The organism is Enterobacter sp. SST3 (genome assembly GCF_000286655.1).
GTDB classification, from domain to species: Bacteria; Pseudomonadota; Gammaproteobacteria; order Enterobacterales; family Enterobacteriaceae; genus Enterobacter; species Enterobacter roggenkampii.
Genome location: NZ_ALNS01000029.1, coordinates 1 through 45776, shown reverse-complemented (window position 1 = coordinate 45776; position 45776 = coordinate 1). Strand labels below are relative to the sequence as shown.

Genomic DNA, 45776 nt, shown 5'->3' with positions numbered 1-45776 from the left:
CCGGGTAAGGCGAAGCCGCCGCCCGGCAAAAAAACCGCTACTCCGCTTCCTCTTCCATCGGCCTCAAACCGACTTTCCTTACCGCGTTATCTTCTTTCTCTGCTACCGTCCAGATCATCCCGGCAAACTCTACCTGATCGCCCACGACCGGGGCAGCGCCAAGCCGCTGCTGGATGATTTCGCCCAGCGTTTGCTGGCTATCTTCGTCTTCAGCACCTTCATCCAGGCCGTAAATCAGTGCCACATCGGCAAACCTGGCGCTGGCTTCCAGAATGAAATCGCCGAAGAAACGCTGGTCCAGCGCCACCGGCGGCGACTGGCTGAACAGCTTGCCCAGCGCGGGCAGGTCACGCTCGCGGCCAATCACGCAGAGAATATCCCCTTCGCGCAGGCGGGTGCTGCCGGTAGGGTGCAACAGGACATTGTCGCGGAACAGGGCGGCAATGCGCGTTTCGGCCGGCATGTGCAAATCGCGCAGCGAAGCGCCCACGCACCATTTGTCGGCGCTCAGCTGATAGACGAACTGCTCCCACGGGTTTTCCGGATGAATGTCGAGCCCCACCCGCGACACCGGCCAGCCCACGGGAGGCACCACGACTTTGGCTTTTTTTGCCGCCCACCCGAGGGACGTTCCCTGGAACAGCAGCGAAATCAGCACCACGAAGAAGGCCACGTTAAAGAACAGCCGGGCGTTATCCAGACCGGCCATCATCGGAAAGACGGCAAGAATAATCGGAACCGCGCCGCGCAGACCCACCCAGCTGATAAAGACGCGCTCGCGCAGGTTGAAGCCGCGAAACGGCAGCAGGCCAGCAAATACCGACAGCGGACGTGCGAAGAAGATCATCCACGCAGACAACAGCAGCGCCGGAACGGCGATGGGCAGCAGGTCCGATGGGGTAACCAGAAGACCGAGCACCAGGAACATGCCGATCTGCGCCAGCCATGCCAGGCCGTCGAAGTTCTGCAAAATGGCATGGCGGTTGCGAATAGGGCGGTTACCCATCAGGAACCCGCAGAGGTAGACGGCGAGAATGCCGCTGCCGTCCAGCGCCGTGGTAACGGCAAAAATGAGAATGCCGCCGCTCAAGGCCAGCAGCGGGTAAAGCCCCGAGGGCAGCGAGATGCGGTTGATCATCTGCTGTAAGAGGTATCCCCCCGCCAGGCCAATAACAATCCCCAGCCCGAACTGCTGCAGGATATGCCACGCAAACATCCAGCTGAGGCCCGTCTCGTGCTGCTGAATCATCTCAATCAGCGTGATGGTGAGAAACACCGCCATCGGGTCGTTGCTGCCGGATTCAATCTCAAGCGTGGAGCCAACGCGTTCGTTAAGCCCTTTACCGCCGAGCAGGGAAAACACCGCAGCCGCATCGGTTGAGCCCACGATGGCGCCTATCAGCAACCCTTCCATGATATTCAGATGGAAAAGCCACGCGGCCATCATTCCGGTGAGGCCGGAGGTAATCAACACGCCGACCGTGGCGAGCGACAGCGCGGGCCCTAAGGCCACGCGGAAGGAGCTCGCCTGGGTGCGCATGCCGCCGTCCAGCAGGATCACCGCCAGCGCCAGGTTACTCACCATGTAGGCGAAAGGGTAGTTATCGAATGGGATACCGCCAATGCCATCAATGCCGGCCAGCATGCCGATGGCGAGGAAAATAACAAGAATAGGTATGCCGAGACGCGATGAAAATGAACTTAATAAAATACTGCTGGTTACAAGGACCGAACCCAGAATGAAAAGGCTGATTATCGCTGCGGCATCCAATGTTCTCTTACTCCCACCTCAATGTTAACGCTGTTTCTAAAACCCTAACATATTAACGACGGCAACAGCGTTTTATTAAGGGGGTATAACGGCTTTTTTATGCCTTTATGACAGGATGGCCGCTGATGGTCAGCCGGGAGCCGGAATCATTATGGAGCAGGGCGGCGTGCGCCCCCAGCGCCAGAGTCACGGTGCGCTGCTCATGACCGAAGTCCAGACCGGCGATCACCGGAATATCCAGCCGCGAGCGAATGAACTCAACCATGGTTTCCAGGGAGTAACCCGCGTCATAGTCATTCGGCTCAGAGCCGCTGAAGCTGCCCAGCACAATCGCGGACTGGCGCTCAAGAATACCGGCATGATAGAGCTGCAACAGCATCCGTTCGACGCGGAACGGATGTTCGTTGATATCTTCCAGCACCAGAATGCCGTTTTCAATGTTCGGCATCCACGGGGTGCCGATGAGCGAAACCAGCATCGCCAGGTTGCCGCCCCAGAGCTGACCTTCGCATTCCCAGTGCGGTCCATTCCCCTGCCACTCCACGCTGTAGGTGGGATTACGCAGCGCGCGCCAGAAATGTTCCACGGTGAACGCTTCCAGCTCCGGCGCGCCGAAGTTACCGGCCAGCATCGGGCCGCTGAAGGTGATGACGTTATGCAGCGCCAGCAGCCCAAGCTGGATGACGGTGAAATCGCTGTGGCCGCATATCAGCAGCGGATCCTGCTGCTGACGCTCCGCCAGGCCCTGCCAGTCAATGCTCTCCAGCAGCCGGCTCGCGCCATATCCGCCGCGCACCGCCAGCACTATCCGGTTTTCACCCTTCAGGTTCACCAGGCTGTTGATATCATTCAGCCGCTGCGCTTCGGTACCGGCAAAACGCTGCTGGCGGCGGGGGATAATCGTCTGATTTTCTACCTGGTGGCCCGATTCCAGCAAACGCTGAACGCCCCGCTGCGCCGCGTCCTGGTTAATGCAGTAGCCCGACGGCGCGATGAGATGAATCTGAGACATGGCAATTCCTTGCTGAATGAGAAACTAATTGTCTATATCATGCCGCGTATACGCCGCCTGCTTCAAGGGGCGGCGCACCGCGATGACCGGCTATAAGGATAGATGACGTGAAATTGAGATGGTTTGCTTTTTTGATTGTGTTGCTCGCTGGCTGTAGTTCAAAACATGATTATCAAAACCCGCCCTGGAACCCGGAAGTGCCGGTGAAGCGGGCGATGCAGTGGATGCCGATCAGTGAACAAGCCGGGAAAGCCTGGGGCGTCAGTCCGCGTCTCATCACGGCGATCATTGCGGTGGAGTCCGGCGGTAACCCCACGCTTGTCAGCAAGTCGAACGCGGTGGGGCTGATGCAGCTTAAAGCGTCAACGGCGGGGAGAGAGGTATACCGCTACATGGGCTGGAGCGGCCAGCCGTCGACCAGCGAACTGAAGAACCCGGAACGCAACATTTCAATGGGCACGGCCTATCTGAGCATCATGGAGCATGGCGTGCTGAAGGGGATTCAGGATCCGGAGGTCATGCAGTACGCGCTGGTGGTGTCTTACGTTAACGGCGCCGGCGCGTTGCTGAGAACCTTCTCCTCTGACCGCAAAGAGGCGATAGAAGAGATTAACGGCATGGACAAAGACGAATTCTTTGAGCATGTGGTGAAAAATCACCCGGCACCACAGGCGCCTCGTTATATCTGGAAAGTGCAGAAAGCGATGGATGCCATGTAATGCCGCAGACGGGCGGCGGTCACGCTGCCCGATGTTTTTTACAGAACTTTATTTGCGCGTTCGCGCGCCTCCCGCTCCAGGGAGTAGATAATGCGCTGCAGTTCGCGCTCAGCGCCAGGTCCGACGTTGAGGAAACGGAAGCTCAGACGCGGCGTGGTGATCGTTTCATTTTTGCTGTCCACGACGGTGCGTTCGCTGATGGCAATCAGCTGTGCATCGAAATAAAAGCGCCCCCAGCCCCCCATATCCAGCTCGATTTGCGTGAACCGCATGCCCTCTACCAGTCCGTCAGGCTTCGGCGTATCCATCAGCGCGCCCATACCGCCCAGCGACAGATCGAAGAGACGGAAGCGAATCTCTTTTTTGTCCGGCATTTTGGCCTTGCAGAAGTAGGCAGGGTGAAGCGGGGCGCTGATGCGGAAATATTCACGGCGCTGGACAAACCAAAGATTAGTGGGAAGCGGGGTCACAAAGGCCGGCAGCCCCTGGTATTCGCTCAGTTCCAGTCGCGACAGGACAAACTCCACTTTGGCGCCCTGCGTTTCGGCCATCACCGCGATATTCTCCGCCTTCAGCGCCGCGCGGTTTTCATACTCCTGACTGCCTAAATCAATCACCAGCCGCTCCTGCGAAGCGTCAAGGATCTTACTGATGAACTGATTATTCGACCAGCTGATGCGCAGCGGCACTTCACCTTTTTGCAGGTCGCGTAATACCCCTAATACAGCCAGCGGATTTTGCTTGAGGAACTGCTCACTGTAATGACTCACGCCGGATGGCTCCTTGATAGATGACAGACTGTCTTAGCGTTATCGGCAATCTGCAATGAAACTTAATACAAACCGGTGAGTTTTTTTTGCCTGTTCAGGCAAAGATAAGTCGGTGACAAGAAAATGATTTTCCGGCGATGACCTATACTTAAGTTAGCTGTGCAGATGGTTTTCTGCACATGCGTTAAACCTGCAAGAGGGCATCGCTATGGGTATCATCGCCTGGATTATCTTTGGTCTTATTGCTGGCGCTATCGCGAAATTGATCATGCCGGGAAACGATGGCGGCGGCTTTATTTTGACCTGTGTACTCGGGGTCGTTGGTGCGGTTGTGGGCGGCTGGCTGGCGACGATGTTTGGCTTCGGAGGCAACATAAGTGGTTTTGACCTGCACAGTTTTCTGGTCGCTGTCGTGGGCGCCATTGTGGTGCTGGGCATATTCAGGTTACTGCGACGAGCATAAGATAACGTAAACGGCTCTCTGCGGAGGGCCGTTTTTTTACCTGAGTATTGATTTGTTAATGTAAATGATAATAATTGTCGTTCCGTATTGCATCTGACAACAAGACGACATTATGACTCCCTCTCGTTTTACGCTTTGCGCCCTGGCAGGCGCCATCACGCTCGCACTGCACGCTCCGGCATTCGCCGAAGAATCCACTATCGTCGTCACGGGCGCAGAGCAGGGCAGCGCGCTGCCGGCCTGGACGAACAGCGCCACGAAATCGGCCGTAGCTGAAAATAAAACGCCGCAGGTCATCACGACCCTCTCTGCGCCGGAAATTGACAAGCGCCATGCGAATTCCGTGAATGAAATCCTTCGCTATGCGCCGGGCGTTTCAACCGAAGTGCGGGGAAATACCTCCTACATGAGCGAATATAAAATTCGTGGCTTTACCGTCGACCAGGAGTTCTACAACGGGCTGCAGTTACCCTATAACGTCACCGGCAATACCAAAGCGCGCATCGATCCGCTGTTGATTGACAGCGTTGATATCCTGAAAGGCCCCTCATCGGTTCTCTACGGCGGCGGCTCGCCGGGCGGGCTGGTGAATATCCAGAGTAAAAAGCCGCAGCGGGAAGCGCGAACCGAATTTGGTTTTAACACCGGCAACCGCAACCTGAAAGAGGGCTATCTCGACTCAACCGGGCAGATTGCCAACAGCGACTGGAACTACCGCCTGCTGGGTAAAGCGACGGAAAATGACGATCAGCCGCACACCACCCGGTATGAAAACTACCTGGTTGCCCCGTCCGTCACCTGGCAACCCGACAGCAAAACCCGCCTCACCCTGGATGCGCTGGCGCAGAACTCCCCGAGCCTGACGCCGTCTAACCCGCTTCCGATCGCCTACCTGCGCTCGACATACGCGGGCAAGCGCGATTACGCCGGTGATGAGTGGAGCGGGTTTAAGCAGCGTCAGTGGATGCTGGGCTACAGCTTTGAGCATGAGTTTGACAGCGGCTGGGGCTTTAACCAGAAGGCGCGCTATTTCGACGTCGACACGCATCAGCGCAGCGTCTATGCAACGGGCACGGGAAGCGAGGTTTATCAGCTCAACCGTTTTGCCTACACCACCGATGAAGATCTGCAGAGCTTCAACATCGATAACCAGGTCACCAAAACCGTGGCGCTGGGTGACTGGCAACACCATCTGCTGGCCGGGTTTGACTATCAGAAGCTGAACGCCCATTTCCACTACCGTTACGCGTCGACCACGCCGGGCATGGATATGCGCAATCCTGACTATTCGCAAATCAGCGAAAGCGCATTAGGGCTGTATACCGCTCAGAAAAACCGTCTGAGCTATCAGCAGAACGGATATTACCTGCAGGATCAGGTGGAGTTTGGCGGGTTAAATCTGCTGGCCAGCCTGCGTTACGATGATTATCGCTCCGTCACTACTAATTATCTGCAAAACGGTGATAAGGCCTGGGTATCGCAGGATCGCGTCACCAAACGTCTGGGCGCGCTTTACGCCTTTGATAACGGGATTTCGCCGTTTATCAGCTATTCCGAAGGTTTTGCGCCGGTGTCGCCGCAGGGCACGCTCGTGGCGAAAGACGTCAAACCGACCACCAGCAAGCAGGTGGAGGGCGGCGTGAAATATCTGCTGGCCGACTACGCCACTACCTTTACCGCCTCGGTGTTCAACATCCGTCAGAAAAATGTTGTCACCTCCGATCCGGGCTTCCTGAACTATCGTCAGACCGGGGAGGTGGAGTCCAAAGGGGCGGAACTGTCAGCCATCAGTCGCCCGACGGACAACCTGACGCTGATTGCCAACTACGCCTACACCCACGCGATCAACACGGAAGATGACAAGTACAAAGGTAAACGTCCAACGCAGGTGCCGGAGAATGCCTTCAACCTTTGGGGGGATTACACCTTTGAAAACACACCGCTGAAAGGGCTGATGCTGGGGGCGGGGGCGCGCTATACCGGCCCGATGGAAATCTCACCCGCTAACGATGCGGGTAAGCTGGGCGGTACCACCCAGTACGATTTGTCGGCATCCTATCGAATGGGTGAAATTCTGCCTTCGCTGGCCGGGCTAACGCTTAAAGCCAGCGCGCAGAACATCACCAACAAAGAGACGCTGACCTGCTACGACGCGACCAACTGCTGGATTGGGCGTGACAGAACGTATCAGCTTGGGGCAAGTTACAGTTTCTGAACAAGGCCCTGTGAGGGCAAAAAGTAGGCCGGGTAAGGCGTAGCCGCCACCCGGCAATACTCCCTTACTGCGCCGAGGCTTTCACCGGCGCCACCTCATCATTCGCCGCAGGCCGATTCTCCGGCACGCTGTCGCACGGTTTCTCTTTCGGGCAGACCCGGTCCAGCATCTTCAGCGTCACGCCGTTGCTCCAGCCGAAGCCGTCCTGCAGCGGATACTCACCGCCGCCGCCGCCCGTACCGGTGGTCGACACGTCATACTTCTCGACCAGTTTCTTTTCCCGGTCATAGGTATGCTGAACGTTTTTCAGGAAGCGCCAGGTCACATCCATCGAGACCTTCTCTTGCCCGTAATTCTGCAACCCTTCCGCGGCCACCCATTGCAGCGGAGCCCAGCCGTTTGGCGCATCCCACTGCTGGCCGCTGTTGACGGTGGTGGTCGCTATCCCGCCCGGCTTCAACAGACGAGAGGCGGTTGCCGCGGCGACTTTTTCGGCACGATCCTGCGCCGCCGCCTTGACGTAAAGCGGGAACAGGGCCGCCGCCGTGAGCTGATTGCGTACCTTCTTGCTCTTCAGGTCGTAATCGGCGTACCAGCCCTCTTTATCATTCCACAGGTGGCTCTCAATGGCTTTCTGGCGCGCGGTGGCCAGCGTCTCATACTTGCTTACGCTGGCGGCATCGCCGCTCTCCTGGCTTGCCCGGGCCAGCAGTTTTTCCATCTTGAACATCAGGGCGTTCAGGTCCACGGGCACAATGCTGGTGGTCCGGATGGTGCCGAGTTTTTGCGGATCGTCCATCCAGCGGGAGCTAAAATCCCAGCCCGAAGCCGCGGCGGACCGTAAATCACGGTAGATCTCGGTTGCCGGTCGGTTAGGGTTACTTTTCGCGGTATTCACATCGTCAAGCCAGGACTCCGGGCGCGGCGTATCGCGGTCGTCCCAGTAGCGGTTGAGGACAGCGCCGTCATCCAGTTTCACCACGCGTTTGTTGGCCTGGCCCGGCTGCAGGGCGTCGACGCCGTCCATCCAGTAGGCATACTCTTTCTCCATCTGCGGACGATATTTCTTCAGCGCGTCGCTGTCATGGGTCGCCAGCAGTTCAACCATCAGTGAGAAAAACGGCGGCTGGGAGCGGCTCAGGTAATAGCTGCGGTTGCCGTTGGGAATGTGGCCGAAGGTGTCGATCTCATACGCAAAGTTATCCACCATGTCGCTGATTTTGTCCCAATGATCGCTCTCTGCCAGTCCCAGCATGGTGAAATAGCTGTCCCAGTAGTAGACCTCGCGGAAACGACCGCCGGGCACAACGTAGGGCTTCGGTAACGGCAGAAGGGAATCCCATTTGTTGCTGGCTTTATCGGTAGTGCGCGTCAGTACGGGCCAGAGATCGTCAATGTGCTCACGTAAACTTTGTCCAGCAGGCGGAACATATTTTTCCCCTTCCGCAGGGAGCGTAAAGTTCATCTCGACAAAGTGGCGTAAGTCAAAGCTGGACTGCGTATGCTGCATCCGGTAGTCCGCCAGAATCATCAGCGGGTCGCTTTTGGGGACGGCATCCGCAAAGGTTTTCTGATCGGGAAACAGTTTGGCGCTCTGCACATCGTTAAACAGAGGGCCAAGTAAAATATCGGGTGAGGTTGTCTGGGTTGCGGGGTTATCGTCGGCATAGCCCAGTGTCGTTACGCCGAGCAGCGCGCCGCCTAACGCAAGGGGCAAAAACGCGGGGCGTAGTGTACGAGGTCTTATCATCAGTTCGTCTCCTGTCTTCTCTAAACAGCGTGACCGCTGTTGTCAATCACCTGAAAACCTTAGACGAATATTGCCCGCTTCGCGTTAAATATTGCCGCGCTTTCAGACCTCTTCCGCGGTCTGGCTGGCTTCCCGCAGCGTACCCGGCGCATGGCCAATGATGCGCTTAAACGCCCGGCTGAAGGCCGCCAGCGATCCGTACCCCAGCCGCAGCGCGACGGTTTCAATGGGCTGGTTTTCATGACGAATATACTGAATGGCCAGCCGCATTCTCAGCTCGCTGAGATATTTTGCCGGGGTGGTTCCCGTCGCCGCGAGAAAGCGTTCCGCGAATACGGAGCGGGACGTGCCTGCTTCTTTTGCCAGATCCGCCACGCTCCAGTTCAGGCCTGGCTGCTGGTGCATGGCGTAAATGGCCCGGCTCAGGCGCGGGTCGCGCAGCACCTGCACCCAGCCGGTGGCTTTACCACAGCCGCCTTCAACCCAGCCCCGCACAATTAACGCCGCCACCACGTCGGCCAGCCGCGCAAGGATCCCGGCATACCCGGCCTGACGCGCCGCGGATTCCCGCTCCATCGCCGCCAGCAGCGGATGAATTTCCGGCCAGGTGGACATCAGCCGGCTAACCATCATCACTTCCGGCATCGCCTTGATCAGCGGCTGCATCCCGCCCAGCTCAAAATCCATGCACCCGCTAAAAATGAGGGTGTTCTCGCTCTCCGGGCAGGGCTCGCAGGTAATGGCGCAGACCGAGCTGCAGATAGGCTCGCTCGGGAAGGCGTTGACCGGGGTAAGGGTGGCCTGCTCGTCAGAGAGCAAAGCGTGGGAATTCCCGCCGGGAATAAAGAGGGCGTCGCCACCGCTCAGTTCGAACGTTGCGCCACTCTCCATGCGCAGCAGGGCGCTACCGTGGCTCACAAAATGGAACTGTGCCCGGCCGGGAGCCTGATGAAACGCGACGCCAAAGGGCGCGCTGGCTTCAATCCGCCGGTATTTCACGCCTGACAGGCGCATGCCCCGTAAAAGTTCGCTGATCAAATCGGGTGACTGTACGGTCATGGCGCAACTCCGGACGAATAATCAATAAGTGGAGATTATATGTCATAGATCGTCCAGGGTGAACCTTCTATTCTTTTGCGACAGTAGTCACATTTTTATAACGGGAGATCAACAGATGAGTTCATGTGTCGCGGCGAGCGAGGCGGTAGCGCCCGCAAAACCCGCCTGGCGGGCCGTCTATTCACTGGGGCTGGGGGTATTTGGTTTGATTACGGCAGAATTTCTGCCCGCCAGCTTGTTAACACCCATGGCCGCGAGCCTGGGCGTGACCGAGGGGATGGCCGGACAGGCTGTCACCGCCACCGCGCTGGTGGCGCTGGTCACCGGGTTGTTGATCACCCCGGCGACTAGGCGTATCGACCGCCGCTGGGTACTGATGTTTTTCTCGGTGCTGCAAATTATCTCCAGCCTGCTGGTGGCCTTTGCGCCCAACCTGCACGTCCTGCTCATGGGGCGTCTGCTGCTGGGGATAGCCATCGGGGGATTCTGGGCCATGTCGACGGCGACAACGATGCGTCTGGTTCCGGCGGATAACGTGCCGAAAGCGCTGGCGCTAATCTTCTCCAGCGTATCAATTGCCACGGTGGTCGCGGCCCCGCTGGGCAGCTATCTGGGCAGCCTGATCGGCTGGCGCAACGTCTTTGTACTCTGCATTCTGCCGAGCATGCTGGCGTTGCTGTGGCAGCTCTGGGTGCTGCCGTCCATGAAGCCGGAGAGCAGCGGTAGCCTGAGTACGCTGTTCCGCGTGCTGCGTCGTCCAGGGATGATCGGCGGCATGCTGGCGACCATTCTGATCTTCAGCGGCCATTTCGCCTTCTTTACCTACCTGCGTCCGTTCCTGGAGACGGTGGGGCAGGCGAGCGTGGAGACCATTTCACTGATCCTGCTGGGCTTTGGCATCGCCAACTTTATGGGCACCTCCGTGGCCGGACATCTGCTGGCGCGTAATCTGCGCCTGACGCTGGCGCTGGTGCCGTTTGCGATGGGCGTTCTCGCGCTCATGATGGTCGCCTTTGGTCATCTGGCGATGCTGGACGGGCTGCTGGTCGCGCTGTGGGGCTTTGCATTTGGTCTGGTTCCGGTGGGCTGGTCAACCTGGCTTGCGACCACCGTTCCGGATGAAGCCGAAAGTGCAGGGGGGCTGCTGGTGGCCTCAATCCAGCTGGCGATAAGCGCCGGTGCGGCAGGAGGTGGGGCGGTATTCGATCTTAACGGTGCCAGCGGCGTGTTCGCGGGCAGCGGTTTGCTGCTGGTGACGGCGATGGTGATTGTGTTTATGGGTGTGAAAGTGAAAGCGGAGTAATTTTTTAGCCGGGTGAGCGTTCGTGCCACCCGGCCTCAGGTTTACAGCCCTTTCTTATCCATCAATACCGCCAGATCCACCAGGCGGTTAGAGAAGCCCCATTCGTTGTCATACCACGCCAGGATCTTCACCATATTCCCGCCAATCACCAGCGTGGAAAGCCCGTCGATAATCGAGGAGCGCGGGTCACCCTGGTAATCGCTGGAGACCAGCGGTTCATCGCTATAGCCCAGAATGCCTTTCAGAGGCCCGCTGGCGGCCGCGTTGCGGAACGCGTCATTCACCTCTTCGGCGGTCACGTTGCGGCTCAGCGTCACGGTTAAATCGACAATCGATACCACCGGCACCGGCACGCGCAGGGAGTACCCGGTCAGCTTGCCGTCCAGGGAGGGGATCACTTTCCCCAGCGCTTTCGCCGCGCCGCTGGAGTAGGGCACAATCGACAGCGCCGCCGCGCGGGCGCCGCGCAGATCTTTCTCTGGCTGATCGTGCAGCGCCTGGCTGTTGGTGTAGGCGTGCGTCGTGTTCATCAGGCCATGCTCAATTCCGAACTGCTGATGCAGCACCTGAGCGGCCGGTGCCAGACCGTTCGTGGTGCAGCTCCCGTTGCTCACCACCGCGTGCTGGGCGGGATCGTACTGGTCATGGTTGACGCCCATCACAATCGTCAGGTCGTCGTTCTTCCCGGGGGCGGAAATGATGACGCGCTTAGCGCCGCCGTGGGTGATATGCACCGCCGCTTTCTCCCGCTCGGTGAAGAAGCCGGTGGCCTCAATCACCACGTCTACCCCGGCATCACGCCATGGGATATTCGCCGGGTCGCGTTCGCTAAATACCACGATCCGCTGGCCGTCTACCTGCAGCGCACCGTCACCCGCTTCAACGGGGGCGGGCAGTTTGCCCAGAAGGGAATCATGCTTCAGCAGATGGGCGAAGGTTTTACTGTCCGTCAGATCGTTAATCGCCACAATCTGCAGATCCGGGTTGCCCAGCGCCGCGCGCAGGACATTACGTCCGATACGGCCGAAACCGTTAATACCGACCTTAACCATGGTGCACTCCTTATCTCTGTTATCTGGAGTCACTGTAGGCGTCGGGCCGGCTGGCGTAAATGACAAAAAAGGATCAGATTACGCCATCTTGCGGCAGTGAAAGCGCTGGCGGTATTCGCCGGGCGTGAGGTGAAGCTGTTTCTCAAAGATGCGGCGTAAATTAATGCTGGTGCCAAATCCGCTTTGCTCCGCAACGCGCTCAAGGGGATCGCGGGTTTGCTCAAGCAGCTGGCGGGCGGCGGCCAGACGCGCTTCGGTCACGTAGCGGGCAGGCGAGACCCCGGCCTCGCGGGTAAACACGCGGGTGAAGTTACGCGGGCTCATCGCCGCTTTCTCGGCCAGGTTCTCCACGCACAGATCGGCGGTGAGGTTCTGCAGGATCCAGCTTTGCACTTCGCCTATCGGCCCTGCGGTGCCCGGCTGATGCAGGCTGTAGCGGCTGAACTGCAGCTGTCCGCCGGGACGTCGCAGGTACATCACCATATCCTGCGCCACGTCGCGGGCGAGGGTAAATCCGTAGTCGTCCTCCACCAGCGCCAGGGTCAGATCAAACCCGGAACTCACGCCGCCGGAGGTCCAGATGGGGCCGTCCTGAATGTACAGCGGGCCGCCTTCGACCTGGATTGACGGGTACTGGGCTTGCAGGGTCTCCAGCAGCCGCCAGTGGGTGGTGGCGCGCCGACCGTCCAGCAAGCCGGTCTGGGCCAGCAGCATCGCGCCGCCGCAGATAGAGGCGATCCGCCGGGCGTGCGGCGCAGCGAGGTGCAGCCAGTCCACAACGGCTATGCTCTCCTGCTCGTTCATACCGCGTCCGGTGATGATAATGGTGTCCAGCGGTTCGCGCGGATCCAGCTCCGGCAGACGATAGTCCGCCAGCAGGTTCAGACCGGACTGGCCGTGGATCACCTGGTGAGGCTGCGTGGTGGCGATGATAATCCGGTAGCGGGGATGCGCCAGCCCTTCCGGATGCAGCCGGTTGGCCTGCATCAGAATGTCGGCGATACCGGCGGCTTCAAACAGCATGCCGCCGTCGGGAACGATAATCAGGATCTTTTTCATGTCCTGAAAAGTACCTTTAACACAGAATAAGTCAAGCGTGCCCGCACTTCACGTTTCTGGCAAAGCAAAGCGATTTAAGTTGTTTGTGATTTCAGGCGTAATCCCCGATCGTCAGGGCACTGTCTCTGGCGAAACGGCGTCTGAAGGAGTGGGTAAACGAAGCTCCCTCTATTTACATCCGCAACAACGCAATCAAATTCACCGCCTCGCGTCGGGTTTCTTATGGCGAAGCGAACTACCCACCTGGCTGTTAATGTTCACGATTTATGCGGGCTGGTTTGCCACGCTGGCGTTCTGGCAAACGCTCGGCCTGCTGCCCGCCACGCTGCTGCTGATCGGGTTTACCGCCTGGTACATGTCCCTGCAGCATGAGCTGATCCACGGGCATCCCACCCGTTTTGCCTGGCTTAACCAGCTGTTCGGCACGCTCCCGCTGGCGGTCTGGTATCCGTATGGCGTCTACCGGGATTCCCATCTGGCCCACCATCGGTACGATAGCCTGACCCATCCGGTGGATGACCCGGAGTCGTACTATTTTACCGAGGCGAGCTGGGCGCGCTTTTCCCCCTGGCAGAAGCGCCTGATCCGGGCCCGAAATACCTTTGCCGGTCGGCTTCTGCTGGCGCCGCTGCTGGATATCGTCCAGACGCTGGGCAGCGCCGGGGCGGCGTTTCGTCATTTTCACCTGCGGGCGATGACGATGTGGCTGGTTCACATCACGCTGCTGGTGGCGCTTTTCGCCTGGATGACGCACGTCGGTTTTTCCCCCGTCTGGTTTGTGCTGGCGGTCAGCTATCCGGCGCTGGCGCTGACCAAGGTGCGATCGTTTCTCGAACATCGCGCAGCGGACGATCCGCTGGCGCGCTCCGTCATTAACGAGGCCGGGCTGTTCTGGCGGATACTTTTTTTAAATCTCAACTACCATTCAGTACACCATGATTTACCGGGCGTGCCGTGGTACGGGCTGAAGGCGATCTACCAGCAAAACCGGGAGGCGTACCGGGAGCGAAACCGCGGTTTTCTCGTCCAGGGCTACGGTGAATGGCTGCGCCAGTTCTGGGCCAGGCCCGTCGACGTCACCGTTCACCCCGGAAAACAACAGGAGGAGGGATATGAGTAACCTGCTGGCGTTTCCCATGTATGCGGTGGATCGCGCCGACACCCGCGCGCTCTGGCTGGCGGTAAAGGGGCTGCTGGCCGCGCGCGGTGTGCCCGTCGAAGATGTCCCCGACGGGCCGGAGTCCGATCTGCTCACCCACTGGCAACAGCCCGGGCTTATCCTCAGCCAGGCCTGCGGTTATCCGCTCGTCACGCAGCTTCCGGACGTGCAGGTCGTCGGCTGTTTTCACTACGCGGCCCCGGGCTGCGAAGGGTTCCACTACCGCAGCTTTCTGGTGGTGCGCGAGGAGGATCGCCACCTCACGCTGGCGGATTTTCGAGGACGTCGGTCGGTCTGTAATTCTGCGGACTCGCAGTCCGGCTACAATGCGCTGCGAAAAAAAGTGGCGCCTCTGGTGGCTCAGGAGCCGTTTTTCGCGCAAACGTCCTTCAGCGGCAGCCATCGCCAGTCGCTGATTGATGTCAAACGCGGGGCAGGGGATATCGCGGCCATCGACTGTGTCACCTGGGCACTGCTGCAGCGTCACGAACCGGAAAGCCTGACGGGTCTGGCGGTCATTGACCATACCCCTCTGACGCCAGGGCTGCCGCTCATTACCTCGCCCCGCACCTCGCCTGAGACCCTGAACGCCCTTCGCGATGCGCTCCACGCGCTGGTGAGTTCGCCGGAGCACCGGGCCGTTTGCGACGCGGTGCTGATCCGCGGTTTTAGCGTAGTGACGCGTCAGGCCTACGCCTCATTGCTGGCGTGATAGATCTCCTGCGCGTCGGTAAAACAGCGCAGCGCCAGCGAGGAGACGGGTTTCTGTCGGCGCATAATCAGGCCGACAGGGGCCTCGATATCCGCATCGGCGATGGGGACAATCCTGAAATGGCCGTTCAACTCTTCCAGCCCGTTGTTCAGCGGCATCACGGCACAGCATACGCCGCTCTGAACCGCCTGGATGATCTGGAACGTGGAGTCGCTCTCGAAAACGGACCTCGGTTCAATGCCAGCAGACTTAAAGCTGGCCTCCATATGCGCCCGGTAATGCATCCCTTTGGTCAGGAACCCCAGCGGAAAATCCGTCAGATCGCGCCAGGTCAATGTATCCTGGCCGAGCTGGAAATGGCGGACGTCGTGCAGCAGGCCCATCTTCGTTTTGGGAAGCTGGATAATATCGAACAGGCTGGCGTCGATGCTGTTGAGATAGCAAATCCCCAGCTCAAGCTGATTGCGGCTGACGCCGTCGGCAATCTGCGCGGAGGACATGGAATAGAGGCTGTAGGTCAGCTCCGGGTATTTTTCCGTCAGCAGACGGATAAAGATCATCGGATCCACACTCGCCAGCGGCACCATCCCCAGACGAAGTTCGCCCACCACCTGACCTTTGCACAGCGCGGCTTCCGCCTGTAGCCCGTCATGTGCAGCCAGCAGCGCGCGGGCCCACGCGAGGATGCGTTCACCCTCCGGCGTAAACCCTTCAAAGCGCTGCCCGCGCACAATCAGTACCAGCCCGAGCTCCTCTTCCAGGCTTCGGATGCGCATGGAAAGGGTCGGCTGGGTGATGTTGCACTGCGAGGCCGCCTTGCCAAAATGGCGGGTCTCGTCGAGCGCGATTAAATATTTTAACTGTTTAATATCCATCTTTTTCTCTGCGCGATCGGCTTACAGCATGCGGATCTCTTTTGAGCGCAGGGTGATGCGAACCGGAACGGATTTATACGACGGCGTACCGCTGTCCTTATCCAGATAATCAAGCGGGACCAGCACGTTGGCCTCCGGATAATAGGCCCCGACGGTCCCCGGCGCGATGTTGTACGCCACCACGGTAATGTCTTCCAGACGCTGTCCGTTGCCGGGCAGGGCGGTTTCGATATCCACGCGGTCGCCGTGTTCCAGCCCTGACTGCGCCATATCCTCTTCGTTCATAAACAGCACGTCGCGGCGGCCAAACACGCCGCGGTAGCGGTCGTCCAGCGCGTAAATGGTGGTGTTGTACTGGTCGTGGCTGCGCAGCGTGATCAGGCGCAGGACGTGCTCACCTTCACCGCTGGCGTTCTCGTGTACGCCGTCGAAGACCGAGAACATCGCTTTTCCCGTCGCCGTTGGCCAGAGACGTTGCGTTGGCGGCAGCGGCATACGGAAGCCGCCGGGAACGCGGATCCGCGCGTTATAGTTCTCAAACCCCGGAATGGTCTGCTCGATCAGATCGCGGATGCGGTCGTAATCCTCAACCAGCGTCATCCAGTCCACGCGGGTATCCGGCAGGGTGGCTTTCGCCATGCCCGCGACGATAGCGGGTTCTGACCGAAGCAACGGGGAGGCGGGTTTGAGCTTGCCGGATGAGGCATGGACCATCGACATCGAGTCTTCAACGGTAATGGACTGGCGGCCGGTGGCCTGAACATCCAGCTCGGTACGGCCAAGACACGGGAAAATAAAGGTCTCATTGCCCACCAGCAGATGGGTACGGTTGAGCTTGGTGCCGACGTGGACGCTCAAATCCAGGGAGCCCATGGCCGGGAACCCGCGTTCATGGTCGGGCATTGCCACCGCAAAATTACCGCCGAGGCAGATGAGCGCCTTCGCGCGGCCGCCGATCATCGCCTGGGTGGCCTGCACCGCGTCATGGCCGTGGTGAGACGGCGGCTCAAAGCCGAAAACCTCCTTCAGACGGTTCAGGAAGGCTGGCGTGGGTTTCTCGCTAATCCCGACGGTACGGTTCCCTTGCACGTTTGAGTGGCCGCGCAGCGGGCATATTCCCGCGCCGGGCTTGCCGATATTCCCGCGCATCAGCAGCAGGTCCGCAATCAGGCGGACGTTGGCCGTCCCTTTGTTGTGCTGGGTAATGCCCATCCCGTAAGTAATGATGGTGGCATTCGATTTCGCATAGGCCTCGGCCACCTTTTTGAGCGCCGCCTGGCTGAGACCCGACTCGCGTTCGATCTCGTCCCAGCGGGTTTGCGCGATATCGGTGGCAAAGTCCTCAAAGCCCTGAGTATGTTCGGCAATAAACGCGCGATCGAGCACGTCACCGCGTGCGGCCTCCATTTCAAGCAGGTGTTTGGCAATCCCTTTCAGCGCGGCGGCATCGCCTCCGGCCTTCACCTGGAAATAGGTCGAGGCGATATCCGTGGAGCTGTAGGTCGCCATTTCAATCACGCTTTGCGGGTCCGCAAAACGTTCCAGGGCGCGCTCGCGCAGCGGGTTAAAGACGATAATCGGCACGTTGCGGCGGGCCAGCTCGTGGAGGGTCCCCATCATGCGCGGATGGTTAGTGCCGGGGTTATGGCCGATGGAGATCACCAGTTCAGTCTTATCAAAGTCATCCAGCGAGACGGTCCCTTTCCCGATGCCAATCGAACGGGGCAAACCGACGCTGGTGGCCTCGTGACACATATTTGAGCAGTCGGGGAAGTTATTGGTGCCGTATTCGCGGGCGAACAGCTGGAACAGATACGCCGCTTCGTTAGAGGCGCGCCCGGAGGTATAGAACTCGACCTCGTTCGGCTCGAGCCCGCGCAGTACTTCGCCGATGCGTTGAAACGCCTCGTCCCAGTCGACGGGGCGGAAGGTGTCGCTCGCACGGTCATAGCGCAGGGGATGCGTCAGCCGACCGTAGCCTTCCAGCTCAAAGTCCGATTTTGCCAGCAGCGAGGAGACAGTGTTTGCAGCCAGAAACGCGGGGGTGACGCGTTTGCTGGTCGCTTCCCAGGTCACCGCTTTGGCGCCGTTCTCACAGAACTGGAACGTCGATTTGTGTTCTTTATCAGGCCACGCGCAGCCCGGGCAGTCAAAGCCGTCAGGCTGGTTGGTGCGCAGCAGCGTCGCCGGGGCGTCAAACGTATCCATTTGGGTGCGTACCGCAATCGCCGTCGCTTTCAGTGCGCCCCAGCCGCCGGCAGGGCCGTCATAGTGTCTGATGCCTGGCACCGAGCGTCTTTTCTTGTTCATACCCACTCCTGATTTGTTCGATCACACAACGCCTGAGCCAATAAATCACTTACGAGAGCAATAGGTGAAAGCAATGACGACCGGATGGCAACGCACATACGGAACGGGAAAATGCCTTAACGCAAACTCTTTTTATTACAGTAATTTATCTGGTCTGGTGTTTAAATATTTAAAGAAATTATAACGAATATTTATCATTTTAATAATAAATCTTATCTATCGTCCGGTAGGCGAGATAGATGGCAGTGAGCAGGAAAGTATGTAGCGCCAGTAAAACATCGACTGAAGTTGTTGCGCTGGAGATATCGCCACGATTCGCGGCTCGCGGGCTGCTGGAGGCATTTTTCATTTGAGGAAATGACAGGAAGGTTTACTCACGCTTAATGAATAATAGATATAAGGTATACCTGGCAGTGGAATTATTACGGCCTAAAATATACGCTTTTTTTGCGGCATGAAATTAACATTTTTCTGCATAGGTGAAATATTCTCACCCAGGCGATGAAGCGTCTTCAATATTAAAGATACCCTGTTAGTGCAACAAATAATTCATCAGGGATATATTCCTTTGACATCAAAAAAACGCGAATTCTACTAATTATGGTAGTGGCGATAATAGCGTGATTGCGTTAATGAAAGTGGTTCTCTTTTGTGTTTTTTAATATATAAAACATGATGTTATGTAGTTTTTTGGTGGAGAAATAAGAAAGGGTGGGCCATAACGTTTTTTATCATAGGATTAATCCTATAATTTTCCGACTGCTTCATTTACCAACAGTTACGCGGCGGTAAATATTGAATTGATACGAAGCTCATGTAAACTTGTTTACCGTTTGTCAAAATATGTCAGGAAGACACTGGGCCTTATTCTGAAAGGCTCGTGCGGTAGCTATGCCCTTAAAGTAGTAACGCCCCGAAAATATCCTGGCTATTTTAACAATAGCACTTAAGTCAAACTTCATCCCCTTATCTCCATCATCGAAATATCGCTACGGAAAAGCATATGAAAATGCGCGTACTGTTTTCACTTCTGTTTGTAATGGCGGTGGCGGGCTGTAAAGCACCGCAGAAACCTGTGATCAACGACGATACGATCGAGACCAGCCAGGTCAACGGCGTCACCTTAACCCACCGTCACGCCGTGACGGCGCCGACGGAGTTCAACCCGGTTAACGAGCCGTATCGTGCCATGTATCCGGCCTCCCTGATGAGCCGTCCTGACTTTGGCGGTAAAGTTATCCGCACACTCGAGACCGGAAAAACGTACGTGGTGCTGGGGCAGGTTGAACACTACTGGATGGCGCTTGCCGATGAAGGCAACGAGCAGCTGATTGGTTACGTTCCGATGCGCGCTGTTATCAAGGCCGACCAGTACGATGCCGCCGTGCGTAAACAGGCTATTCGTCCAAAGGCGCGTAAAAAAGCGACCTGTGTTGATGTCGACGGTAACAGCAAAGCCTGCAAAGACAGCGCTAACGGTACCTGGATCCTGAACTAAACGGCTTTCATGAGCGCATTTTTATGAATAATAAAAATTTTCATAGGCTGTGGTTATTCTTTTACGCGATGATTTTCGCGCTGATCGGTGGTTGTTCGTCGTCTTCACACAGCGACCCCTCCCGCTACAATCTGCAGTTTCAGGCTCATCCACAAATCAATGAATCTGCGCCGCTTAAGGTTCGGGTGCTGTTGCTGAAATCCGATGCGGATTTCATATCCAGCGACTTCTACTCCCTGCAGAACAACGCGTCAGCCACGCTTGGCGCGAATCTGCTGAACAGCGATGTGTTCTTCCTGATGCCGGGACAGCTGTCAAAAACTCTCAGCGGGCAAAGCTCGCCGGAGGCTCGCTACATCGGCGTGATGGCGGAGTACCAGGTGCTGGATGGCAAAAAATGGCGCGTTTCACTCCCTCTGCCCGTGCCTGGCGAAAATCATATCTACCAGTTCTGGAAATGGTCCGCCGATGAACTTCAGGCCAACGTTTTTCTCGACGTGAACGGCATTCGGGTCATCAGCCAGTAACGCGCTTCTAAACAGGAAACACATCATCATGACGAAAGCAGAAAAGGTCGTCTGGACCGAAGGCATGTTCCTGCGTCCACACCATTTTCAGCGGACTGAAAGCTATCTGCTCAACCATGTTCGTGAATGGGGCGCGCTGCAGCGATCGTATCTCTGGGGCTTTCTCGACGTTGAACTGGATGAAGCGATGCTTCGTCAGGGATGCATTGCCCTGAGCTACTGCAGTGGGCTGCTGCCGGACGGCACCTTTTTCCAGGTGCGCAACGGGCGTAACGGTCCAGTACCGCTGAAAATTCCTGACAATCTCACCAACGAAAAGGTGGTGCTCGCACTGCCGGTTCGTCGTGGCGAGAGAGAAGAGGTGATTTTCAGCGAAGAGCCATCCTCGCTGGCGCGCTTTATCGCGTTCGAGCAGGAGGTGGAGGACGATAACGCCATGTCGGTGGGGGATGCTACCGTCCAGTTTGGCCGCCTGCGTCTGACCCTGATGCTCGAAAAAGACCTCACGGCGGAGTGGACCGCCATCGGCGTGGCGTTTGTGACCGAGAAGCGTAACGACAACCACGTGCGGCTCGACAACAGCTACATCCCGCCGATGCTCAATGCCAATAACAGCCCGCAGATCTACAGCATGATCAACGATCTGCACGGCTTACTGGTGCAGCGCAGCCAGCAGATTGGCGGCCGTTTGCGCCAGCCCGGCCGCTTTAACACCTCTGAACTGATCGAGTTTACGCTGCTGTCGCTGGTTAACCGTCATCTGGGCGAGGTGTCTCATTTAAAAACCCTCCCGCTGCTGCACCCGGAAACCCTCTGGCGCAGCTGGCTGCCGTTTGCCACCGAGCTCGCCACCTGGACGTCGCAGCGTACCGCCGAAAGCGTGCTGCCGATTTACGATCATGACGATCTGGCGAACTGCTTCAGCAAGCTGATGCTGATGCTGCGTCAGGGGCTGTCGCTGGTGATGGAAGACCACGCTATCCAGCTGCCGCTAAACGAGCGCTCTCACGGCCTCAACATCGCCACGGTGCCTGAAACCAGCATGGTGCGTGAGTTCGGCTTCGTGCTGGCGGTCAAAGCCAACGTGCCGGGCGAACACCTGCAAACCCATTTCCCGGCGCAGATGAAGGTCGCACCGGTGTCGAAAATCCGCGATCTGGTTCAGCTTCAGCTGCCGGGCATTATGCTGCGCGCCATGCCGGTTGCACCGCCGCAGATCCCGTGGCATGCCGGCTACAGCTACTTTGAGCTCGAAAAGGGCAGCGAGCTGTGGCACGAGATGGATAAGTCCGGCGCATTCGCCCTGCACCTTGCGGGGGAGTTCCCGGGGCTGGATATGGAGTTTTGGGCCATCCGTAGCCCGACAGAATAATAAAGCGAGCGCTTAATATGCAGGAACGACAGGATACCGGCAGCGATGCCGCGTTCACCGGGGCCAGTAGCAACAATCAGCTGGTGGCGGCCGCCAATCCGCTGCTCAATGCGATTCCGCAGATCCGTCATTCGGTATCGCACGACGATCAGGTGGCGCTACGCCAGCGCCTGATCGATGAAATTCGCCGTTTTGAAGTCCGTTGCCAGCAGGCGGGGCTGCCCTACGAAGTGATCGTCGGGGCACGCTACTGCCTGTGTACGGCGCTCGATGAGGCTGCCGCGCTCACCCCCTGGGGCAGCAGCGGGGTCTGGTCAAGCAATGGCCTGCTGGTGACGTTCCATAACGAAACCTGGGGCGGCGAGAAGTTCTTTCAGCTGCTGGCGCGCCTGTCGCAAAACCCGCGCGAGCACATTCTGCTGCTGGAGATGATCAACTACTGCCTGCTGCTCGGTTTCGAAGGACGCTATCGGGTGCTGGACAATGGCCGCACCCAGCTTGAGACCATCAAGCAGCGGCTGTGGCAGATGATCCGCGGCGTGCGCGGCAGCTATCCGGCGCCGCTTTCTCCCCATCCGGAAGATCGCCCGGTGCTGCGCAAGCTCTGGCGGCCGATGGTTCCTCTCTGGGCCTGCGTGGCGCTGGCCGGGTTTATCGCCTGTCTGTTTTATATCGTGCTCAACTGGCGTCTTGGCGACAGCACCAACCCGGTGCTGGCGAAGATTTACCAGTCCCAGCTGCCGGAAACCACTATTCAGCAACCGGCGCGTCAGCTTCCGGCAGTGCTGAACCTGCGCGGCTTCCTGAAACCGGAGATCGAGGCTGGCCTCGTCGCGGTGAAAGACGAAGCGGATCGCAGCGTGGTTATCCTGAAAGGCGACGGGCTGTTTGCCTCTGCCTCGACCGTCGTGCGCGACCGCTATGAACCGGTCATCCACCGCATCGCGCAGGCAATGAATAACGTGAGCGGCAAAATTCTGGTGGTGGGCTACAGCGACAACGTGCCGATCCGCAGCGCGCGCTTTGCCTCTAACTATGAACTCTCTCTGGAACGCGCCCGCTCGGTACAGAAAATGCTGCAGGGAAGCCTCTCTCAGCCTGGCCGCGTGAAAGCGGAAGGGCGGGGCGAGATTAACCCGGTGGCGCCGAACACGACGCCTGAAAACCGCGCCCGTAACCGCCGTGTGGAAATTACTCTGCTGGTGTCGCCTGAAAATACCCAGGCCGAGCTGAACGGATTGCCGCAAGGAAACTAAGGAATGCTGACGACTCTTCTTTCCATACTGACTAACCGCATTCTGTGGAGCTTCCTCGGCGTCACGGCGCTGGCGGCGGTGATCTGGATGATTGGCCCGCTGTTGTCCATCGTGGACACCCGGCCGCTTGAATCTGAACAGAACCGCATCATCAGTATCGCCGTGGTCTATCTGCTGTGGGCGCAGGGCCACATTCTGCCGCGTCTTTATAACGCCTGGCTGAACCGCAAGCTGATGGACAAGCTCAATGAGAACACCACCAGCCCGGAAGCGGCGGATCCGCAGAAGCGACTGAACAACGAGGAGCAGATCCTCGCCAGCCGTTTTGATGAAGCCGCGCAGATGCTGAAAAAAGCGCACTTCAGCAAGGCGGGACAGGGCGCTCAGTGGACGCAGCGCTTCAGCACGCAATACCTCTATCAGCTGCCGTGGTACGTCATTATCGGCGCGCCGGGTTCCGGTAAAACCACGGCGCTGGTCAACTCCGGGCTGCAGTTCCCGCTGGCCGACCGTTTCGGTAAGACCGCCCTGCGCGGCATTGGCGGCACGCGCAACTGCGACTGGTGGTTTACCAACGAGGCCGTGCTGCTGGACACCGCGGGTCGCTATACCACCCAGGAGAGCGAGCAGGTGCAGGACGCCGGGGAATGGCTGCAGTTCATGGGGTTACTGCGCAAGTATCGCCGCCGCCAGCCGATCAACGGTGTGATCGTCACCATCAGCATTTCTGACCTGCTCACCCAGTCAGCCGAGGCGTCCCGCCAGCAGGCGGTGAACCTGCGTCAGCGTCTGTCCGAGCTGCATGAACAGCTGGGGATTCGCTTCCCGGTCTACGTGATGGTGACCAAGGCCGACCTGCTTAAAGGCTTCCGCGCCTGGTTTGCCGACTACGATAAAGCGCAGCGCGACCAGATTTGGGGCTTCACGCTACCGTGGGAACAAACCAAACACGCCGATTACGACCTGATGGGCAATTTCCAGCAGGAGTTTTCTCTGCTGCAGCAGCGCCTCGACGCCGGGCTGCCGGAAACCATGCTCAAAGAGCATGACGCGAAGACCCGCGCCGAAGCGTATCTTTTCCCGCAGGAGTTCGCCGCGCTGCGTCCGCTGCTGGCGGATTACCTCAGCACGGTCTTCGCCCGCTCGAACTTCGAAACCGAGTTCTCTCCGCGCGGGATCTACTTCGCCAGCGGGACGCAGGAAGGCATGCCGTTCGACCGCGTGATGGGCGAACTGAACCGCGCGCTGTCGCTGCCGGAAGGGGCAGAGAGCGATAACTGGGATTCGGTCAGCAAAGAATCGCCAATCCCGGGCGCAAAAGGCCAGAGTTTCTTCATCAAGAACCTGCTGCAAAACGTCATCTTCCAGGAAGCCGGGATCGCCGGAGAAAACCGCTGGTGGGAGCTGCGCAACCGGGCCGTGATCTGGTCTGGCTATGCGGCGCTGCTGGCCCTGCTGGTGATCCTGGGTGGACTGTGGCTCACCAGCTATGCCAAAAACAAGGCCTACCTGGAAGAGGTGGATGCGAAGGTGCCGCTGCTGGACCAGCAGAGCAAGGCCTTACAGAACCAGACCCAGCGTGATTTGTTCGAACTGCTGCCGCTGCTGAATAGCCTGGTGGATCTGCCGAAAAGCGACGCGTTTGACGTGAACGATCCGCCGGTCTCCCGCCGTATGGGGCTTTATCGCGGGGATGACGTTAGCGACGCCTCTCAGTCCCTGTATCAGAAAGCGCTGGATCAGATGCTGCTCCCTGCCGTCGCCATGCACATCACCACCTGGCTTCGCAACGACAACGGCAGCGATGTGGAATACAGCTACGAGGCGCTGAAAGCCTATCAGATGCTCTATCAGCCGAAGCACTACGACGGCAAATTCCTGCATTCGTGGGTAATGCTCAACCTGCAGCGTAACCTGCCGCAGAACGTCACGAAGGCGCAGCTGCAGCAGCTTGAATGGCACCTGACGCAGCTGCTGGAGCCGAAAATTCAGGCCTCGCCGTACGCGCAGGACGAGTCCCTGGTGGCGCGCGAAAGAGCGATGATCGGCCAGCAGCCGCTTTCAACCCGCGTCTACGGCCGCCTGAAGCGCCTGCTGGAACATGACGACAACCTGAAGCCGGTCTCCCTTTCCGACCTGGGCGGACCGCAGAGCGAGCTGGTATTTTCCCGCAAAAGCGGCAAGCCGGTGAGCGAGGGCGTTCCGGGTCTGTATACGCCGGACGGCTACTGGAAAAGCTTTAACGGCCAGATTGACAGCGTCACTACGGCGCTGCACGAGGACGACGCCTGGGTGCTGGGGGCCGCCACGGCGCAGGAAGATAAACAGCAGATCGATAACGCCGTGCGCCAGCTCTATATGCGCGACTTTATCGCTAACTGGGATCGCTTTCTCGCTGACATTCAGCTGAATAACAGCGCCGACCTTTCCCAGCGCATCAACACCGCGCGCCTGCTTTCCGGCGCCAACTCGCCGCTGCGCCGCCTGGTGCAGAATCTGAGCCAGGTCCTCACGCTCTCCCGCGATACGCCAGCGCCGGAAGATGCGGGTAAAGCGCAGGCGCAAAGCAGCCGCGCCACCCGCACGCTGGAAGCGCTGTTCAGCAATAATGACAATGCGCCAACGCAGGCCGCCGCGGTTACCCAGGCGCCGGAGCAGCTGGTGACCGACCATTACGCGCCGATGATTGAGCTGGCCCAGCCGCTGGAGAAGGGCGGGAAGACCATCGTGTTTGACGATTTTCTCAAGCAGGTGGATGAGCTGTATCGCTACCTGACCGCGGTTCAGGACGCGGCCAACAGCGGCATGCCGGCGCCGGGCGGGGAGGCGATCAGCCGCCTGCAGGCCAGCGCCGGTCGTCTGCCGGGCGGGCTGCAAACCATGTTCAGCAACATGGCGGTGGGCGCCAGCAGCGACACCCAGCGCCGTGACCTGGAAAACGTGCGTAAGCGCATTAACGTTGAGGTGGGGGGGTTCTGCCGTCAGGCGATTGCCGGTCGCTACCCGCTGGTGCGCAGCGCCAGCACCGAGGTCACCCCTGACGATCTCGCGCGCATGTTTGCGCCGGGGACCGGGCTGATGGATACCTTCTTTCGCGATAACCTGACCAGCAAAGTGGACACCACCGAGGCCAACTGGCGCTTTATGCCGGGCATCGACGGGAAAACGCTGCCGGGAAGCGAAGGGCTGCTGAGACCGTTCCAGCAGGCCCAGTCGATTCGCGACGCCTTCTTTGCTAACGGCGCAACCACGCCGTCCTTCAAGGTGACGGTTCGCACCGTGCGAATGGATAACACCATTCTGAACCTGACCCTGGACGTGGACGGTCAGCTGCTGCGCTACAGCCACGGGCCGCAGGCGGTGCAGATCATGAACTGGCCGGGGCCGGGCGGCACCAACCAGGTCCGCATGCAGCTGGGTCTGGCGAACGGCAGCACGGCGACGCTGGTGACCAACGGTTCCTGGGCGCTGAACCGCTTCTTTGATAAAGCGAGCACCAGCCCGGGGGCGGGTAGCCTCAGCCGTCAGGCCACCTTCAACGTCGACGGACATCAGGTCACGCTGGAGTTTGCGCCAAACAGCATTCGCAACCCGTTCCAGCTTCCCCGTTTCTCATGCCCATAACCGCAAGGACAGCCGTATGACGAATACCCCTGCGATGAACCGCTACAGCTGGTATGGCAAGTTACCCAGCGCCGGAGATTTTTTGCAGCGCCGCTTTCCTGACACCTTACAGCGCCAGTGGTCGCACTGGTTCCAGGTCGGTCTGCTGGCCTGGCAGCAGGAAGAGCAGCGCAGCGGCGAGCGCCCGTTTCAGAAAGCACCCGTCTGGAATTTTGTGGTACCGCCCATGCTGGGCAGCCAGATGATCCAGATGGGCTGTCTGCTGCCCGGGCGCGACAGCGTCGGCCGACAATACCCGGTTTGCATTCAGCTGAGCTTCGCCCCGTCAGAGTGGTCGACCAGCCTGCTCAGCCAGGCCGAAAGCTGGTATCAGCAGATTGGACGCCTGGGGCTGCACGCGGTGCGCAACAGTTTTTCCGCCTCGCAGCTCGACGAGATGCTAATGTCCATTCCGGCGCCGCAGCCGGTCGAGCCGCAAAAGCGCTCCGACATCCTGGATGTGATTGGCTACGACGAGGACGGCCAGAGCACGCTGGGCTGGCCTCAGGCGGCAGAGTGCTTTGACCCGCTGCGTCAGACCAGCTACTGGTGGACCAACCGCTGCGACGGATACCCGCTCTACACCCACGTGCACAGCGGCAACTTTACCGGGCAGCTTTTCACCCTGCTGTTCGATCCGGCAGGGGGCGCCCGTCCGGGCCGTCACGGTCTCTATCCGCCTATGTTTGAATAAGCAGGGATCTCATGAATATCGAAGAATTTCTCGCGCCCATAAGCCCCGACAACCCCTGCGGCGAAAACCTGGAGTACGACGCTGACTTCCAGGCGATGAACCAGGCAAGTCTTGGGAAAGCGGAACAGCAGTTTGGCGACACCATCATCCCGGCGGAGCCTGCTGACTGGAACACGGTCGAAAAATACGCCACCAGCCTGCTGACCCGCACCAAAGATCTTCGCGTCCTGCTGGCGTTAACCCATGCCTGGACCCGCCGTCGCGGGCTGGCGGGCTACGCGGACGGATTGCTGCTGGTGCAGGAGGCGATCGCCCGCTACTGGGAGCCGCTCTATCCGCTGCTCGAAGAGTACGGTGAAACCGACCCGTTCTACCGCATCAACGCTCTCGCCGGGCTGAGTGATAAATCTGACCTGACGGTCGCGGTACGCAACGCCTCGCTGCTGCGTTCAAACGGCGATGAAATTTCGCTGCGGGATGCCCAGGCGCTGCTGGACGGCAGTAAAACCGAATGCCCGGACTATCCCGGCGGGCGCCCGCGGCTGATTGACGAGCTGGCTCGCGGCGACCAGCCGGGGACCGCCGCGGTCATCGTCATTAACGAACGTCTGCTGGCCATTCGCGAGCTGCTCATCGGGCATCTCGGTGAAAGCGGCGTGCCGGAGATGGAGCAACTGCTGAAAACCGTGGGGCTGGTGGCCAGCGCCTGTCAGGTGACCGACATCAGCAAGCTGCTGCCGAACCGTGATGCGCAGGCCCAGGCTGAGCAGCAGCCGACGGCTACGCAGCCCGTTCAGCCGGTGACCGACTGGCGCAGCGTGCAGGTCACCAGCCGCGCCGACGCCCAGCTGATGCTGGAAAAAGCGAAGCAGTATTTTGCGCAGTACGAACCGAGCCACCCCGCACCGCTGATGATTGAACGGGTGCAGCGGCTGTCAGAACTTAACTTTATGGACATTATTCGCGACCTGGCGCCAGACGGCGTTAACCAACTGGAAAACATCTTTGGGCGCCGCGAATAGCGCGTCCAGGCATTATGACGTCAGGCATGGAGCCTGGCGTTTCACCTTCACCGCGCATCTTTGATGGAGAACATCATGGCAATGAGTAACAGTGGGCAGAAATTCATCGCACGTAACCGTGCCCCCCGCGTGCAGATCGAGTATGACGTAGAGATCTACGGTGCAGAACGTAAAATTCAGCTGCCGTTTGTGATGGGCGTTATGGCCGATCTGGTCGGCAAACCGGTGGAAAACCTGCCGGCCGTCGACGAGCGTAAATTCCTCGAAATTGACATCGACAACTTTGACGAACGCATGAAGGCGCTGAAGCCGCGCGTGGCGTTCCAGGTGGATAACACCCTGACCGGCGAAGGTAAGCTCAACGTCGATCTGACCTTCGACAGCATGGACGACTTCCTGCCGGACGCGGTGGCCCGCAAGGTTGAGCCGCTGAACAAGCTGCTGGAAGCGCGTACCCAGCTCTCCAACCTGCTGACCTATATGGACGGTAAAAACGGTGCGGAAGAGCTGATCGCAAAAATTCTGCAGGATCCGACGCTGCTCAAATCCCTGAGCCAGTTGCCGAAAAATGACGAAAGCGCGAAAGGTAGCGAGGAATAATCGATGAGCAACCAGACTCAACAACACGAGCAGCAGGCGGGTCAGGCGTTCAGCCAGGATGAATTCAGCGCGCTGCTGAACAAAGAGTTCCGCCCGAAAACCGACCAGGCGCGTTCCGCCGTCGAAAGCGCGGTCAAAACCCTGGCGCAGCAGGCGCTGGAAAATACCGTCACCTTCTCGAACGATACCTACCGCACCATTCAGAACCTGATTGCCGGTATCGACGAACAGCTGTCACAGCAGGTGAACCAGATCATTCACCACGAAGAGTTTCAGAAGCTGGAAAGCGCCTGGCGCGGTCTGAGCTACCTGGTGAACAACACTGAAACCGACGAGATGCTGAAGATCCGCTTTATGAGCATCTCCAAGCAGGAGCTGGGCCGCACCCTGAAGCGCTACAAGGGCGTGGGCTGGGACCAGAGCCCGATCTTCAAGAAGATCTACGAGCAGGAGTACGGTCAGTTCGGCGGCGAGCCGTTTGGCTGCATCGTCGGCGACTACTACTTCGACCACAGCCCGCAGGACGTTGAGCTTCTGGGGGAAATGGCGCGCATCGGTTCTGCGGCGCACTGTCCGTTCATTACCGGTACCGCACCGGGCGTGATGCAGATGGAGTCCTGGCAGGAGCTGGCCAACCCGCGCGACCTGACCAAGATCTTCCAGAACACCGAATACGCCGCCTGGCGTTCACTGCGTGAATCCGAAGATGCCCGCTATCTGGGCCTGGTGATGCCGCGCTTCCTGTCGCGCATGCCGTACGGCATTCGCACCAACCCGGTCGACAGCTTTGACTTTGAAGAGCAGACCGACGGCGCGAACCACAACAGCTACGCCTGGGCGAACGCGGCCTATGCGATGGCAGCCAACATCAACCGCTCCTTCAAAGAGTACGGCTGGTGCACCTCGATTCGCGGCGTGGAGTCCGGCGGGGCGGTGGAAAACCTGCCGTGCCACACCTTCCCGAGCGATGACGGCGGCGTGGACATGAAGTGCCCGACCGAGATCGCCATCAGCGATCGTCGTGAAGCCGAGCTGGCGAAAAACGGCTTTATGCCGCTGGTTCACCGCAAAAACTCCGACTTTGCTGCCTTCATCGGCGCGCAGTCCCTGCAAAAACCGGCCGAGTACCACGACCCGGATGCCACCGCCAACGCGCGTCTGGCCTCTCGCCTGCCGTACCTGTTCGCCTGCTGCCGTTTTGCCCACTACCTGAAGTGCATCGTGCGCGACAAAATCGGCTCCTTCCGCGAGCGCGAAGAGATGGAGCGCTGGCTGAACGACTGGGTCATGAACTACGTCGACGGTGACCCGGCCAACTCCTCCCAGGAGACCAAGTCCCGCAAACCGCTGGCGGCTGCGGAAGTGCAGGTGCAGGAGATTGAGGACAACCCGGGCTACTACGCCGCGAAGTTCTTCCTGCGTCCGCACTACCAGCTGGAAGGTCTGACCGTTTCTCTGCGTCTGGTATCTAAACTGCCGTCGCTGAAGACGAAAGACGCGTGATGATGAGTGCCGGCCCGCAGGGGCCGGCCATTTGAACGTAAAGAGCTTAGCTAATTTCTGTCAGTGAATAAGGATATACGGTGAAACATAGACTTTTGATCGCAACCAGTTTGCTGGCAGTTTCTACTCTGGCAAGCGCGGACGCCGGAAATTATAAATACCCTCAAGCGGAAGCATTGCCTCAGGATGACACATCAAACTTTCAACGCGATCCGACGTTGTTAACGGGATACGATTTAAATTTGAGTGCAGATCGTTTCGCTAAAGCCTGGCTGTCGAAAACGAATGAACGTGAACGCATCAAGGCAAATATGTATCTTCTCGGCGTAGTCGACGCGTCTGAGGGCACTGCATGGTGCAAGGGCAGGCCTTTTTTGCCAAATACGCTACATGAGTTTCTCTATTCTCGTTTTGCGAACTTATCGAAACAGCAAGGCGAGGAACGCGCTTCAAAAATCATCATTGACGGAATGAAAGAATTACGCCCGTGCAAAAAGGAGAGTGACAAATGAGACCATTATACGAACAACTAAAACGTCAGCATTACTCTTCAAATCATACCCGCGCGGGTTTTGCCTCGGGTGAACAGGTCTTCTCAGAAATTGGCTATGATTATTCAACGATTATCAAGCAGCAACCGGCATACGAAAATACCTGTGCGGTAAGAATGAGTCTGGCATTGTTAAAATGTAATGTTGAATTCACAGGGCGTTTACCCATAAAGTCGGGCCCCTATAAAGGAAAAACAATCGAACCCGGCGCAAAATTACTTGCGGATCAACTTTATAAATCCCATGTGTTTGGCAAGGCAGAAATCTTTACCGATCGTGAGGCGGGTTCGCGATCGATGTTGGGCCGAAAAGGCGTTGTTTTCTTCAATAAAATTGATGGGTATGGCGGTGGTCATATCGACCTTATCGAGCCTCTGAGTAATAATTCGTTTATATGTAACTCCGATTGCTTTCCGTACTGTCAGGAAATCTGGTTTTGGGAATTAAAATAATTTCATCCAGGCAGCTAAAGACAGCATTTCTTTTGCTCGCTTGCTTATGTTTTTCTGCTCGCGGCGATAACCCATACGTTGATTTTTATCAGCAGCAAACATACCGGCAGGTAGTTAAAGATTTTGTCCTTGCGCGCTGCCTTGCGCAGGTGGCAGATAAAGGCAGCCAGTTTTCTACTGACGCCGCTCGCACTGCGAGTGCATTCATTGAGTGGATACCTTTTGATGCTGAAAATGGCACTGAGAAAATGGATGCGCTCATTGGAAAATATAAAGATCACATTAACGGGTTTCATGCTGAGCGAAAGCCCGACGTAAAAGGTGTCACGTTAAATTGTCTGCGTCTTTATCATAGTGACGAACTTAATAAACTTGTTCCTCAATTAATCATCGGAAATCCTGACCGCACCTGGATTCAGGATAACCCGCAGTAGTAAAAGACTTCACATTCTTTCCATTTATTCCGGGGGAATGTAAGACTGTCAAATGACACGGGTCATTTGATATGAGGCAGAGGTAAAATATGGACGGTTTTATTCAGCCCCATGCTTTCCTGTTTGCCATATAAGTGCTTTTTCGAAAGCAATATTGTTCATCCACGAAGAGTAGATATTATGGCTATTGATATGTTTCTGAAGGTCGAGGGTGTTACGGGCGAATCGAAAGATTCTAACCACACCGGCTGGACTGATATTACCTCCTTCTCCTGGGGCGCTTCCCAGCCAGGTAATATGAGCGTTGGCGGTGGCGGCGGTGCCGGTAAAGTTAACTTTAACGACCTGCACGTTAACGCACTGATCGACAAATCCACCACCGCTATCCTGAAACACTGCGCAAGCGGTAAACACCTGACTAAAGTTGAGCTGTCCGTTTGTAAAGCGGGCGGCCAGCAGGTGGAATACTCCCGCATCACGCTGGAAGATGTGCTGGTGACCTCTGTTCAGTATACCGGTGCTGACAATGGCGATACCGTTGGTGTGACCTATGCATTCCAGGCTGCGAAAGTGAAACAGCAGTACTGGGAGCAGACCACGTCGGGTGGTAAAGGTGCTGAAAGCAGCGCTGGCTGGAACATCAAAGAGAACAAAGAAGCGTAATTGCGCATGTGGCCGGGGAGTTTTCCCCGGTCATTATCAACCTCAAGAGCCCTCAGGATTGGCGGGCATGATTATGCAAAAGTTATTCGGTGTGTTTGCAGTCACGTTAATGGTCAGCGCCTGTTTGTCTCATCCAGAACAATATCAGTCGCTTTCGGTAACGCTGAAAAATAATGAACCCTGCTTTGCTATCCCTGCTAATTCCGGGTTAGAAGCGCCGGTCACCAGCCATTCACCCACCATTATGAAACGCGCGGGAAATGAATGGAAAGCGGTATCGCCGCCGTCAACGTTTAGCCCTGAAGTGACGTTAACGACCCAACAGTGTCACCAGTGGCAGGGGATTGCGTGGCAAGCCGGAGAATATGATGTTGCCCTGAAGGTGTCAGGGAAAAACGATTCTATTCGCTATGCGGCCCGCTTCACCTTACAAGAAGGTCCCTCAGGCCAGTTTAAGCTTACGCAGACTGAATAGAATGTGTTAACCCCAAACGCCGCCGTTCTCGCCCCGAGAGCGGCAGCGTTTGAGCGCTAATCATACCAGCAGGAATACGCCATGCGATTCACGATTATTTCTACGAAACCCGGTCATCAGCCGCCGCAAAGCAGCTGTGATTTTTACGCCCCGGGCGGCACCATTGGGCGCGGTACGGATAACAATCTGGTATTGCCGGACAATGACCGCACCATCTCTCGTCTGCAGGCCATTGTTCACGTGGACGCTCAGGGCGAATGCCGCGTCACCAACCGCGGCAGCGTTACCCGTGTGGTATTAAATGACATTCCGCTGGAGCGAGGGCGTCAGGTTGAGCTGCAGGATGGCGACATTCTCGGTATTGATGACTACCGTATCGAAGTGACCGAGCTGATCCACGATACCCAGCCCGTGAGCCGCATGGCGGCCAGCCTGCACCAGCAGGCGCGTCCGACCGTGGCTCCTGCGCCTGCGCAGCAGCCGAAACCGGCGAGTGCCGCACCCCGTGGGAAAGCCGAGCCGACCGCCGTGCCAACGGAGATCTGGGATAGCCTGATGCAGGAGTTTTCCATCTCCGACAGCATCTCCAGCAACCGTACAAAACCGCAGCCTGCGGCATCGCACGATCCGTTCTCCCAGCCTGCAGCCCCGGAGCGTAACGCCGAAGATCCGCTGGCGATGTTCAACGACAGCGATCCCACGCTCGAACGTAAGCATGTCGATCCGGACTCGCTGTTCAGCGACGAAGCGCTGTTTAAAAAAGAGAGCATTTTTGACGACGTTACGCCTTCCACGCTGGTGCCACCGGTTGAGACCCAGCCAGCCCCGAACGAAGAGGGGACGGATGAGCTCGATCCGCTGGCCCTGTTTGGCGGTAAGTCCAGCGCGCCAGCCGCGCGTAATGACGACCCGCTCGGGCTGATGGGCGGCGCGCCGTTAACCCATCCGGATGACGTGATTAACGAGAAGCCAGCCCCCGTGCCGGAACCTGAGCAGGAAGAGGACGCGCTGGCCGATTCTCCGCTGTTCGCCCCTGAGCCGCAGGAGGAACCGCGTGCTGAAGAAGAACCCGCGCGACCGGATTACGCTGGCTTCACGATGCCGACGCCACAGGCCGTTGCGCGCAGCAGCGCTCAGGCCCCGAAGGGCCGCCTGCGCATCGATCCGGTCAATAACGCCGCCGCCCCAGCCGCCACGGCAAACAGCGGTGAGAAGGGCGAAGTGCTGCAGGGCGAGCTGCTGGAGGCGCTGCTGGAGGGGATGGGACTCAGCGAAATGCAGCCCGTTCCGCAGTTTGACCGTGAAAATATGCGTCAGCTGGGGCAGATCCTCGGCATGTTCTCTCAGGGGACCGTGGCGCTGCTCTCCTCGCGCTCCATTCTCAAGCGCGGCGTAAAAGCCGACATGACCATGGTGCTGGACGATGCCAACAACCCGTTCAAGCTGTTGCCGACCGGCAAAACCGTGTTAATCCAGATGTTCGGCACCCCGATGCCGGGCTTTATGCCGCCAACCAAATCCGTGCGCGACGCGCTGATCGACCTGCAGGCGCACCAGCTGGGCATGATCTCCGGCATCCGCGCCATTATTGCCGCGATGCTGCAGTCCTTTAACCCGGAACAGCTGGAAGAGCAGGCGAAGCAGAACGGCATGACCTCGCGTCTGGCGCTGCCGGGCAGCCGCAAAGCCGCCCTGTGGGACTACTTTGTTCGCAGCTATGGCGAGACGGCGGGCGAGATTGAGGACGACTTCCACACCCTGTTCGGCGAGGCCTTCCTTCATGCGTATGACATGGAGGTGAATCAGTACAAAGACTCACAGAGCGGATCGGAAGACAAATGAATATCGCAACGGCTTCTCTCTCCCGCCAGGGGACGCGCGCCAGCAACCAGGATCAGACGGGAGAAACCATTGGGGAACGTTCAGCCTGCTTTGTCGTCTGCGACGGCATCGCGGGGCTGCCGGGCGGCGAAGTGGCCGCCGCGCTGGCCCGCAACAGCATTATCTCCCGCTTTGATGGCGACAAACATCTTAATGCGCAGCATATTCGCGACTACGTGCAGACGGCGAATCGCACTATTCTCAGCGAACAGCAGGCCGTTCAGGACTATCGCCGGATGGGCACGACGCTGGTTAGCCTGTTCATTGACCGTGATTACGGGCTGGCCTACTGGGCCCATGCCGGAGACAGCCGCCTGTACCTGTTCCGCCGGGGATGGCTGTGGCATGTGACCACCGACCACAGCCTGGTGCAGCAGATGAAAGATGCCGGGCACCAGACCGACAACCTGAACAGCAATCTGCTCTATCTGGCGCTGGGAATTGAAAACGGCGGGCCGGAAGCGAGCTACAGCGACGTGGTGCAGGTTGAAGACGGCGATGCCTTTTTACTCTGCACCGACGGGTTCTGGCACGGCGTCAGCGAAGAGCAAATGAAGCAGTCGCTGCATATGGTGAATACGCCGCAGGAGTGGCTGACCTTAATGAACCAAATCATTCAAAAGAATGGCGAACAGGAGGGGAATGCCCAGGATAACTATACTGCCCTGGCGGTATGGATGGGCAACCCTCAGGACACCACTTTGCTGCACACCCTCTCTGACGCAGCACAATTTCTTCCCTGCGGAACTGATTAGACACACAAGGAACGATATGAAACTTTGGCTATCGGGTTTGGCACTTCTGGCGGCGACCTCTACCGCGCAGGCTGAAAATTTCCGCATCGTGCAGTCTCCTGCGCAGAAGCTGGATATCTGGATCGACAACATCAAAGACAACACGCCGCAGAGCTGGTGTAAGCCTGAGGTGGCGCTGCGCATTGTGGCGAACGGCAAGAAAGACGTCTCCGTGCTGGAGAACTTTGTGCCGCGTCTTGGCGCGCTGCTGGAACACCAGTGCAGTAAAGTCAATAAACTCAGCTGGACGCTCAACGATCCGGCGGGTACCACGCTGGCACAGGGCACGGCAGGCAAAGCGCAGGACTGGGCGCTGGTGGTGAAACAGGAGCAGGCCGCGCCTGCTGCGACCGTCACCGCCACCCCAGCCAGCGGCGCGTTACTGCCGCCCGATCAGAACGTGGCTTCCCGCACCGTTGCCGCCGACCGTACGCCGTGGCAGGAGTTTACCCTGCAGGACGGTTGCCACCTGCGCACCTTCTGGGAAGGGGGCGCCTCTGCACCGGCGCTCTTCATTCCGGATTCGGACACCACCCGCTGCGGCAACGGCAGCTGGCTGAGCGGACACACCGTTGTGTCGCAGTCCCGCAACGGCGGGCAGAAAGAGATGGCGGTAACGTACATTCATGGCTTCCCGGTAACCGGGCTGAATCAGAGCGCCGACCCGGAAAACGCGCTGATCACCTCCGTCAACAAAGAGCGCATGGTATTCAGCACCCCAAACAGCGACCAGAGCTGGATGATCCTGCCTTACGACAGCACCCTGAACAGCTGGAAGAGCAACGGCACCGTCGCGGTGGAGATCTCCCGTGAAACCGCCAGCGACGATGCAAAGCTGCAGGCGCGTATCGCGGCGGTGAAAAAAACCTGGAGCGCCTGGGTGGCACCCGGCACCCCGCTGAATATCGTGCTGATTGACACCCTGCGTCCTCAGCTGCGCGATCCGGCCGTTGGCGCATGGCGCGCGGCAAATTAAGGAATGGCGATGAATACGCTCTATCAACACCTGGCGGGTGAGTCGCTCAACGACGCGCTCGCGCGTCTGGAAGCAGAAATCAAAGCCCGTCCGGCGGATGCCGACCTCCGCGCCGCGTTCGTGCAGTTTTTAACCCTTAGCGGTAACTGGACGCGTGCCCTGACCCAGCTGAAAAGCTGGCTGGCGCTGAAGCCGCAGGCGAAACCCACCGTCACGCTGCTGGAGCAGTCCATTCAGGGCGAGCTGCAGCGCGCGCAGGTGATGGCGGGACAGGCGCGTCCGGCGATGCCTGAAACCCAGTGGCCGTGGCTAACCACCCTTGCGGCGGCGCTGAGCGAGGAGGGCGAGCGCGCGCAGGCGCTGCGTCTGGAAGCCCTTGAGCAGGCGCAGGCCACCCCCGGCCAGATTACCCTCGAAAACGAGGAGACGCAGGCCTTTGACTGGCTGATGGACGGCGATGCCCGTCTCGGCCCGGTATGCGAAACCATCGTCAACGGCCGCTATTTCTGGCTGCCGTTTAACGCTATCGCGGAGATCCGTTTCCAGGCGCCTGCCAGCGTGACCGACCTGGTCTGGCGTCACGCGCTGGTGCGCCTGACGGACGGGACGGAGCAGGTGTGCCAGATCCCGGCGCGTTACCCGTTTGCGGCCGATGCCTCTGACGCGGTTAAACTCGGGCGGACCACCGACTGGCACCCGCTCGATACTGACGGCACGCTCTATGAAGGCCAGGGCCAGAAGGCCTGGCTGAGCGAGCAAAGCGAAAGCCCGCTGCTGTCCTTAAGCCTCGTGACGTTTGCGACGGATGGAGCCGATGAGTAATCCCGCTGGCGAAGGCGATCTGCTGCGCAGCGGCTGGCAAGCCCGCAGCAGGCAGGAGAAGGTGGGGGCGCGCGACAAAATGCAACCCTCGCTGCTCGATCGCCTCACTGATAACGACCCGGAAAAAAAGCGTGAGTCGGCCAACAGCAATCTGATCACCCACGCCGCCCTGCGCCGCAATGTGCTGCGCGATTTGCAGTGGCTGTTTAATACCATCAACCACGATGCCTCCGGCGATTTAAGCGCGCTACCGCACGTGAGCCGCTCGGTGGTTAACTTCGGCGTCGCGCCCCTGGCCGGGAAAAGAATGTCGGACATCGAATGGCACGACATTCAGCGTAAGCTCACCGAGGCCATCATCAATTTTGAACCACGCATTTTGCCGCAGGGGCTGCAGGTCCGCTGCGTATCGGATACCTCCTCGCTGGATCTGCACAACGTGCTCTCCATCGAGATCAAAGGGCGTTTATGGTGCGTGCCGTACCCGCTGGAGTTTCTGTTTCGCACCGATGTCGATCTGGAAAACGGCCATTTTGAACTGAAAGATGCGGGGTAATCATGGAAAGTAAACTGCTCGAATACTACAACCGTGAGCTGGCCTACCTGCGCGAAATGGGGGCCGAGTTTGCCGAACGCTACCCGAAAGTCGCCGGACGGCTGGGCATGCGCGGCATCGACGTGGCGGACCCGTATACCGAACGTCTGATGGAAGGGTTCGCCTTCCTGACCTCCCGCGTGCAGATGAAAATGGACGCGGAGTTTCCGCGCTTCTCCCAGCGTCTGCTGGAGATGATTGCGCCAAACTATCTTGCGCCCACGCCGTCGATGGCGATTGCGGAGATTCAGCCCGACAGCAGCCGGGGCGACCTGAGCAAGGGCTTCATCGTGCCGCGCGGCACCATGATGGACAGCCTGGCGCTGAAAAAAACCGGCGTGACCTGCAGCTATACCACGGCGCACGAGGTCAACCTGCTGCCGCTGAAAATCGACAAGGTCGAGCTGGGCGGAGTTCCCGCCGATTTGCCGCTCGCACAGCTGGGTCTGAGCCAGCGGGGGATCGGCAGCGCCCTGCGGATCCGCATCGCCTGCGACGGCCCGCAACATCTCGGGCATCTGGATTTTGACCGTCTTGAGTTTTTCCTCGCCGGTCCGGATATCGAGGCGCTGAAGCTGCTGGAGCTGGTGATGGAGCACCACGCCGGGATCGTCTGTCAGACGGTCAGCCCGCAGCCGCAGCGGCAGCTGCTGGCAACGGATGCGCTGCGCCAGGAGGGATTTGAGCCTGACCAGGCGCTGCTTCCGGACGATCTGCGTAACTTTGACGGCTATCGCCTGCTGCAGGAGTATTTCGCGTTTCCGGCCCGTTTCCGCTTCATTAGCCTCAGCGGTCTGAGCACGCTCATCCAGCGCTGTGAAGGTGAAAAAGCCTTCGACATCTTCATCCTGCTGGATAAGTCGGATGAACAGCTGGAGCGCGTGGTCGATGCCAGCCATCTGGCGCTGCACTGCACTCCCGTCATCAACCTGTTCCCAAAGGTCGCGGCGCGGCAGAAGCTTAATGACGGTCAGCATGAATACCATCTGGTGGTCGATAACATCCGTCCGCTGGATTATGAAATCTACGCGGTGAAAAAAATCTATGGCAGCGCGGACGGCCAGCGTGATGACCAGACGTTTCGTCCGTTCTGGAGCACCTGGAGCGGCGATGCGGGCAACTACGGGGCCTATTTTTCCCTGCGACGCGAGCAGCGCGTGCTGTCCGAGCACGCCCTGCGCTACGGCACCCGTACCGGCTATATCGGCTCGGAGGTCTTCGTCTCGCTGGTGGATGAACAGCACGCGCCGTGGCAGGAAAACCTGCGCTATATCTCTGCCGAGGTGCTCTGCACCAGCCGTGACCTGCCGCTGATGCTGCAGCAGGAGCTCGGGGAGTTCATTATGGCTGACTCCATGCCGGTGAAATCCCTCACCCTGCGTAAAGGGCCGACGCCGCCGCGTCCGGCGCTGGCGGAAGGGTTCAGCACCTGGCGGCTTATCAGCCAGCTGCAGATGAACTACCTCAGCCTGATGGACAGTAACAATGAGGAGGGGGCTGCCGCGCTGCGCCAGCTGTTAGGACTGTACGCCAACCTGGCCGAAACGCCCGTGGCGCGTCAGGTGGAGGGCGTTCGCCACTGCGTGCTGGAGCCGGTTCACCGCCGCGTGCCTGAACCCGGCCCGGTGGTGTTCGCCCGCGGGATCGGCATTACGCTGACGGTGGATGAGCGAGCCTTTTCGGGGGCCAGTCCGTGGCTCTTCGGCAGCGTGATGGAGCGCCTCTTTGCCCGTCTGGTCTCTATCAACAGCTTCACCGAGTTCACCCTGAAAAGTCAGCAGCGCGGCGAGATTGGCTACTGGGCGCCGCGCATGGGTAAAAGGGCGCTGATATGAGTGACGCCGCCACTGCACCGCTGCGCGTGCATCGCCTGACGAAGCTGCCGGATGCGTTCTGGCACGGCGTCCGCGAGACGCCCTGGCGCTACGATCTGTTTCAGCTGTTAAGGCGCATTGATGCCCAGGGCGGCGAGCGCTATCCGCTGGGCCGCGCGCCGCTGCCAAAATTTGAACCGCTGCGCATCGGCCAGCAGCCGTCGATGAGTTTTGCCCCGTCGACGCTGGCCAGGGTGCGTCAGCGGGAAGAGAGCGGGCTGCATGAGGTCTCTATCCTCAGCTTCGGCCTGTTTGGCCCGAACGGCCCGCTGCCGGTCCACATGACCGAGTACGCCCGCGAGCGTATTTATCATCATCAGGACACCAGCCTGAGCGCGTTTGCCGATCTGTTCCACCACCGCCTTGCGCTGCTGTTTTACCGCGCGTGGGCGGATGCGCAGCCCACCGTCTCGCTGGATCGCGCCGATAACAAGCGCTTTGAGGGCTATCTGGCATCGCTGATTGGCATGGGCCAGCCGAGTCAGATGGACAACGGCAGCCTGAGCGCGCACGCGCGCTTTACCCACGCCGGGCACCTGACCCGTCACGGGCGGGATCCGGAGGGGCTGGAGAAGATCCTGCGCAGCTATTTTAAGGCGCCGGTCAAACTGGTCAGCAACGTGCCGCAGTGGATGCCTCTCTCCGCGCGCGAGCAGGCGCAACTGGGAGCAGGACGCCGTATGCCGCGCATGGGTGAGTCCGCCTTTCTCGGCGTCGCCGTCCGCGACGTGCAGCATAAGTTTCGCATCGAGATTGGCCCGCTGAGCGCGGAGGAGTACAACCGCTTTCTGCCGGGTGAAGCGTGGGTCACCGAGCTGCGCGACTGGGTGCGTCAGTACGCCGGCGTGGAGTTTGAATGGGAAACGCGGGTGATCCTGCGCGCAGACGCGGTGCAGGGCGCCACGCTCGGCAGTCATGGGCGATTAGGCTATAACACCTGGCTGGGGCATCAACCCCAGCCTGTCCCGCGTGGCGATCTGGTGTATCGCGCAGAGCGGTAATCCTTACGTATACCGAATCATTGTTAATGGAAACTAACATGTCAGAAATTAGCCGTGCCGTGCTTTTCGGCAAACTGGATACGCTGTTATTTACCTCTCTGGAAAGCGCCACTGCGTTCTGCAAGCTGCGCGGCAACCCCTATGTTGAGCTGGTGCACTGGCTGCATCAGCTGATGCAGCAGCAGGATGGCGATCTGCAGCAGGTCATCCGCCACTTTGCCCTCGACGAGCAGCAGCTGACGCGCGACATCGTTGCCGCGCTGGATGTGCTTCCGCGCGGGGCGAGTTCCGTTTCCGATCTCTCCGAGCATATCGACAGCGCCGTGGAGCGCGCCTGGGTCTTTGGCTCACTGAAGTTTGGCGTCAGCCGCATTCGCGGCGGCCATTTGCTGATCGGCATACTCAAAACCTGGAACCTGGCCAACGTGCTGAAAAGCATTTCGGCGCAGTTCACCCGCCTTAACGTCGAGGTATTGATTGAGCAGTTCGATACCATCTGCGCCAACAGCAAAGAGACGCAGCAGGCCGCTGCCGCCGTCGACGCACCGGCGGGCGCGGTTCCGGCTGCTCAGGGGACGCTGGCCCAGTACGGTCAGGACCTGACCGCCCGCGCCCGCGAAGGGAAGATTGACCCGGTCGTCGGGCGCGACGAGGAGATCCGCCAGATGGTCGATATCCTGATGCGCCGTCGTCAGAACAACCCGCTGCTGACCGGGGAGGCCGGAGTCGGGAAAACGGCGGTGGTGGAAGGGCTGGCGCTGCGTATCGCCGACGGCGACGTGCCGGAGCCGCTGCAGAACATTCAGCTGTGGCTGCTGGATATCGGCATGCTGCAGGCCGGTGCAGGCATGAAAGGCGAGTTTGAAGCCCGTCTGCAGGCGCTCATTAACGAAGTCCAGTCCAGCGCCACGCCGATCATTTTGTTTATCGATGAGATCCACACCCTGATTGGCGCAGGCGGCCAGCAGGGGACCGGCGATGCGGCGAACCTGCTGAAGCCAGCCCTGGCGCGCGGCCAGCTGCGCACCATCGGCGCCACCACCTGGGCAGAATACAAAAAGTACATTGAGAAAGACCCGGCGCTGACCCGTCGTTTCCAGACGGTGCAGGTTCACGAGCCGGACGAAGCGAAAGCCATTCTGATGCTGCGCAGCACCGTGTCGCCGCTGGAGACGCACCACCAGGTGTTGCTGCTCGACGAAGCGGTCAGCGCGGCGGTGAAGCTGTCCCACCGCTACATCCCGGCGCGTCAGCTGCCGGACAAAGCCGTGGCCCTGCTCGACACCGCCTGCGCCCGCGTCGCGGTGAGCCAGAGCGCGCCGCCTGCGCAACTGGAAGACTGCCTGCGCCACCTTGCTGCGCTTGACGTGGAAATTGAGATCGCAGAACGCGAAGCGCGCGTGGGGGCGGGTGATGCCGAGCGCGTCACGGCATTACGCGCCGAACGCGACGCGTATGAGACAAAACGCGAAGCCCTGGCCCGGCGCTGGGAAGAAGAGCGCAGCCTGGTGCAGGAGATTATCCGCCTGCGCGCCGCGCTGTTCGCGGCGGGCGAAGAAGATACCGCCGAGCTGCGCGGCCAGCTGGCGGAGCAGCAGCAGGCGCTGAACGCCTTACAGGGAGACGAGCCGCTGCTGTTTGCCGCGGTGGATGAAAACGTGGTCGCCGCGGTCGTCTCTGACTGGACCGGGATCCCGCTGGGCCGGATGGTGAAAAACGAGATCGACGCGGTACTCAACCTTGCCGACACGCTGAACCAGCGCGTTATCGGCCAGCGTCACGGTCTGGACCTGATTGCCCGCCGCGTGAAAACCTCCCGGGCGAAGCTGGACGACCCGAACAAGCCGGTGGGCGTCTTTATGCTGTGCGGTCCGTCCGGCGTCGGTAAAACCGAAACCGCGCTGGCGCTCGCCGAATCCCTGTACGGCGGCGAGCAGAACGTCATCACCATCAACATGAGCGAGTTCCAGGAAGCGCACACCGTCTCCACCTTAAAAGGTGCGCCTCCGGGGTACGTAGGGTATGGTGAAGGCGGGGTATTAACCGAGGCCGTCCGCCGCCGCCCATACAGCGTCGTGCTGCTGGACGAAATTGAGAAAGCGCACCCGGACGTCCACGAGATCTTCTTCCAGGTCTTCGACAAAGGCTGGATGGAAGACGGCGAGGGGCGCCACATTGATTTCCGCAACACCATTATTATTCTGACCTCCAACGTCGGCACCGAGCTGATTAGCGCCATGTGCGCCGATCCGGACCTGATGCCGGAGCCTGAGGCGTTAAGCGGCGCGCTGCGCCAGCCGCTGCTGGAGGTGTTCCCACCGGCGCTGCTGGGCCGTCTGCTGGTGGTGCCGTACTACCCGCTCAGCGACGAGATGCTGGGGCAGATTGTTCGCCTGCAGCTCAGGCGCATTCAGCGTCGTCTGGAGGAGAATCACAGCATTATTTCTGAGTTTGACGACAGCGTGGTGGAACAGATTGTTCAGCGCTGCACCGAGGTGGAGTCCGGCGGCCGCATGGTGGATGCTATTCTGACCAACACCCTGCTGCCCCAGATGAGCCAGATCTTACTTACCGCCAGCCGCAGCGACGAACAGTACCGACATCTGCACGTCACCTGCGAGCAGGGCGAGTTTCACTGTCAGTTTGCCGCGTAATAATCATCAAGAGAACTGTAAAAGATGACGGATAATGATAACAATCGGACTGTCCCAAACGCGCTCCCGGTCGGGTACCGCTTCAACGAGTTTGAAATCAAAGAGGTGATCGGCGGCGGCGGTTTTGGCATTGTCTATCGCGCGTGGGATCACCAGCTCGAACGCACTATCGCTATCAAAGAATTTATGCCTTCCTCGCTCGCTGTACGCGGCGACGACATGACCCTGGTGCTCCGCAGCGAGCGCTTTGGCAAAGCGTTTTCCGCGGGCCTGAACAGCTTTATCCAGGAAGCCCGTCTGCTGGCGCGCTTTAACCACCCGAACCTGCTGCACGTCCTGCGCTTCTGGGTACAAAACGACACGGCCTACATGGGGACGCTGTTTTACAGCGGCACCACGCTTTCGCGCCTGCGCGAGGAAAAGCCGGAGCTGATCAACGAAGCCTGGATCCGCCGCACGCTGCCGATGCTGTTCGGTGCGATCAAGACCATCCATGACGAAGGCTATCTGCACCGAGACATCTCGCTGGATAACATCCAGATCCAGGATAACGGCCTGCCGGTGCTGCTCGATTTCGGCTCCGCGCGCCGCACCATCGGTAACCTTTCCGATGAAACGGAAACCATGCTGCGCCCGGGCTTTGCGCCGATCGAGCAGTACACCGACGACAACGAAAGCGAGCAGGGCCCGTGGACGGACATTTACGCCCTCGGCGCCGTGCTGCGTACCCTGATTGTGGGTTCTCCGCCGCCGGTCAGCGTGGTGCGCTCGATTCAGGATACCTGCAAACCGCTGGTGGAAATCATGCCGCAGGGCTATTCCATTCCGCTGCTGCAGGCCATTGACCGCGCGCTGGCGCTGCACATGGAAGACCGTCCGCAGTCCATCGACGAGTTCGCCGCGCTGATAGAGATGCCGGTCGCCGGGATTAACGACGTGCTGACGGCGAAAAAGCCCGGCACGATGCTGGTACCGGTGGAGGAGGAACAGCCGGCGTCGCTGCTCGACTGGCGTCGCTACAGGATCCCGGGCATGGTTGCCGCAGGCGTGCTGGTCGGCGTTGTCGCTGGCGCGATGCTGTTTAGCGGCGGCAAAGATGCGCCAGAGCAGGCTGCGCAGGCACCGGCAGAGACGCGTCCAACCGAAACCGCCGCGAACGCCCCAGACGTGAAGCCAGAAACGGCGAAGGTGGGCGAACCGGTGACGGCACAGCAGACGCCACCGCCTGCCGCGAGCCCTGTTGCGTTGGTCTATATCCGCATCCTCGACGGTGAAACGCTGAAAGTAAACGGCGAGCCAAAAGCGCTGCGCCCGGGAACCAACGGCTATGCATCGCTCAAGCTGCCGGCCGGTGAGGCGAAGATTGAACTGCAGGGCAACGGAAGAACGCGTGGCCAGACGCTGGATATTACCAAGCCGGGCACCTGGCTGGTGAATCCGTAGGAATATAAACAGGGGAGACTATGGAAGTGTACGATCTTTGAAGTCTTAGGCTTCATTCAAAGGAGTACGAGAAGATTGTCTCTCCTGTTTGTGCGTTTTGAATTTATTCCTAACCCGGAGGGTTGAGTTGAAGCCAATATGTGCTCCCCCATTTTTTTAAATAACAATAACGGGCGTACACAATACAAGCTCGCTCATTTAAATAGCCATCTATGGTATTTCTGGGGAAGTATGGATCTTCTCGCAATGTTGCTTTATTGCGTGAATTCAGTTCGCCAGCACAGAATTCCATTCATTTCTGACGCAAAAGCGTTTAGTGATTCGTTGCATTATTATGCAGGTGATGGTTTCAGCATTTTGGTCATGCTTTTTTTTGTGCTTGACTTACTTTTATTACTCTCTTTGTGTACTTCGGCCTGTTTATTCTTCAAGCGAAAGATCGGAGCGGTTAAACTTGCACTCGCTCAGGAATTATTTCGCTTGATTTCATTCAGATGTTCGGTCTCATTGTTCCCTCTTTTAGTAAGTATGTTTGATTTTTCAAACATCTGGTTGAATGTAGGTTTATTTGTCACATCAGAGTCACTGAAAATCTACTCTCTTGTTTTTTGGATGATCAAGAGGGAAAAGCCCCTTTCTTGAATGACGCTTTATCACAGATGCAGAACCTCTTATCTGCATCGCATAAGCTAGATGGAATAAAGATTATGCTCAACCGAATTACCGTTCAGCTCCCGGTGGAGGGGCTTCTGTTCTGGAAACTGACGGGCCGCGAGGCGATGTCCGAGTCGTTCGCG

At 58.8% G+C, this 45776-nt stretch carries 39 protein-coding genes; 30 read left to right on the top strand and 9 right to left on the bottom strand.

The genetic code is table 11. The features are described from left to right. Positions 1 to 37: 37 nt before the first annotated feature. Positions 38 to 1771 carry a potassium/proton antiporter gene (locus B498_RS04610; RefSeq protein ID WP_008502666.1) on the bottom strand — a complete coding sequence of 578 codons (1734 nt, stop codon included), beginning with the start codon at positions 1769 to 1771 and terminating at the stop codon, positions 38 to 40. A 97-nt stretch (positions 1772 to 1868) separates the two neighbouring features. Beyond that, positions 1869 to 2783 (bottom strand): muramoyltetrapeptide carboxypeptidase, encoded by a 915-nt coding sequence (gene ldcA, locus B498_RS04615; protein ID WP_008502665.1) that lies wholly within the window; start codon positions 2781 to 2783, stop codon positions 1869 to 1871. Positions 2784 to 2890: 107 nt separating this feature from the next. On the opposite strand from ldcA, the gene emtA reads away from it, so the two are divergent. Continuing rightward, the gene (gene emtA / locus B498_RS04620) at positions 2891 to 3502 is read left to right on the top strand and encodes a membrane-bound lytic murein transglycosylase EmtA (RefSeq protein ID WP_008502664.1); all 612 of its coding nucleotides are present in this window, start codon (positions 2891 to 2893) and stop codon (positions 3500 to 3502) included. Between the two features lie 38 nt (positions 3503 to 3540). Here the strand turns inward: emtA and ycgR are convergent, their stop codons facing one another. Further along, the gene (ycgR, locus tag B498_RS04625; RefSeq protein WP_008502663.1) at positions 3541 to 4272 is read right to left on the bottom strand and encodes a flagellar brake protein YcgR; all 732 of its coding nucleotides are present in this window, start codon (positions 4270 to 4272) and stop codon (positions 3541 to 3543) included. A 208-nt stretch (positions 4273 to 4480) separates the two neighbouring features. On the opposite strand from ycgR, the gene B498_RS04630 reads away from it, so the two are divergent. Next, entirely contained in the window at positions 4481 to 4735 is a 255-nt protein-coding gene (locus tag B498_RS04630) for a GlsB/YeaQ/YmgE family stress response membrane protein (RefSeq protein WP_008502662.1), read from the top strand. A 112-nt stretch (positions 4736 to 4847) separates the two neighbouring features. Further along, a complete protein-coding gene (locus B498_RS04635; RefSeq protein ID WP_008502661.1) occupies positions 4848 to 6950 on the top strand; it encodes a TonB-dependent siderophore receptor in 2103 nt (700 codons plus the stop codon). A gap of 64 nt (positions 6951 to 7014) precedes the next feature. Here the strand turns inward: B498_RS04635 and B498_RS04640 are convergent, their stop codons facing one another. Together B498_RS04640 and B498_RS04645 are read right to left on the bottom strand one after the other, a co-directional pair. Next, positions 7015 to 8700, bottom strand: coding sequence for an alpha,alpha-trehalase (locus B498_RS04640; protein WP_008502660.1), 1686 nt, complete (start codon positions 8698 to 8700; stop codon positions 7015 to 7017). A gap of 102 nt (positions 8701 to 8802) precedes the next feature. Next, positions 8803 to 9759, bottom strand: coding sequence for an AraC family transcriptional regulator (locus tag B498_RS04645; RefSeq protein WP_008502659.1), 957 nt, complete (start codon positions 9757 to 9759; stop codon positions 8803 to 8805). Between the two features lie 115 nt (positions 9760 to 9874). Here B498_RS04645 and B498_RS04650 point away from each other — a divergent pair, with 115 nt between their 5' ends. Continuing rightward, entirely contained in the window at positions 9875 to 11062 is a 1188-nt protein-coding gene (locus B498_RS04650; RefSeq protein WP_008502658.1) for an MFS transporter, read from the top strand. Between the two features lie 41 nt (positions 11063 to 11103). On the opposite strand, the gene gap is transcribed toward B498_RS04650, so the two are convergent. Together gap and B498_RS04660 are read right to left on the bottom strand one after the other, a co-directional pair. After that, the gene (gene gap / locus B498_RS04655; protein ID WP_008502657.1) at positions 11104 to 12114 is read right to left on the bottom strand and encodes a type I glyceraldehyde-3-phosphate dehydrogenase; all 1011 of its coding nucleotides are present in this window, start codon (positions 12112 to 12114) and stop codon (positions 11104 to 11106) included. A gap of 78 nt (positions 12115 to 12192) precedes the next feature. Next, the gene (locus tag B498_RS04660; protein ID WP_008502656.1) at positions 12193 to 13173 is read right to left on the bottom strand and encodes a GlxA family transcriptional regulator; all 981 of its coding nucleotides are present in this window, start codon (positions 13171 to 13173) and stop codon (positions 12193 to 12195) included. Between the two features lie 148 nt (positions 13174 to 13321). Between B498_RS04660 and B498_RS04665 the strand changes: the two genes are divergently transcribed. Beyond that, positions 13322 to 14293, top strand: a complete 972-nt coding sequence (locus B498_RS04665) for a fatty acid desaturase (protein ID WP_032623041.1) — start codon at positions 13322 to 13324, stop codon at positions 14291 to 14293. Further along, the gene (locus B498_RS04670; protein ID WP_008502654.1) at positions 14286 to 15044 is read left to right on the top strand and encodes a phosphate/phosphite/phosphonate ABC transporter substrate-binding protein; all 759 of its coding nucleotides are present in this window, start codon (positions 14286 to 14288) and stop codon (positions 15042 to 15044) included. Before B498_RS04665 ends, B498_RS04670 begins: the two co-directional genes overlap by 8 nt. On the opposite strand, the gene B498_RS04675 is transcribed toward B498_RS04670, so the two are convergent. Both B498_RS04675 and B498_RS04680 read right to left on the bottom strand, forming a co-directional pair. Next, on the bottom strand, positions 15023 to 15919 hold the full coding sequence (locus B498_RS04675) for a LysR family transcriptional regulator (RefSeq protein WP_008502653.1): 897 nt from the start codon (positions 15917 to 15919) through the stop codon (positions 15023 to 15025). The genes B498_RS04670 and B498_RS04675 overlap by 22 nt on opposite strands. A 21-nt stretch (positions 15920 to 15940) precedes the next feature. Continuing rightward, positions 15941 to 18229 carry an FdhF/YdeP family oxidoreductase gene (locus B498_RS04680; RefSeq protein ID WP_008502652.1) on the bottom strand — a complete coding sequence of 763 codons (2289 nt, stop codon included), beginning with the start codon at positions 18227 to 18229 and terminating at the stop codon, positions 15941 to 15943. Between the two features lie 1003 nt (positions 18230 to 19232). On the opposite strand from B498_RS04680, the gene B498_RS04685 reads away from it, so the two are divergent. The 24 genes from B498_RS04685 (at position 19233) to B498_RS04790 (ending at position 45621) form a co-directional block, all read left to right on the top strand. Next, a complete protein-coding gene (locus B498_RS04685) occupies positions 19233 to 19727 on the top strand; it encodes a hypothetical protein (protein WP_008502651.1) in 495 nt (164 codons plus the stop codon). Positions 19728 to 19750: 23 nt separating this feature from the next. After that, entirely contained in the window at positions 19751 to 20254 is a 504-nt protein-coding gene (gene tssJ / locus B498_RS04690; RefSeq protein ID WP_008502650.1) for a type VI secretion system lipoprotein TssJ, read from the top strand. A 28-nt stretch (positions 20255 to 20282) separates the two neighbouring features. After that, positions 20283 to 21626, top strand: coding sequence for a type VI secretion system baseplate subunit TssK (gene tssK, locus B498_RS04695; RefSeq protein WP_008502649.1), 1344 nt, complete (start codon positions 20283 to 20285; stop codon positions 21624 to 21626). A gap of 17 nt (positions 21627 to 21643) precedes the next feature. After that, positions 21644 to 22882 (top strand): DotU family type VI secretion system protein, encoded by a 1239-nt coding sequence (locus B498_RS04700; protein ID WP_008502648.1) that lies wholly within the window; start codon positions 21644 to 21646, stop codon positions 22880 to 22882. Positions 22883 to 22885: 3 nt separating this feature from the next. Continuing rightward, a complete protein-coding gene (tssM, locus tag B498_RS04705) occupies positions 22886 to 26506 on the top strand; it encodes a type VI secretion system membrane subunit TssM (RefSeq protein ID WP_008502647.1) in 3621 nt (1206 codons plus the stop codon). A 16-nt stretch (positions 26507 to 26522) separates the two neighbouring features. Further along, entirely contained in the window at positions 26523 to 27239 is a 717-nt protein-coding gene (tagF, locus tag B498_RS04710) for a type VI secretion system-associated protein TagF (RefSeq protein ID WP_008502646.1), read from the top strand. 11 nt (positions 27240 to 27250) lie between these two features. Then, complete coding sequence (gene tssA / locus B498_RS04715; RefSeq protein ID WP_008502645.1) at positions 27251 to 28261, top strand: type VI secretion system protein TssA; 1011 nt, start codon at positions 27251 to 27253, stop codon at positions 28259 to 28261. Between the two features lie 75 nt (positions 28262 to 28336). Continuing rightward, entirely contained in the window at positions 28337 to 28861 is a 525-nt protein-coding gene (gene tssB, locus B498_RS04720; protein WP_008502644.1) for a type VI secretion system contractile sheath small subunit, read from the top strand. 3 nt (positions 28862 to 28864) lie between these two features. Beyond that, positions 28865 to 30364: a type VI secretion system contractile sheath large subunit gene (tssC, locus tag B498_RS04725; RefSeq protein ID WP_008502643.1), complete on the top strand. Its 1500-nt coding sequence runs from the start codon at positions 28865 to 28867 to the stop codon at positions 30362 to 30364. Between the two features lie 80 nt (positions 30365 to 30444). Further along, positions 30445 to 30876: a Rap1a/Tai family immunity protein gene (locus B498_RS22535; protein ID WP_021240384.1), complete on the top strand. Its 432-nt coding sequence runs from the start codon at positions 30445 to 30447 to the stop codon at positions 30874 to 30876. Next, complete coding sequence (locus B498_RS04730) at positions 30873 to 31367, top strand: T6SS effector amidase Tae4 family protein (protein ID WP_008502642.1); 495 nt, start codon at positions 30873 to 30875, stop codon at positions 31365 to 31367. The genes B498_RS22535 and B498_RS04730 overlap by 4 nt, the downstream gene beginning before the upstream one ends. Then, entirely contained in the window at positions 31352 to 31801 is a 450-nt protein-coding gene (locus tag B498_RS0121640) for a T6SS amidase immunity protein Tai4 family protein (protein WP_084831952.1), read from the top strand. The genes B498_RS04730 and B498_RS0121640 overlap by 16 nt, the downstream gene beginning before the upstream one ends. Positions 31802 to 31981: 180 nt before the next feature. Beyond that, positions 31982 to 32464 carry an Hcp family type VI secretion system effector gene (locus tag B498_RS04735; protein WP_008502640.1) on the top strand — a complete coding sequence of 161 codons (483 nt, stop codon included), beginning with the start codon at positions 31982 to 31984 and terminating at the stop codon, positions 32462 to 32464. 67 nt (positions 32465 to 32531) lie between these two features. Beyond that, positions 32532 to 32939 (top strand): putative T6SS immunity periplasmic lipoprotein, encoded by a 408-nt coding sequence (locus B498_RS04740; RefSeq protein WP_008502639.1) that lies wholly within the window; start codon positions 32532 to 32534, stop codon positions 32937 to 32939. An 81-nt stretch (positions 32940 to 33020) separates the two neighbouring features. Further along, entirely contained in the window at positions 33021 to 34781 is a 1761-nt protein-coding gene (gene tagH, locus B498_RS04745; protein ID WP_008502638.1) for a type VI secretion system-associated FHA domain protein TagH, read from the top strand. Beyond that, positions 34778 to 35575 carry a PP2C family protein-serine/threonine phosphatase gene (locus tag B498_RS04750; RefSeq protein ID WP_008502637.1) on the top strand — a complete coding sequence of 266 codons (798 nt, stop codon included), beginning with the start codon at positions 34778 to 34780 and terminating at the stop codon, positions 35573 to 35575. The genes tagH and B498_RS04750 overlap by 4 nt, the downstream gene beginning before the upstream one ends. Before the next feature lie 16 nt (positions 35576 to 35591). Further along, positions 35592 to 36590, top strand: a complete 999-nt coding sequence (locus B498_RS04755) for a hypothetical protein (RefSeq protein ID WP_008502636.1) — start codon at positions 35592 to 35594, stop codon at positions 36588 to 36590. A gap of 9 nt (positions 36591 to 36599) precedes the next feature. Continuing rightward, on the top strand, positions 36600 to 37412 hold the full coding sequence (locus B498_RS04760) for a type VI secretion system accessory protein TagJ (RefSeq protein WP_008502635.1): 813 nt from the start codon (positions 36600 to 36602) through the stop codon (positions 37410 to 37412). After that, positions 37405 to 37968 (top strand): type VI secretion system baseplate subunit TssE, encoded by a 564-nt coding sequence (gene tssE, locus B498_RS04765; RefSeq protein ID WP_008502634.1) that lies wholly within the window; start codon positions 37405 to 37407, stop codon positions 37966 to 37968. The genes B498_RS04760 and tssE overlap by 8 nt, the downstream gene beginning before the upstream one ends. Before the next feature lie 2 nt (positions 37969 to 37970). Then, a complete protein-coding gene (gene tssF / locus B498_RS04770; RefSeq protein WP_008502633.1) occupies positions 37971 to 39842 on the top strand; it encodes a type VI secretion system baseplate subunit TssF in 1872 nt (623 codons plus the stop codon). Continuing rightward, entirely contained in the window at positions 39839 to 40882 is a 1044-nt protein-coding gene (gene tssG, locus B498_RS04775) for a type VI secretion system baseplate subunit TssG (protein WP_008502632.1), read from the top strand. The genes tssF and tssG overlap by 4 nt, the downstream gene beginning before the upstream one ends. 38 nt (positions 40883 to 40920) lie before the next feature. Continuing rightward, the gene (tssH, locus tag B498_RS04780; RefSeq protein ID WP_008502630.1) at positions 40921 to 43536 is read left to right on the top strand and encodes a type VI secretion system ATPase TssH; all 2616 of its coding nucleotides are present in this window, start codon (positions 40921 to 40923) and stop codon (positions 43534 to 43536) included. A gap of 24 nt (positions 43537 to 43560) precedes the next feature. Next, entirely contained in the window at positions 43561 to 44979 is a 1419-nt protein-coding gene (locus tag B498_RS04785; protein ID WP_008502629.1) for a serine/threonine protein kinase, read from the top strand. A 231-nt stretch (positions 44980 to 45210) separates the two neighbouring features. After that, the gene (locus tag B498_RS04790; RefSeq protein ID WP_157179055.1) at positions 45211 to 45621 is read left to right on the top strand and encodes a hypothetical protein; all 411 of its coding nucleotides are present in this window, start codon (positions 45211 to 45213) and stop codon (positions 45619 to 45621) included. Positions 45622 to 45776 lie beyond the last annotated feature (155 nt).

Excerpts from the sequence above, each read along its gene's own strand:
- ldcA (WP_008502665.1), bottom strand. The coding sequence starts at position 2,783 with ATGTCTCAGATTCATCTCATCGCGCCGTCGGGCTACTGCATTAACCAG.
- B498_RS04630 (WP_008502662.1), top strand. The coding sequence starts at position 4,481 with ATGGGTATCATCGCCTGGATTATCTTTGGTCTTATTGCTGGCGCTATC.
- B498_RS04635 (WP_008502661.1), top strand. The coding sequence starts at position 4,848 with ATGACTCCCTCTCGTTTTACGCTTTGCGCCCTGGCAGGCGCCATCACG.
- B498_RS04640 (WP_008502660.1), bottom strand. The coding sequence starts at position 8,700 with ATGATAAGACCTCGTACACTACGCCCCGCGTTTTTGCCCCTTGCGTTA.
- B498_RS04645 (WP_008502659.1), bottom strand. The coding sequence starts at position 9,759 with ATGACCGTACAGTCACCCGATTTGATCAGCGAACTTTTACGGGGCATG.
- B498_RS04650 (WP_008502658.1), top strand. The coding sequence starts at position 9,875 with ATGAGTTCATGTGTCGCGGCGAGCGAGGCGGTAGCGCCCGCAAAACCC.
- gap (WP_008502657.1), bottom strand. The coding sequence starts at position 12,114 with ATGGTTAAGGTCGGTATTAACGGTTTCGGCCGTATCGGACGTAATGTC.
- B498_RS04660 (WP_008502656.1), bottom strand. The coding sequence starts at position 13,173 with ATGAAAAAGATCCTGATTATCGTTCCCGACGGCGGCATGCTGTTTGAA.
- B498_RS04670 (WP_008502654.1), top strand. The coding sequence starts at position 14,286 with ATGAGTAACCTGCTGGCGTTTCCCATGTATGCGGTGGATCGCGCCGAC.
- B498_RS04675 (WP_008502653.1), bottom strand. The coding sequence starts at position 15,919 with ATGGATATTAAACAGTTAAAATATTTAATCGCGCTCGACGAGACCCGC.
- B498_RS04680 (WP_008502652.1), bottom strand. The coding sequence starts at position 18,229 with ATGAACAAGAAAAGACGCTCGGTGCCAGGCATCAGACACTATGACGGC.
- B498_RS04685 (WP_008502651.1), top strand. The coding sequence starts at position 19,233 with ATGAAAATGCGCGTACTGTTTTCACTTCTGTTTGTAATGGCGGTGGCG.
- tssJ (WP_008502650.1), top strand. The coding sequence starts at position 19,751 with ATGAATAATAAAAATTTTCATAGGCTGTGGTTATTCTTTTACGCGATG.
- tssK (WP_008502649.1), top strand. The coding sequence starts at position 20,283 with ATGACGAAAGCAGAAAAGGTCGTCTGGACCGAAGGCATGTTCCTGCGT.
- B498_RS04700 (WP_008502648.1), top strand. The coding sequence starts at position 21,644 with ATGCAGGAACGACAGGATACCGGCAGCGATGCCGCGTTCACCGGGGCC.
- tssM (WP_008502647.1), top strand. The coding sequence starts at position 22,886 with ATGCTGACGACTCTTCTTTCCATACTGACTAACCGCATTCTGTGGAGC.
- tagF (WP_008502646.1), top strand. The coding sequence starts at position 26,523 with ATGACGAATACCCCTGCGATGAACCGCTACAGCTGGTATGGCAAGTTA.
- tssA (WP_008502645.1), top strand. The coding sequence starts at position 27,251 with ATGAATATCGAAGAATTTCTCGCGCCCATAAGCCCCGACAACCCCTGC.
- tssB (WP_008502644.1), top strand. The coding sequence starts at position 28,337 with ATGGCAATGAGTAACAGTGGGCAGAAATTCATCGCACGTAACCGTGCC.
- tssC (WP_008502643.1), top strand. The coding sequence starts at position 28,865 with ATGAGCAACCAGACTCAACAACACGAGCAGCAGGCGGGTCAGGCGTTC.
- B498_RS04730 (WP_008502642.1), top strand. The coding sequence starts at position 30,873 with ATGAGACCATTATACGAACAACTAAAACGTCAGCATTACTCTTCAAAT.
- B498_RS04735 (WP_008502640.1), top strand. The coding sequence starts at position 31,982 with ATGGCTATTGATATGTTTCTGAAGGTCGAGGGTGTTACGGGCGAATCG.
- B498_RS04740 (WP_008502639.1), top strand. The coding sequence starts at position 32,532 with ATGATTATGCAAAAGTTATTCGGTGTGTTTGCAGTCACGTTAATGGTC.
- tagH (WP_008502638.1), top strand. The coding sequence starts at position 33,021 with ATGCGATTCACGATTATTTCTACGAAACCCGGTCATCAGCCGCCGCAA.
- B498_RS04750 (WP_008502637.1), top strand. The coding sequence starts at position 34,778 with ATGAATATCGCAACGGCTTCTCTCTCCCGCCAGGGGACGCGCGCCAGC.
- B498_RS04755 (WP_008502636.1), top strand. The coding sequence starts at position 35,592 with ATGAAACTTTGGCTATCGGGTTTGGCACTTCTGGCGGCGACCTCTACC.
- B498_RS04760 (WP_008502635.1), top strand. The coding sequence starts at position 36,600 with ATGAATACGCTCTATCAACACCTGGCGGGTGAGTCGCTCAACGACGCG.
- tssE (WP_008502634.1), top strand. The coding sequence starts at position 37,405 with ATGAGTAATCCCGCTGGCGAAGGCGATCTGCTGCGCAGCGGCTGGCAA.
- tssF (WP_008502633.1), top strand. The coding sequence starts at position 37,971 with ATGGAAAGTAAACTGCTCGAATACTACAACCGTGAGCTGGCCTACCTG.
- tssG (WP_008502632.1), top strand. The coding sequence starts at position 39,839 with ATGAGTGACGCCGCCACTGCACCGCTGCGCGTGCATCGCCTGACGAAG.
- tssH (WP_008502630.1), top strand. The coding sequence starts at position 40,921 with ATGTCAGAAATTAGCCGTGCCGTGCTTTTCGGCAAACTGGATACGCTG.
- B498_RS04785 (WP_008502629.1), top strand. The coding sequence starts at position 43,561 with ATGACGGATAATGATAACAATCGGACTGTCCCAAACGCGCTCCCGGTC.
- B498_RS04790 (WP_157179055.1), top strand. The coding sequence starts at position 45,211 with ATGGATCTTCTCGCAATGTTGCTTTATTGCGTGAATTCAGTTCGCCAG.